52 protein-coding genes (2 of these 52 cut by a window edge) are annotated in these 56269 nt (G+C 66.9%); 36 read left to right on the plus strand and 16 right to left on the minus strand.

Annotated features, from left to right (window positions below; translation table 11 throughout):
- From AC0Z6F_RS05545 to AC0Z6F_RS05565, 5 genes are all read left to right on the plus strand, one after another.
- Positions 1-409 carry the 3' portion of a hypothetical protein gene (locus AC0Z6F_RS05545; RefSeq protein ID WP_485617835.1) on the plus strand. Its footprint begins 200 nt before the window's first position, so the window shows 409 of its 609 coding nt (coding positions 201-609); the start codon falls outside the window, past its left edge; it ends in the stop codon at positions 407-409.
- Between the two features lie 28 nt (positions 410-437).
- A complete protein-coding gene (locus AC0Z6F_RS05550) occupies positions 438-995 on the plus strand; it encodes a hypothetical protein (RefSeq protein ID WP_004151957.1) in 558 nt (185 codons plus the stop codon).
- Between the two features lie 64 nt (positions 996-1059).
- Complete coding sequence (locus tag AC0Z6F_RS05555; RefSeq protein ID WP_004151956.1) at positions 1060-1941, plus strand: CorC family transporter; 882 nt, start codon at positions 1060-1062, stop codon at positions 1939-1941.
- A 20-nt stretch (positions 1942-1961) separates the two neighbouring features.
- Positions 1962-3188: a lipoprotein N-acyltransferase Lnb domain-containing protein gene (locus tag AC0Z6F_RS05560; RefSeq protein WP_428999159.1), complete on the plus strand. Its 1227-nt coding sequence runs from the start codon at positions 1962-1964 to the stop codon at positions 3186-3188.
- Between the two features lie 6 nt (positions 3189-3194).
- The gene (locus AC0Z6F_RS05565; RefSeq protein ID WP_012510579.1) at positions 3195-4217 is read left to right on the plus strand and encodes a magnesium and cobalt transport protein CorA; all 1023 of its coding nucleotides are present in this window, start codon (positions 3195-3197) and stop codon (positions 4215-4217) included.
- Positions 4218-4357: 140 nt separating this feature from the next.
- Here the strand turns inward: AC0Z6F_RS05565 and AC0Z6F_RS05570 are convergent, their stop codons facing one another.
- From AC0Z6F_RS05570 to AC0Z6F_RS05585, 4 genes are all read right to left on the minus strand, one after another.
- Positions 4358-5722 (minus strand): NAD-dependent succinate-semialdehyde dehydrogenase, encoded by a 1365-nt coding sequence (locus AC0Z6F_RS05570; RefSeq protein ID WP_012510578.1) that lies wholly within the window; start codon positions 5720-5722, stop codon positions 4358-4360.
- An 83-nt stretch (positions 5723-5805) separates the two neighbouring features.
- Positions 5806-6648, minus strand: a complete 843-nt coding sequence (locus tag AC0Z6F_RS05575; protein WP_008267688.1) for an ABC transporter permease subunit — start codon at positions 6646-6648, stop codon at positions 5806-5808.
- On the minus strand, positions 6645-7577 hold the full coding sequence (locus AC0Z6F_RS05580) for an ABC transporter permease subunit (protein ID WP_012510577.1): 933 nt from the start codon (positions 7575-7577) through the stop codon (positions 6645-6647). Before AC0Z6F_RS05580 ends, AC0Z6F_RS05575 begins: the two co-directional genes overlap by 4 nt.
- A complete protein-coding gene (locus tag AC0Z6F_RS05585) occupies positions 7574-8710 on the minus strand; it encodes an ABC transporter ATP-binding protein (RefSeq protein WP_485617836.1) in 1137 nt (378 codons plus the stop codon). The genes AC0Z6F_RS05580 and AC0Z6F_RS05585 overlap by 4 nt, the downstream gene beginning before the upstream one ends.
- Positions 8711-8983: 273 nt before the next feature.
- Here AC0Z6F_RS05585 and AC0Z6F_RS05590 point away from each other — a divergent pair, with 273 nt between their 5' ends.
- Positions 8984-10384, plus strand: coding sequence for a flavin-containing monooxygenase (locus AC0Z6F_RS05590; protein WP_485617837.1), 1401 nt, complete (start codon positions 8984-8986; stop codon positions 10382-10384).
- A gap of 56 nt (positions 10385-10440) precedes the next feature.
- On the opposite strand, the gene AC0Z6F_RS05595 is transcribed toward AC0Z6F_RS05590, so the two are convergent.
- The 3 genes from AC0Z6F_RS05595 to AC0Z6F_RS05605 all read right to left on the minus strand — a co-directional run bounded on the left by AC0Z6F_RS05595 (position 10441) and on the right by AC0Z6F_RS05605 (position 13795).
- Positions 10441-11550, minus strand: coding sequence for a polyamine ABC transporter substrate-binding protein (locus tag AC0Z6F_RS05595; RefSeq protein WP_004151739.1), 1110 nt, complete (start codon positions 11548-11550; stop codon positions 10441-10443).
- A gap of 92 nt (positions 11551-11642) precedes the next feature.
- Positions 11643-13037 carry a glutamine synthetase family protein gene (locus AC0Z6F_RS05600; RefSeq protein ID WP_046984963.1) on the minus strand — a complete coding sequence of 465 codons (1395 nt, stop codon included), beginning with the start codon at positions 13035-13037 and terminating at the stop codon, positions 11643-11645.
- Positions 13034-13795, minus strand: a complete 762-nt coding sequence (locus AC0Z6F_RS05605) for a gamma-glutamyl-gamma-aminobutyrate hydrolase family protein (RefSeq protein ID WP_485617838.1) — start codon at positions 13793-13795, stop codon at positions 13034-13036. The genes AC0Z6F_RS05600 and AC0Z6F_RS05605 overlap by 4 nt, the downstream gene beginning before the upstream one ends.
- 161 nt (positions 13796-13956) lie before the next feature.
- Here AC0Z6F_RS05605 and AC0Z6F_RS05610 point away from each other — a divergent pair, with 161 nt between their 5' ends.
- The gene (locus AC0Z6F_RS05610; protein WP_485617840.1) at positions 13957-15234 is read left to right on the plus strand and encodes an NAD(P)/FAD-dependent oxidoreductase; all 1278 of its coding nucleotides are present in this window, start codon (positions 13957-13959) and stop codon (positions 15232-15234) included.
- A 225-nt stretch (positions 15235-15459) separates the two neighbouring features.
- Positions 15460-17052, plus strand: coding sequence for an MASE1 domain-containing protein (locus AC0Z6F_RS05615; RefSeq protein WP_004151688.1), 1593 nt, complete (start codon positions 15460-15462; stop codon positions 17050-17052).
- 159 nt (positions 17053-17211) lie between these two features.
- Here AC0Z6F_RS05615 and AC0Z6F_RS05620 read toward each other — a convergent pair whose 3' ends face one another.
- On the minus strand, positions 17212-17700 hold the full coding sequence (locus AC0Z6F_RS05620; protein ID WP_004151687.1) for a hypothetical protein: 489 nt from the start codon (positions 17698-17700) through the stop codon (positions 17212-17214).
- A gap of 157 nt (positions 17701-17857) precedes the next feature.
- On the opposite strand from AC0Z6F_RS05620, the gene AC0Z6F_RS05625 reads away from it, so the two are divergent.
- From AC0Z6F_RS05625 to AC0Z6F_RS05640, 4 genes are all read left to right on the plus strand, one after another.
- The gene (locus AC0Z6F_RS05625; RefSeq protein WP_154354664.1) at positions 17858-18031 is read left to right on the plus strand and encodes a hypothetical protein; all 174 of its coding nucleotides are present in this window, start codon (positions 17858-17860) and stop codon (positions 18029-18031) included.
- Positions 18032-18157: 126 nt separating this feature from the next.
- On the plus strand, positions 18158-19720 hold the full coding sequence (locus AC0Z6F_RS05630) for an MASE1 domain-containing protein (protein ID WP_004151685.1): 1563 nt from the start codon (positions 18158-18160) through the stop codon (positions 19718-19720).
- Between the two features lie 94 nt (positions 19721-19814).
- Positions 19815-21158, plus strand: a complete 1344-nt coding sequence (locus AC0Z6F_RS05635) for a diguanylate cyclase (protein WP_032969409.1) — start codon at positions 19815-19817, stop codon at positions 21156-21158.
- An 85-nt stretch (positions 21159-21243) separates the two neighbouring features.
- The gene (locus AC0Z6F_RS05640; protein WP_004151683.1) at positions 21244-21705 is read left to right on the plus strand and encodes a bacteriohemerythrin; all 462 of its coding nucleotides are present in this window, start codon (positions 21244-21246) and stop codon (positions 21703-21705) included.
- On the opposite strand, the gene AC0Z6F_RS05645 is transcribed toward AC0Z6F_RS05640, so the two are convergent.
- The gene (locus AC0Z6F_RS05645; protein ID WP_132809734.1) at positions 21686-22987 is read right to left on the minus strand and encodes an MFS transporter; all 1302 of its coding nucleotides are present in this window, start codon (positions 22985-22987) and stop codon (positions 21686-21688) included. The two genes, AC0Z6F_RS05640 and AC0Z6F_RS05645, sit on opposite strands and share 20 nt — an antisense overlap.
- A gap of 147 nt (positions 22988-23134) precedes the next feature.
- On the opposite strand from AC0Z6F_RS05645, the gene AC0Z6F_RS05650 reads away from it, so the two are divergent.
- Entirely contained in the window at positions 23135-23776 is a 642-nt protein-coding gene (locus tag AC0Z6F_RS05650) for a hypothetical protein (RefSeq protein ID WP_100434363.1), read from the plus strand.
- Between the two features lie 146 nt (positions 23777-23922).
- On the opposite strand, the gene AC0Z6F_RS05655 is transcribed toward AC0Z6F_RS05650, so the two are convergent.
- Complete coding sequence (locus tag AC0Z6F_RS05655; RefSeq protein WP_485617844.1) at positions 23923-25419, minus strand: aldehyde dehydrogenase; 1497 nt, start codon at positions 25417-25419, stop codon at positions 23923-23925.
- 166 nt (positions 25420-25585) lie between these two features.
- On the opposite strand from AC0Z6F_RS05655, the gene aptA reads away from it, so the two are divergent.
- From aptA to AC0Z6F_RS05690, 7 genes are all read left to right on the plus strand, one after another.
- A complete protein-coding gene (gene aptA, locus AC0Z6F_RS05660) occupies positions 25586-26938 on the plus strand; it encodes an omega-aminotransferase AptA (protein WP_485617846.1) in 1353 nt (450 codons plus the stop codon).
- Positions 26939-27001: 63 nt separating this feature from the next.
- Positions 27002-27880, plus strand: a complete 879-nt coding sequence (locus tag AC0Z6F_RS05665) for a plasmid replication/partition related protein (protein ID WP_032127886.1) — start codon at positions 27002-27004, stop codon at positions 27878-27880.
- A 118-nt stretch (positions 27881-27998) separates the two neighbouring features.
- Positions 27999-29285, plus strand: a complete 1287-nt coding sequence (locus AC0Z6F_RS05670; protein ID WP_004151605.1) for a DUF445 domain-containing protein — start codon at positions 27999-28001, stop codon at positions 29283-29285.
- A gap of 291 nt (positions 29286-29576) precedes the next feature.
- Entirely contained in the window at positions 29577-31802 is a 2226-nt protein-coding gene (locus AC0Z6F_RS05675) for a TonB-dependent siderophore receptor (protein ID WP_485617849.1), read from the plus strand.
- 107 nt (positions 31803-31909) lie between these two features.
- Entirely contained in the window at positions 31910-32224 is a 315-nt protein-coding gene (locus AC0Z6F_RS05680) for a DUF3649 domain-containing protein (protein ID WP_032127889.1), read from the plus strand.
- Entirely contained in the window at positions 32221-33858 is a 1638-nt protein-coding gene (locus AC0Z6F_RS05685) for a PepSY-associated TM helix domain-containing protein (RefSeq protein WP_012510559.1), read from the plus strand. Before AC0Z6F_RS05680 ends, AC0Z6F_RS05685 begins: the two co-directional genes overlap by 4 nt.
- Positions 33855-34184, plus strand: coding sequence for a DUF3325 domain-containing protein (locus AC0Z6F_RS05690; RefSeq protein ID WP_012510558.1), 330 nt, complete (start codon positions 33855-33857; stop codon positions 34182-34184). The genes AC0Z6F_RS05685 and AC0Z6F_RS05690 overlap by 4 nt, the downstream gene beginning before the upstream one ends.
- Before the next feature lie 121 nt (positions 34185-34305).
- Here the strand turns inward: AC0Z6F_RS05690 and rlmKL are convergent, their stop codons facing one another.
- Together rlmKL and AC0Z6F_RS05700 are read right to left on the minus strand one after the other, a co-directional pair.
- Entirely contained in the window at positions 34306-36444 is a 2139-nt protein-coding gene (rlmKL, locus tag AC0Z6F_RS05695) for a bifunctional 23S rRNA (guanine(2069)-N(7))-methyltransferase RlmK/23S rRNA (guanine(2445)-N(2))-methyltransferase RlmL (RefSeq protein WP_012510557.1), read from the minus strand.
- Between the two features lie 144 nt (positions 36445-36588).
- Positions 36589-37116, minus strand: coding sequence for an alpha/beta hydrolase (locus tag AC0Z6F_RS05700; RefSeq protein ID WP_065722378.1), 528 nt, complete (start codon positions 37114-37116; stop codon positions 36589-36591).
- A 72-nt stretch (positions 37117-37188) separates the two neighbouring features.
- Here AC0Z6F_RS05700 and AC0Z6F_RS05705 point away from each other — a divergent pair, with 72 nt between their 5' ends.
- On the plus strand, positions 37189-37755 hold the full coding sequence (locus tag AC0Z6F_RS05705) for an N-acetylmuramoyl-L-alanine amidase (RefSeq protein ID WP_485617853.1): 567 nt from the start codon (positions 37189-37191) through the stop codon (positions 37753-37755).
- A gap of 651 nt (positions 37756-38406) precedes the next feature.
- Here the strand turns inward: AC0Z6F_RS05705 and msrA are convergent.
- Together msrA and AC0Z6F_RS05715 are read right to left on the minus strand one after the other, a co-directional pair.
- Positions 38407-39072: a peptide-methionine (S)-S-oxide reductase MsrA gene (gene msrA / locus AC0Z6F_RS05710; RefSeq protein WP_041864627.1), complete on the minus strand. Its 666-nt coding sequence runs from the start codon at positions 39070-39072 to the stop codon at positions 38407-38409.
- A 30-nt stretch (positions 39073-39102) separates the two neighbouring features.
- Positions 39103-39366, minus strand: coding sequence for a putative signal transducing protein (locus tag AC0Z6F_RS05715; protein WP_010481810.1), 264 nt, complete (start codon positions 39364-39366; stop codon positions 39103-39105).
- Between the two features lie 259 nt (positions 39367-39625).
- Here AC0Z6F_RS05715 and AC0Z6F_RS05720 point away from each other — a divergent pair, with 259 nt between their 5' ends.
- The 6 genes from AC0Z6F_RS05720 to AC0Z6F_RS05745 all read left to right on the plus strand — a co-directional run bounded on the left by AC0Z6F_RS05720 (position 39626) and on the right by AC0Z6F_RS05745 (position 44997).
- The gene (locus AC0Z6F_RS05720; protein WP_065722815.1) at positions 39626-41374 is read left to right on the plus strand and encodes a glutamine--tRNA ligase/YqeY domain fusion protein; all 1749 of its coding nucleotides are present in this window, start codon (positions 39626-39628) and stop codon (positions 41372-41374) included.
- A gap of 43 nt (positions 41375-41417) precedes the next feature.
- Positions 41418-42071, plus strand: a complete 654-nt coding sequence (locus AC0Z6F_RS05725; protein ID WP_065722814.1) for a hypothetical protein — start codon at positions 41418-41420, stop codon at positions 42069-42071.
- Positions 42072-42119: 48 nt separating this feature from the next.
- Entirely contained in the window at positions 42120-42842 is a 723-nt protein-coding gene (locus tag AC0Z6F_RS05730) for a DUF6348 family protein (protein ID WP_485617297.1), read from the plus strand.
- Between the two features lie 98 nt (positions 42843-42940).
- Positions 42941-43501, plus strand: coding sequence for a nucleoside deaminase (locus AC0Z6F_RS05735; RefSeq protein WP_012510109.1), 561 nt, complete (start codon positions 42941-42943; stop codon positions 43499-43501).
- On the plus strand, positions 43485-44552 hold the full coding sequence (rlmM, locus tag AC0Z6F_RS05740; RefSeq protein ID WP_012510108.1) for a 23S rRNA (cytidine(2498)-2'-O)-methyltransferase RlmM: 1068 nt from the start codon (positions 43485-43487) through the stop codon (positions 44550-44552). The genes AC0Z6F_RS05735 and rlmM overlap by 17 nt, the downstream gene beginning before the upstream one ends.
- Before the next feature lie 49 nt (positions 44553-44601).
- A complete protein-coding gene (locus tag AC0Z6F_RS05745) occupies positions 44602-44997 on the plus strand; it encodes an EF-hand domain-containing protein (protein ID WP_485617295.1) in 396 nt (131 codons plus the stop codon).
- Positions 44998-45065: 68 nt separating this feature from the next.
- On the opposite strand, the gene AC0Z6F_RS05750 is transcribed toward AC0Z6F_RS05745, so the two are convergent.
- Positions 45066-46247: a UbiH/UbiF family hydroxylase gene (locus AC0Z6F_RS05750; RefSeq protein ID WP_100434073.1), complete on the minus strand. Its 1182-nt coding sequence runs from the start codon at positions 46245-46247 to the stop codon at positions 45066-45068.
- The gene (gene ubiH / locus AC0Z6F_RS05755) at positions 46244-47452 is read right to left on the minus strand and encodes a 2-octaprenyl-6-methoxyphenyl hydroxylase (protein ID WP_032968747.1); all 1209 of its coding nucleotides are present in this window, start codon (positions 47450-47452) and stop codon (positions 46244-46246) included. Before ubiH ends, AC0Z6F_RS05750 begins: the two co-directional genes overlap by 4 nt.
- A 107-nt stretch (positions 47453-47559) precedes the next feature.
- Here ubiH and AC0Z6F_RS05760 point away from each other — a divergent pair, with 107 nt between their 5' ends.
- From AC0Z6F_RS05760 to AC0Z6F_RS05800, 9 genes are all read left to right on the plus strand, one after another.
- The gene (locus AC0Z6F_RS05760) at positions 47560-48144 is read left to right on the plus strand and encodes a hypothetical protein (RefSeq protein WP_004144564.1); all 585 of its coding nucleotides are present in this window, start codon (positions 47560-47562) and stop codon (positions 48142-48144) included.
- An 8-nt stretch (positions 48145-48152) separates the two neighbouring features.
- The gene (locus AC0Z6F_RS05765; protein ID WP_004144563.1) at positions 48153-48707 is read left to right on the plus strand and encodes a cob(I)yrinic acid a,c-diamide adenosyltransferase; all 555 of its coding nucleotides are present in this window, start codon (positions 48153-48155) and stop codon (positions 48705-48707) included.
- A gap of 9 nt (positions 48708-48716) precedes the next feature.
- Positions 48717-49655, plus strand: a complete 939-nt coding sequence (locus AC0Z6F_RS05770; protein WP_004144562.1) for a histone deacetylase family protein — start codon at positions 48717-48719, stop codon at positions 49653-49655.
- Positions 49656-49744: 89 nt separating this feature from the next.
- Positions 49745-52225 (plus strand): LPS-assembly protein LptD, encoded by a 2481-nt coding sequence (gene lptD / locus AC0Z6F_RS05775; protein ID WP_448122584.1) that lies wholly within the window; start codon positions 49745-49747, stop codon positions 52223-52225.
- Positions 52222-53565 (plus strand): peptidylprolyl isomerase, encoded by a 1344-nt coding sequence (locus AC0Z6F_RS05780; RefSeq protein WP_004144556.1) that lies wholly within the window; start codon positions 52222-52224, stop codon positions 53563-53565. The genes lptD and AC0Z6F_RS05780 overlap by 4 nt, the downstream gene beginning before the upstream one ends.
- Before the next feature lie 3 nt (positions 53566-53568).
- Complete coding sequence (gene pdxA, locus AC0Z6F_RS05785; RefSeq protein ID WP_100467829.1) at positions 53569-54549, plus strand: 4-hydroxythreonine-4-phosphate dehydrogenase PdxA; 981 nt, start codon at positions 53569-53571, stop codon at positions 54547-54549.
- Entirely contained in the window at positions 54546-55349 is an 804-nt protein-coding gene (gene rsmA, locus AC0Z6F_RS05790; protein ID WP_012510102.1) for a 16S rRNA (adenine(1518)-N(6)/adenine(1519)-N(6))-dimethyltransferase RsmA, read from the plus strand. Before pdxA ends, rsmA begins: the two co-directional genes overlap by 4 nt.
- Positions 55350-55362: 13 nt before the next feature.
- A complete protein-coding gene (gene apaG, locus AC0Z6F_RS05795) occupies positions 55363-55746 on the plus strand; it encodes a Co2+/Mg2+ efflux protein ApaG (protein WP_032968744.1) in 384 nt (127 codons plus the stop codon).
- Positions 55747-55761: 15 nt separating this feature from the next.
- Positions 55762-56269, plus strand: partial view of a symmetrical bis(5'-nucleosyl)-tetraphosphatase gene (locus AC0Z6F_RS05800; RefSeq protein WP_448122583.1) — the beginning only. It continues 515 nt past the right edge of the window; 508 of the gene's 1023 nt are visible here — the first part of the coding sequence; its start codon is at positions 55762-55764; the stop codon falls past the right edge of the window.

A 56269-nucleotide genomic window follows, 5' to 3' on the forward strand; every position in this document is an offset into this window, starting at 1 on the left:
CAGCGGACGGTTGGAACCGGCCCATCTCCCCGGTCTGCTTGAAACGTCGATGGTGCTGACGCTGGTGGGTGCACTGACCCTTCCGGTCCTGTGGCGGATGATCCTGCACCGCCGCCTGGGCCGCTCCGTGAACGCGCTCCCGTTCTTCCATGCCAGCCGCACCTCGCTGCTGGTGCTGTTCGTGCTGGCCGCGATCTACACGAACGTGGCCAGGACAGCCGCAGCGGAACTGATGCCCTGGCTGACCAGCCAGGGCCTGTGGCCGGCCGTGGCACGCATCGCAGGGCAATCGATGCAGATCGCCATGCTTGCGGTCGTGCTGACCCTGTCGCTGATGGTCGTACGGCGGGCGATGATCGGTTTCCTGCGCCTTCTCACCTGGCCGTTCAGGCGCTCGCCGGAGCTATGATGGCGGCCCCCGCCTGCGGAAACCGCTCGTGTCACTGCGCTGCTGCCTGCCCCTGCTGTGTGTCCTTGCGGTCCCGTCGGCCTTCGCCTCCAGCCTGGACCTGCCGGCCCTGATCGAATGTCGCCAGGGCGTGGCCGAGCAGGCCGCGCTGGCGCCGCTGCTGGCCGATCCGCTGAAGGCCGTGGCCCAGGGCCTGCAGCCGCTGCCGCAGGGCAACCAGTTCATGAGCGAGTTCCGGCTGGCCAGCCCGATCACCGTCTTCGGCCAACAGACCGAGCGGGTGGCGGTGGCCGGCGCCAGCATCATGGCGGTGCTCGACCAGGCCGACCCACGCCCGCTGGCCAAACGGCTGGAATTGGAGACCGGCTACGACCAGGACGGCAAGTTCATGGCCGGGCGCGAGCTGGTCAGCCGCGACGTGACCGACCCGAAGACCGGCGAGGCGCAGATCGAGTCGATCATCCTCAGCATCTCCACCGTGGCCTCCCACCCCGGCAAGACCTTGGCCGGCTGCACCTACAGCCTGGACCTGCCCGAGGATGAGCCGGCCCCGGCCGCCCCAACCCCGGCCACCGGCAGTCACTGACAGGCCGCCACATCCTGCTAGACTTGGGTCAACGCCCGGCCTGCCGGGTGCCTTTTTTCCAGAGATGTCAGAAGACGACAGTAGTAGCTCCCCTGCGGAGCACAGTGAAAAGAAGCGCGGCTGGCTTGAACGCCTGACCTCCGCCTTCTCCGGCGAACCCCATACCCGCGACGAGCTGGTCGCTGTCCTGCACACCGCGCAGGAAGAGGGTCTGATCGCCGCCGATACCCTGAAGATGATGGAAGGCGCCATTTCGGTGGCCGAGCTGACCGTGGGCGACGTGATGATCTCGCGTTCGCAGATGGTCTCGCTGCCGGTCGAAGCGCCCTTCCTGGAACTGATGAAGCAGGTGGTCGAATCCGGCCATTCGCGCTTCCCGGTGCACGGCGAGAACAAGGACGACATCCTTGGCATCCTGCTGGCCAAGGATCTGCTGCGCGGCGTGGTTGCCGACAACGGCCCGGCCAACGTGCGCGAGCTGCTGCGCCCGGCGGTGCTGATCCCGGAAGCGAAGAAGCTCAACGTGCTGCTGAAGGAGTTCCGCCTGTCGCGCAACCACATGGCCATCGTGGTCGACGAGTACGGCGGTGTCGCCGGGCTGGTCACCATCGAGGACGTGCTGGAACAGATCGTCGGCGACATCGACGACGAGCATGACGAGGCTGAAGATCCCTCGGCGCAGATCGCCATCCAGTCCGACGGCCAGTACGTGGTCGACGCGCTGACCCCGATCGGCGACTTCAACGAGCGCTTCGGTGCCACCTTCTCCGACGAGGACTACGACACCATCGGTGGCCTGGTCACCGAGGCCGTGGGCCATCTGCCGGAAGTCGGTGACGAGCTGGCGCTGGACCGTTTCATGTTCCGCGTGGCCCGCGCCGATGCGCGCCGGGTGCAGGCCTTCCACGTGACCGTGCTGCCGCCGGACGCGCAGGACGACGCTTGAAGCGCGGTGGCCTGATCCTCATGGCGTGGCTGGTACTGTGCGTGCTGGCCATGGCCCTGCCGCTGGCCGCCTTCGCGCAGCCGGTGGCAGCCACACCTGCCGTACCCGCGACCATCGCTGAAGCCCCTGCCCCGCGCATCGGCGTGGTGACCATGCAGCCGGGCACCGTGTTCTTCGAACGCTTCGGTCACGATGCCATCGTCGTGCTCGATCCGGTGAGCGGTGAGGCAACCTCGTACAACTTCGGCTACTTCGATCCGTCCGAGGACGATTTCATCAGCCGCTTCGCACGCGGCGACATGATGTATTACCTGGTGGCGCTGCCGTTGCAGCAGGACCTGTCGTACTACGACGAGACCGGCCGCGGTGCCAGCGTGCAGTGGCTGGACCTGCGCCCGGACCAGGCACGTTCGCTGGCCGCCGACCTGGCCGAGCGGGCCAAGCCGGAAAACGCGCGCTACCACTACGATTACTACACCGCCAACTGCGCCACGATGGTGCGCGACACGCTGGACAAGGCATTGGGTGGCGGCCTGCAGTCGCAGCTGTCGGGGCGCTCGCGCGGCAACACCTACCGCAGTGAATCGGTCCGCCTGGCGTCGCCGGCACCGTGGATGTGGCTGGGCTTCGATGTCGGCCTCGGGCCGTTCGCCGACCAGCCGCTGTCGCGCTGGCAGGAAGCCTTCGTGCCGATGCGCCTGGCCGATGCGCTGCGCCAGGCACGCAACAGCGATGGCCGTCCGCTGGTGCAGTCCGAGCAGGAACTGCTGCCGCACCGTATCGATCCGGAGCCGAAGGAATTCGCGCGCCGCTGGTGGCCGTGGCTGCTGCTCGGGCTGATCGTGGCCGGCGGCGTGCTGGCGCTGCGCAACCGCCCGCGCCTGCTGGCCGGGCTGGCCCTGCCGTTCTGGCTGCTGTGCGCCCTGTTTGGTGGCGTGCTGGTGTTCCTGTGGGGCTTCAGCATCCACTACGCCGCATGGGCCAACCGCAACCTGCTGTTGCTCTCGCCGCTGGCGGTGCTGCTGTTGCCGGGTGCAATCGCCCTGCTGCGTCGTCGCGTGCCGGGCCGCATGTTCAGGATCGTGCTGTGGCTGCTGGCGGTACAGGCGGTGGCCGCGCTGGTACTGCACTGGCTGAGCCTGCAGGCACAGTACAACGTGCAGTGGATCGTGCTGCTGCTGCCCGTCCACGTCGCGCTGGCATGGGTGCTGGGGCGTACTCCTCACTTGTCCAAAACACAGCCCTGACGCACGATGGCGGGCATGTCATTGCCCGCCTCTGCTGCCGCGCCCGCCTCGGCCAACCCCGCCTGCGTCATCAACTGCGTCCACTACGATGACGAGGGCAAACGCCACGACATCACCCTGGACGCCATCAGCGATGTCATTGCCAGTGGCAACGGCTTCGTCTGGGTCGGCCTGTACGACCCCAATGATGATGTGCTGTTGAAACTGCAGGAAGAGTTCTGCCTGCACGACCTGGCCATCGAGGATGCGCGCAACGCGCACCAGCGGCCCAAGGTCGAGACCTACGGCAATTCCATGTTCGTGGTGGTGACCACCGCGCAGATGGTCGACGAGCGCATCCAGTACGGCGAAACCCATGCCTTCCTCGGCCCGCGCTTCCTGGTGACGGTACGCCATGGCGCTTCGCTGTCCTATGCCCCGGTGCGTGCGCGGGTGGAACGCGAGCCGCAGCTGCTGAAGATGGGCCCGTCGTACTGCCTGTACGCGGTGACCGACTTCGTGGTCGACAACTACCTGCCCATCGTGCACCGCTTCCGCGACACCCTGGAGCTGCTGGAGAAGGACATCTTCGCCGACACCTACAAGCGCAGCACGGTGGTGCGGCTGTACGAGCTCAAGCGCGAGCTGAACAAGATGCGGATGGCGGTGGCACCGCTGCAGGACGTGCTGGCGCAGCTGCGCCGCTACCAGGGCGAGCTGATCCCCGACGAAGTGAAGCTGTACATCCGCGACGTGCACGACCACGCAGTACGCATCAGCGATGTGATCGACACCCTGCGCGAGATGCTGGGCACCGCGCTGAGCGTGAACCTGTCGCTGGTGACGCTGGCGCAGGGCGAGACGGTCAAGCGGCTGGGTGCATGGGCCGCGCTGCTGGCGGCGCCGACGCTGATCACCAGCTGGTACGGCATGAACTTCAGCCACATGCCGGAGTTGAGCGAGCCGTGGTCCTACCCGCTGATGATCGTGGGCGTGGGTGGCGTGTGCGTGGGGCTGTACCGGTTGTTCAAGCGCGCGAAGTGGTTGTAGGGCGTATCGACCAACGGTCGATACCCACCGGACCGGTAGGCCACGACCGTTGGTCGTGGCGCATGACCCGCTTCTGGTAGTGCCGGCCGCTGGCCGGCAACCAGGCAATGCCGGCCAGCGGCCGGCACTACCGTTCGGCATCAAGCCACGTAGACGGTCTTGATGTTCATGAACTCATGGATGCCGTGGTCGGCCAGCTCCCGGCCGAAACCGGACTGTTTGCTGCCGCCGAACGGAAGCCGCGCGTCGCTCTTGACGATGGCGTTGACGAACGCGGCACCGCATTCCATGCGCTGCGCGAAACGTTCGCCGCGCACCGGATCGCGCGTCCACACGCTGCCGCCCAGGCCGAAGCGGGTGTCGTTGGCCACGCGCAGTGCCTCGGCCTCATCCTTGACACGGATCACCGCAGCCACCGGCCCGAACAGCTCCTCGTCGTAGGCCGGCATGCCCGGGCCGACCTGATCGAGCACGGTGGCCGGATAGCCGGCATGTGTACCCGCAATCGGCTCACCACCCAGCAGTACCCGCGCGCCCTTGGCCACGCTGGCCTGCACCTGCTTGTGCAGTTCGTCACGCAGATCGGCACGGGCCATCGGCGCCAGCGTGGTACCGCGCTCGTCCGGATCACCGTACTGGCGCTCGGCCGCGGCTTCCACGAAGCGCCGGGTGAACTCATCGGCCACCGCCTCGACCACGATGAAGCGCTTGGCCGCGATGCAGGTCTGCCCGCTGTTATCGAAGCGCGACTTCACCGCAGCCGCCACGGTCTTGTCGAGGTCGGCATCGTCGAGCACCACGAAGGCATCGCTGCCACCCAGCTCCATCACCGACTTCTTCAGCTGGCTGCCCGCGTTGGACGCGATCGAGCGCCCTGCCCGCTCGCTGCCGGTCAGTGTCACCGCCTTCACCCGTGCGTCGCGCAGCACCTCGGCCGCCTGGTCGTTGTCGATGTGCAGTACATCGAACACGCCGTCAGGCAGGCCACCGTCACGGCATACCGCCAGGATCAGGTCGGCGCACTGCGGCACGTTGCTGGCGTGTTTGAGCAGGGCCACGTTGCCTGCCATGAACGCCGGGGCGAGGAAACGAAACACCTGCCAGATCGGGAAATTCCACGGCATCACCGCGAACACGCAGCCGATCGGCTCGTAGCGCACATAGCTGCGCTGGGCTTCGGTGTCGATCAGCTGCGGCTTGAGGTAGTCGGCAGCATGGTCGGCGTAGTACTCGCAGGCCGCCGCGCACTTGTCGACCTCGGCCAACGCCTCTGCCTTGAGCTTGCCCATCTCATGGGTCATCGCCTGCTGCAGATCGTCGCGGCGCGCACGCAGTTGGCCAGCGATCTGCTTGAGGATCGCCCCCCGCTCCTGCAGCGAGCGCTCGGCCCAGCCGGGGAAGGCATCGGCAGCGGCCTGCAGGCGCTGCTCGACGTCGGCAGCACCCATCAGTTCATGGCGGTAGGTCACCTGGCCGGTGGCCGGGTCGACAATCTCGACGATCATGGGGGATCTCCATCTGGAAGATCCCCATTGTGCGCCGCTGTCCGTGAGCCGGGTGTTGCCGACGTTGTCGGCAAACCGTGTGCTCAGCCGTTGTCCTGCCGTGCCAGCTGCAGGTCGCGCTGGCGCCGTTTCTCGGCACGCGCGTTGATGTACCAGCCGATCACCGCGGCGATCGACACCGCCGACACCAGCAGGGTGGCCAACGCGTTGATCTTCGGGCTGATGCCCATGCGCACCGAGGCGAACACCTTCATCGGCAGCGTAGTCGAGCCCGGTGTGGCGACGAAGCTGGCCACCACCACGTCATCCAGCGACAGGGTGAACGCCAGCAGCCAACCGGCCACCAGCGCCGGTGCGATGATCGGCAGGGTGATGCGCCCGAACACGGTCAGCCGGCTCGCGCCCAGGTCCATCGCGGCTTCTTCCAGCGACAGGTCCATTTCCTGCAGGCGCGAGGACACCACCACGGTGACGAAGCACAGGGTGAAGGTGACGTGGGCGATCCAGATGGTGGTCAAGCCACGTGCCGGGAAGCCGGGAATCGCGCCCATCGAGGCCAGCAGCGCCATCAGCGAGAAGCCGAGGATCACATCCGGCATCACCAGCGGCGCGGTCACCAGCGCGCCGAACAGCGGCTTGCCACGGAAGCGCTTGAAGCGGGTCATCACCATCGCCGCCAGCGTGCCCAGCACGGTGGCGGTACAGGCGGTCCAGAACGCCACCACCAGACTGGTCCACATTGCGTCCATCAGCGCGCGGTCGGCGAACAGGTCGCTGTAGGCGCGGGTGGAGAACCCGGCCCAGACCATCGCCAGCCGCGAGCTGTTGAATGAATAGAACATCAACAACAGGATCGGCAGGTACAGGAAGGCGAAGCCGAGCAGCAGCACGCCCAGCCCCAGGCCCTTGGCGGAACGCGGGCTCATGCCTGCTTCCCTTCCAGCAGGCGCTGCTGGGAACGGTTGAACAGCAGGATCGGCACCAGCAGCAACAGGATCATCGCCACCGCCATCGCCGAGGCGCCCGGCCAGTTGCGGTTGTTGAAGAATTCATTCCACAGCTGGCGGCCGACCATCAGCGTTTCCGAGCCACCCAGCATTTCCGGAATCACGAATTCGCCGATCGCCGGGATCATCACCAGCATGCAACCGGCGATGATGCCGGCCTTGGACAGCGGCAGGGTGATGCGCAGGAACGCCTGCCACGGCTTGGCACCGAGGTCGTAGGCCGCTTCCAGCAGGCGGTGGTCGTGCTTGACCAGGTTGGCGTACAGCGGCAGCACCATGAACGGCAGGTAGCAGTAGACGATGCCGATGTAGGCGGCGGTCGGGGTGTCGATCAGCTGCAGCTTGGGCAGGCCCATGCTGGTCATCAGCGATTGCAGGCCAGTGAACTGCAGGAACTGGTCGAGCAGGCCGTTGCGGTCCAGGATCGCCTTCCACGCATACACGCGGATCAGGAACGAGGTCCACGACGGCAGCACCACCAGCATCATTGCCACGTTGCGCGCGGCCGGCGACAGGCGGGCGATGGCATAGGCCATCGGGTAGCCGATCAGCAGGGTCAGGAAAGTGGAGATGGCCGCGATCTTGATCGAACTCAGGAAGGCCTGCGCATAGATCGAGTCGCGGAACAGGGCCAGGTAGTTCTCGAGGTTGAGCTTGAGCGAGAACGCGCCGTCCACGTACTGCAGCAGCCAGGTGTACGGCGGCGAGCCGACCCGGCTGTGCGAGAAGCTGATCATCAGCACGATCAGGAACGGCACTGCGAAGAACAGCAGCAGCCACAGGTACGGAATGCCGATCACCGTGGCACGCAGCCCCGGCAGCCAGCGCTTCAGGCCGGCGACGCTCATGAGGTCAGCACCACGCCGTCGTTGTCGCGCCAATGCACCCACACTTCGTCGCCCCAGGTCAGGCCGTCACTGGCCCAGCGCTGCGAGTTGGCGAAGTTGGCCAGCACCTTGGCACCACTGGGCAGGCGCACGTGATAGACCGAATGGCTGCCGAAGTAGGCGATGTCCTCGATCACGCCCTGCGCCTTGTTGGTGTGCCCTTCCGGCTCGTCCTTGCCGATCATCACCTTCTCGGGGCGCAGCGCGAACGCGACCGGTTGCCCTTCATAGCAGGTGATGCCATGGGCGATGTAGATCGGCGCGGGGAACAGCGGCGTCCGCACGGTCACGTACTCGGGCAGGTCCTCGTCGATCACGCCGTCGAAGGAATTGACTGAACCGATGAAGCCCGCGACGAAGCGGTTGGCCGGCTGCTCGTAGACCTCGTCCGGCTTGCCGACCTGCTGGATCCAGCCGGCATCCATCACTGCGATGCGGGTGGCCATGGTCATCGCTTCTTCCTGGTCGTGGGTGACCATCACACAGGTCACGCCCGACGATTCGATGATGCTGACCAGTTCCAGCTGCATCTGCGAGCGCAGCTTCTTGTCCAGCGCGCCCATCGGCTCGTCCAGCAGCAGCAGCTTCGGCCCCTTGGCCAGCGACCGCGCCAGCGCCACGCGCTGCTGCTGGCCGCCGGACAGCTGGTGCGGCTTGCGCTTGCCCAGGTGGCCCATCTGCACCAGGTCCAGCATCTCGCCGACACGCTTGCTGATCGCCTCCTTTGCCATCCCGTCCTGCTTCAGGCCGAAGGCGATGTTCTGCTCGACCGTCATGTGCGGGAACAGCGCATAGGACTGGAACATCATATTGACCGGCCGCTGGTACGGCGGCAGCGCGTCCAGGCGCTGGCCATCGAGAGTGATGCTGCCCTTGGTGGGCGTCTCGAAGCCGCCGAGGCAGCGCAGCAGGGTCGATTTGCCACTGCCGGAGCCACCGAGCAGGGCAAAGATCTCGCCCTTGCGCACGTCCAGATTGACGTCGTCGACGGCGACGAAACCGTCGAATTCCTTGCGCAGGTCACGAATGGAGAGATAGCCGGGCGCACCGGTCGTGTCGACGACGGCGGCTACCGGCTGGGCTTCAACGGGCATGGGGGCTCCGGGAGCGGGCGGTGGACAGCGGCCGCCATTCTAACGGCCGGGGGCCGCAGGGGATATGACGGCGGCAGGCGGAAGCGGCCGCTGGCCAGCCCCGGGGGCCCTAGGAGTGTCGGTTTTCCCCCGCCATGGTGGCCTGTCCGCGCAAAGGCCCGGGCTCCCCTGGTCGACCCTGCGGTCGTCCCGGCCAGACACCACAGGCGACGCCTCGATCTGCAACGTTTTTCAGAACCGGATCTGTTGAAGGCCCGGGGCATTCCCCGCGCAATGGCCCGGATCAAGCACTTGCATGGACCCACCCTGGTGACTTCCCCGGACAGCCCCTCCCCTTTCCCGCCCCGCCTGCCGGGCTCCCTGCCTGCAACGCTGCCGCTGGCCATCATCGGTGCCGGCCAGGCCGGGCTGTCAGTGAGCGCGGTCCTGCAGGAGGCCGGCGTCGAGCATCGTGTGCTGGAAGCGGAGACCGTGGGCGCTAGCTGGCAACGGCGCTGGGAGTCGTTCCAGACCAACACCGCCAACGCGACGATGGCCCTGCACGGCCAGGCTTACGCGGGCGATGACCCAGAGGGCTTCATGGGTGCCCCGGAGGTGATCCGGCGGCTGCGCGACTATGCCGACGAGCGCTCCTTGCCGATCAGCGAAGGGTGTGCGGTTCAGCGAGTTACGCGTGAGCCTGATGGCTATGTAATCGACAGCAGCGAGGGGCTGATCCACGCCCGTGCGGTTGTGGTCGCTACCGGCGAATACCGGCGCGCGCGGATGCCGCGGGTCCCGTTCGCGCCTGCGCCGGGCCTTGCGCTGCTGCATTCCGGCGACTACCGCAGCCCCCGCCAGCTGCCTGAGGGCTCGGTGCTGGTCATCGGTGGCGGCCAGTCCGGCGCGCAGATCGCCCAGGACCTTCGCGACAGCGGTCGCAGCGTGCACTGGTCACTGGCCCAGCGGCATTCGCATACCCGCCGGCTGCGCGGCAAGGACTCGATGACCTGGTGGGACATGGCCGGGCGCATCCACCAGCACGTGAGTGAAGCGGCCGCCGTCCTGGCCGGAGAACCGGATGCGCTGCGCAAGGCCCGTACCGCGGAGTTCCCGCTGATTTCCGGCAAGGGGCGTGCCGGCCTGGGCAGCTCGATCAGCCTGCTGGCGATGCACCGCGCGGGCATCAGGCTGCTGGGCCGGTTGCAGGGCTTCGAAGGAAACGTCGCCCGCTTCGCCGATGTGCGCCCGCAGTTGCATACCGCGATCAAGGCCACGCGGGCCGAGTACGCCTATCTCAATTCGCTGGCCAGCGCGTACTACGCCACACGCCCCGAACCGCGCACCGACGATGCCCGCTACATCCCCGAAGAGGTCTATCTGCACTGGGACCCGGAACCGTCGCCATGCGAGCTGGATCTGCAGACCGCAGGCATCCGCTCGGTGGTGCTGGCCACCGGCTTCGTCGCCGAATGGCCCTGGCTCGACGTGGAAGGGGTACTGGACGCGCACGGCTATCCGCTCGGCGAGTTCGGTGTTTCCCCGCAGCCGGGGCTGTTCTTCATCGGCATGCACAACCTGCAGCGGATGAGTTCGTCGTTCCTGTGCAACGGCGGCCGCGATGCACGCGACCTGTTGCCGGCGATCCTGCAGCACCTTCGCCGGGGCGGCGGTGCCGCCTCCGGGAAGGGCTGAGGCCATCCGCCGGGCATGGCCCGGCGCTACCGCTGTCTTCCAGCGGGCAGGACCCTTTACCTGCCAGTCTTCACTTCGGTCCACAGCCGGGTGTAGAGCTTGTCGGTTTCCGGCGTGTTGATCGAATAGGTGAACATCTTCTCGGCCACGTCGGCCGGCGGGTAGATGGTCGGGTCGGTACGGATCGCCTCATCCACCAGCGGAGTCGCGGTCGGCACCGGGTTGGCGTAGTGGATGAAGTTGGTGTTGGCCGCGGCAACCTTCGGCTGCAGCAGGTAGTTGATGAAGGCGTATGCGGCTTCCGGATGCTTGGCATCCTTCGGGATCGCCAGCATGTCGAACCACTGCGGGGCGCCTTCCTTCGGGATCGAATAGGCCACGTGCACGCCGTTGCTGGCCTCCTCGGCGCGGTCGCGGGCCTGGATGATGTCACCCGACCAGCCGACCACCAGGCAGGTGCCGCCATTGGCCAGCGACCCCACGTACTGCGAGGAGTGGAAATTCTGCACGTAGGGGCGAATCGACTTCAGCAGGTCGGCCGCCTTCTGCAGCTCGGCCGGGTCACCGCTGTGCGGGTCCAGGCCCAGGTAATGCAGCGCGATCGGGATCATGTCCGCCGGCGTGTCCAGGATGGTCACGCCGCAGTCCTTCATCTTGCTGATGTTCTCCGGCTTGAACACCAGGTCCCAGCTGTTGGCGATGTCGGTGCTGCCGCCGAAGCGCTGCTTCAGCATCTCCACGTTGTAGCCGATGCCGGTGGTACCGATCATGTACGGCACGCCGTACTGGTTGCCCGGATCCTGGGTGGCGATGCGCTTCATCACCGCCGGATCGAGGTTGGCCAGGTTCGGGATCTTGCTCTTGTCCAGCGGCAGGAACACGCCGGCCTGGATCTGGCGACCGAAGAAGTTCAGGGTCGGCACCACCACGTCGTAGCCGCTGTTGCCGGCCAGCAGCTTGGTCTCGACCATCTCATCGCTGTCGAACACATCGTAGGTCACCTTGATCCCGCTCTCCTTCTCGAAGGTCGGAATGGTGTCCTCGGCGATGTAGTCGCTGTAGTTGTAGACGTTCAGGACCTGGCTGTCCTGCGCGCCACCATTGCCACCGCTGCAGGCGGCAAGCATGGCGGAGGCCAGGCCGAGCGTGAGGATACGCAGCTTCATCGGGTGCTCCAGAATGCGGGAAGGGGGGGCCGGCGGGGCCGGCGACGGGTGCCAGCCTACCCCCCGGCGGCGGATTTTTCTATTCCAGATGCTCAGACGTTCAGCAGCAGGAACTCGCGCTCCCACGAACTGATGACACGGAAAAAGGTCTCGTATTCCTTGCGCTTGACCGAAATGTAGGCACGGCAGAAGCGCTCGCCCAGCAGGGCCTGCAGCTCGCTGCACTGCTCCAGCCCGTCCAGCGCTTCGCCCAGTGAGCGCGGCAGGTTGTAGCCCAGCTCCTTGGCGCTGCCGGTCACAGGGGCATCCGGTGCCAGCCGCTCGCGGATACCGAGCAGGCCACAGGCCAGGGTCGCAGCCATCGCCAGGTAAGGGTTGGCGTCAGAGCCAGCGAAGCGGCTCTCCACACGCATGTTCTCCGGCGTATCCAAGGGCACGCGCAGGCCGCAGGTGCGGTTGTCGAAGCCCCAGTGCACGTTGCTCGGCGAGACCTCGCCAAACACCAGCCGGCGGTAGGAATTCACGTTCGGCGCGAAGAACGCCATGGCCATCGGCACATACTTCTGCAGGCCGGCCAGGTAGTGCGCGAACAACGGGCTGAAATCTTCCCCGCCATGTTCGCCGGTGAACACGTTCTGGCCATCGCTTATCCGCAGCAGGCTCTGGTGAATGTGCATGGCGCTGCCCGGCTCGTTCTCCATCGGCTTGGCCAGGAAGGTGGCATACACCCCGTGACGCATCGCCGATTCGCGCATGGTGCGCTTGAACAGGAACACCTGGTCGGCCAGGTCCATCGCATTGGCATGGGTGAAGTTGACTTCCAGCTGCGCCGCGCCGGACTCGTGGATGAGCGTATCCACGTCCAGCTTCATCGCATCACAGTAGTCGTACATCAGGTCGAGGATGGGGTCGAATTCGTTGACCGCATCGATCGAGTAGGACTGGCGGGCCGTTTCCGGCCGCCCCGAGCGACCGGCCGGCGGCAGCAGCGGGAAATCGGGATCGGTGTTCTTCTGCACCAGGAAGAACTCCAGCTCCGGCGCCACCACCGGGCGCAGGCCCAGCTCCGTGTAAGCGTCCAACACGCGTCGCAGCACGTTGCGCGGCGCCAGCTCGTGCGGCTCGCCGGTCTTGGTGTAGCAATCGTGGATGACCTGCGCGGTCGGATCGGTGGCCCACGGCACCATGCGCACGGTATCCGGGTCCGGACGCAGGATCATGTCCGAATCCGAAGGCGAGGTCAGGTCGTAGTAATCGTCCGGGAACTCGCCGGTTACGGTGGTCGCGAAAATGCCTTCCGGCAAGCGCGTGCCGTAATCATGAGAGAACTTGTCGGCGGGAATGATCTTGCCGCGCGCGTTGCCGGTGATGTCCGGCACCAGGCATTCGACCTCGGTGATGCGCCGCTCCTTCAGCCAGCGCAGCAGACTGCTTTCCTGCGGTGCGGGGGGCGTAGCCGTCTTGCGCGGGCGCGTTCGGGAACTCATCGGGAATCCAGTCGGTTCTGTTGGTGCTGCCGGCAAGCTTGGCCGAACGCACGGAAAATAGCGTGATAGAACGGCGCCTGCATGACACGCCACTCCGGGTGCCACTGTACGCCGAGCACGAAACGATGGTGCGGACTGCGTGCGGCCTCGATCAGGCCATCGTCGGCCCAGGCCTCGACCTGCAGGCCTTCGGCGAGGCGGGCGATGCCCTGCCCGTGCACCGAATTGACCTGCGCGCGATCGCTGCCCTGCCACGTGGCCAGCCAGCCATCGGCGGCCAGGGTGACTGCATGGGCCGGCCCGTACTGCACCTCCACCGGCGCCTGCGGGTCTTCGCGGTGGTCGGCCAGGCCCGGCACCGCATGCACCTGCGGATGCAGGCTGCCACCGAGCGCGACATTCACTTCCTGGAAGCCGCGGCAGATCGCCAGCACCGGCATGTCCAGCGAAAGCGCTTCGTGCAGCAACGCAAACGCATTGGCATCGCGGGCCGGGTCATGCGGATTGCCGGGCCAACTGCGGCCGCCCTCGTAGTGCTGCGGTTCGATGTTGCTGACCGCACCAGTCAACAGCAAGCCATCGAGCCCGTGCAGCCAGTCGCCAGCCGGCAACGGAGGCTGCAGGCTCGGCAGTACCACCGGTGTGACCTCGGCTGCATCGGCCAGCGCGCGCACGTACTTCTCGCCGGCCACCGCAAAGCGGTGATGGCCGAGCACGGTGCTGTCGGTGGGCAGGCCCACCCAGGGCAGGCGGCGCATGGGAAAACTCCTTGGCGTGCCGACACGTTACCCGTCGCCCGGCGAACGCGGCAAGTCGTCGCCGTCACACCATGGCCGTCACGCATCGGCGAAACTAAGCGCGTGAACGCTGATCGCCCTCCCCCGCTCCGCCCGTCCGTACTGCGCCCGCAAGGCCTGCGATGAGCGCCGCCTTCCCGCCCAGCTGGTACGCCGCCAGCTTGCCCGAGCCGCCCGCACTTCCCTCGCTGCAGGGGAATGTGCAGGCCGATGTCGCAGTGCTTGGCGCGGGCTACACCGGCCTGACCGCAGCACTGGAACTGGCTACGCGTGGCCAGCGCGTGGTGGTGCTGGACGCGCAGCGGATCGGTTGGGGCGCGTCCGGTCGCAACGGTGGCCAGGCGCTGGTGGGCTATGGCTGCGAGGTGGACGAGCTGGAGCGCCAGCTCGGCCGCGACGATGCGCGCCACCTGTTCGACTGGTCGCGTGACGCGGTGCAGGCGATGCGCACCCGCATCGATCGCCACGGCATCGACTGCCATTGGGTGGAAGGCCATGCCAGCGTCGCCATCCGCGAACGGCATGAGCGTGAACTACTGGCCAACTGCGAGCACCTGCAGCGCCACTACGACTACCCGATGCAATGGTGGAACCGTGATGCCCTGCGCGCGCAGCTGGACAGCCCACGCTACCGCGCCGCGATGTTCGACCCGCTCAGCGCGCACCTGCAACCGCTGGCGTATGCACGCGGGTTGGCCGATGCGGCGCGCGCCGCCGGCGTGGTGATCCACGAGAACTCCGCGGTGACCCGCGTGCAGCGGGGACCACAGCCTTCCCTGCATACCGCTCAGGGCAGCGTGCGCGCTGCGCATCTGGTGGTGGCCGGCAACGCCTGGCTGCAGGGCCTGCTGCCCGAGCTGGAACGGCGGATCATGCCGGTGGGCACCTATATCGGCGCCAGCCAGCCGCTGGGTGCTGAACGCGCCCGGGCCCTGATCGGCAACAACATGGCCGTGGCCGACACCGCATGGGCTCTGGACTACTTCCGCCTCAGCCACGACCACCGGCTGCTGTTCGGCGGCCGCGCCAGCTACTCGGCCCTGCCCCCACCCGGCCTGCACGGCGTGATGCAGCGGCGCATGCACCAGGTGTTCCCGCAGCTGGCCGACGTGGCCCTGGACCAGGTCTGGGGCGGTTATGTGGACATCACCCGCAACCGCGCCCCGCACTGGGGCCGGCTGGATGGCAACCTGTACTTCGCACAGGGCTTCTCCGGCCATGGCGTGGCCTCCGCCGGGCTGGCCGGCGAGGTGATCGCCGCCGCCATTGCCGGCCAGAGCGAGCGCCTGGACGTGTTCCAGCGCCTGCGGCATGCCCCCTTCCCCGGTGGCCGGCTGCTGCGCACGCCGCTGCTGGTGGCGGCGATGTCCTGGTACAAGTTGCGGGATGCGTTGTGGTGAAGATTCTGCATCTCCACCTGTATTGAACGTTCTGACAAACGTACCGCAGCGCTGATCGTGCTGCACACGTCACAGAATTTCACGCAATATCTGTGATGGATGGCTGGACAATTTCCTAAATGCGCAGCTGTGCAATTGCATAATCGTTCGCAGACCGATACCGTCCTGAGAAACCGGGCCCCGCGGCGAATGGATGCTGACAGGGGACACGTAGGAGAGGGGGACGTGCGATTGGACTGGTGGAAAGAAGGATTGTTGCTGAAGGTGCGCATTCGTCCGGCTGGTCTGATGCTTGCCTTGCTTTATGCAGTTGCCTACTGGACAACCCGACAGCTGTCGCTGGATCAGTTCTATTTGCCAGCCGGCATCCGGGTGGCAGCCGTGCTGTTGTGCCCGCCGCGCCTGTGGCCCTACCTGCTGTTGGGCGAATATGCGTACTTTGCACAGTCCCGCGTGCCGATGATCGAGAAGTACGGTCTGACATGGGTCATTGTTGCATCCGCGTTCCTCATGCCAGCGGTGATGCTGATTGTGAAGCTGCAACGGCGACTGATGGCGGAGTCGCAGACGATCGGCCTCTTGTTGATTGCCGCCGCTTCCAGCGTCGTTATTACGCTGCTCAACCTGAGCTTTTCCCATCTGCTCTGGCCAACACCCCCTTCCACGCCCTTCCTGACCAATGCCGCGCGCTTCAGCGTGGGTGATTTCATCGGCATTCTGACGGTCGCCCCCATCGCCATGCTGTGGGCGCGACAGGACGTGGGGCAGGAGTGGAACGCACGGCGAAAGATTCCGATGCTGGCAGCCCTTTCATCGATGCTGCTGATCGGGATGGCAGCGACTCAACTGCCCACAGACTGGATTGCATTGAAGGCGACGTTCCTGCTGCTGTTGGCACTCCCAGCGGCCGCACTTACCTGCCTGTATGGCTGGAAGGGTGCTGCCCTTGCAGTGCCGGTGCTCAACATGGTCATCGGCCTGACCACGCCCAACACCCATCCAACCGCATTCGATCCCGCGGCCTTCATCACCCAGCAGATCATGGCGATCAGCGGCATCGTATTGCTGCTGCTCGGATCACGCATCACCCACTTCTACCATCGTTACCGGCTGCGCGAGATGGGGGAAAGGGACGCCATCCATCTTGCGAGGAGCTCGCAATTGGCCAGCGAGATGGAGCTGCGTGAACGTGCCCTGCACCTTCGCAAACTCGGCGACGGCATCGATACGTCGCTGGTTGAGCTGGCCGACTGGCTCAAGGCCCAGGGACACCACGCAGTGGCCAGCAGCCTCCTGCATACCTCGAATGTACATTCGCGGCTCTTTCGCGAACAGACCAGCATGGTCTATCCCTCGGGCCTGGAGCATCTTGGGCTTTACGTGGCCTTGCAGGCGGGTGGCATCCGTGAGTCATGGAAGCTGACGGAGCGCGTTCTCCGCCCGGACCTGAAAGGCGACCCCTGCAACCTGAGCGTGGAACTGCAGTTGGCCGCCTACCGGACACTGATTGATGCGGTCTCCATTCTTCTCAAGCATGAAGGTGGTCAGATTCGCATTCGTGCAAGATGCGGCGGAATGGGCTCCAAGCGCGGAATCCTCATGGTCGTATCACTGCTGGAACAGCGTAGGCGCCTTTCCCAGCAGACAACCATGGCAGCGTTCGAGCGACTGACCGGGCGAACCCTCCCCTATGACGGGACCGTTGACTGCTATCGCAACCGGGTCAGGATCCTGTTCCTCGACCGCGAAACCAAACTTGAGACAGTACCCAGTGCTCCATCGCGGTACAGCTGCCCCGCACCCTCTGCGCTGCAGTAGTGCATTTCACAGTCAAGCGACCGGATCGAACCAACGCAGCAGAATCGCATGAGCCTCCCGCTCTTCCCCCTGACCCAGGGCGTCATGGGCACCCGGCGAACACCGGGTACCCACGCGGTCTGATACTGACGCTTGCCGATATCCCGGCAACAGGCAGTATCAGGGTGCCTCGACCGCCCACAACACATCAGCTCCGCTTGCATATCTGACCAGCGTGAATGCGGGGGCCCGATAGACAACCGTTCTGATGGCCTTGGCGGGAACAGGCAGGCGCTGCTCCGGCAACGACACCTTCGCAGATGGGTCACCTGCCGGCAGCACCCAGAACGTGCCGGCAGCATTGCCGATCACGATGTGCACGTGCCCCGCGAGATCGTTTACCTGGAAATAATCCATGCCATCGCGCTCGAACCCATAGACCAACCAGCCGGGATCCACGCTCAGGTCCTGTGCCTGCGGAATCGACTGGCCCAGCCCTTGGCCGGCCATCTTGATTCCATGGTCGTCACTCGGGGCAAATGCAAAAACGGATACCGGCACCAACATCAATGCACCAGCAAATGCATGAATTCGGAAACTTCTCACACTGACCTCCAGGTTGGATGCAATACGGATCAAGAAGGATGCTACCGCCAATCGCATCAGCATATACCGGGCGCACTCCGCAGTACCTATCGGACATAATCCACTGGATCGATGCAAACCCCTGCCACGCCGAAGCTGCGTCCGAAATCGCCAATACCTGCAGTGAAATCCGCCGACGGTGCGGGCCAGGGGCATCTGCGACAAGGACCTGGACAAGCGCGTGCAACAGCAGGATATCGTCGATTGTGTGATGGCGAACACATCGGACAGCATCAACCACCGAGTGTGGCTGGTACAGCGGCTGGAACGCGATCGACACATGGGCGCGCTGATTGTGGATGATTCACCGTCCGCAGGTGGCCATGCCGCCGCACTGCTGAGCATGTCGCCATGAAGCGTGGGAAGCCGCCGATTGCAGCGCAAAGGGAGGCCAGACACCTCGATTGCGCCCATCTCCAACTGTCGCTAGTGTCTGCAGAAATGACCAGCCATCATTGGCCGGGAGACAAGAGGCGGGGGCTTGGACCGATTCAAAGAAGCAATTGAACTGAGCTTCCGGATCCGACCCGTCGGAATCGCTCTCGCGGCCGTCTACGCCTTGAGCTGCCTTGTCTCGCGTCAGTTCTCGCTGGATCAATTCTTCCTGCCCGCGGGCATCCGGGCAGCGGCACTCCTGACCGTCCCGACCCGCCTGTGGCCCTACCTGCTGTTCGGCGAGTATGCGTACTTCGCAACCCTGCGCATCCCCATGATCGACAGCTACGGGCTGGACTGGGTCATCCTGGCGTCGACGCTGCTGATGCCGATGGCGATGCTGGTGGTTTATCTGCACCGGAAAAGAATGCCGTCCGAGGCAGCCACGGGCCTCTGGCTGCTTTCGTTGTCGATCTGTACCGCACTGTTCGTACCAGCTCTCAATCTGAGCATTTCATATGTTCTCTGGTCGAATCCGCCGCCGAGCAACCTGCTTAGCGCAGTTGATCGCACGATCTTTGGTCACTTCGCCGCCATCATCACCCTGGTGCCGTTGGCATTCCTCTGGTCGCGACGGCACGCCGATCCAGGTTGGGCCCACCGTTTTGTCGCACCCACCGTCCCGGCGATCCTGGTGATGCTGGTGCTGGGGCTGTGCTTGCAGCTTACGGCCATCAGCGCCCACACCACGCGGACGCATATGGTGCTGCTGGCCGCCCTGCCCGCCATCGCCCTGACCTTCATGCATGGCTGGCGTGGCGCGGCCATCGCGATTCCGCTGTTGAACCTTCCACTCCATTTTGCCACCCCCAGCACCGGCCTACCGTCCTCGTTCGACCTGGGCACGTTTGCCACCCAGCAGAACATGGCCGTGATGAGCGTCGCGCTGCTCGCCTTGGGATCCAGCATCAGCTATCACCATCAACGCGCGCAGTCACGAAGCCTGGCAGAGGAAACCACGTTGCGCCTCGCACGCAGCTCGCACCAGACCAGCGAGCGCGAGCTGCGCGAGCGCGCCTCCCATCTCAAGCAGCTGGGCGAAGGGATGGACAGTTCGCTCGGCGAGATGGTCAGCTGGCTGAAGGAACAGGGGCATCATGCGGTGGCCAACAGCCTGCAGCACGCCTCATCCGTGCACTCGCGGCTGTTCCGTGAGCAGGCCAGTCTGGTGTACCCGACAGGGCTGGAGCAGGTTGGGCTGTACATCACGCTGCGGGTTGGCGGCGCATGCGAGAACTGGAGCAACACCCATCGCGTGATTCCGCCCCGGCTGGAGGGCAACCCCTGCCTGCTGACTGTGGATCTGCAGCTTGCCATCTATCGCTCGCTGATCGAGGCGGTGTCGCTGCTGCTGGAGCTGGAATCGGGACAGGTCAGCGTGCGCGCCCGGAGCGGCCAGACTGGCGATCGCCGCGGCATCCTGGTGGTCGTGGGCCTGCTTGATCGCGGTTGCACACTGTCGAACCGGACCGTTCAGCAGGCCACCGAGCGTCTGGCCGGACGGATAATGGCCTACGGCGGCACGGTGCATTGCCGTGGCAACCGGCTCCGGCTCATCCTGCATGAATCGATTGCGGGTACACCGGCGGCATTCGCATCGCCTGCCTGATCGGGGAACGACGCGCAGGGCATGCTGCTCCGCTAAAGTTGCGCCCGAAACCGCCGCTATCCGTGCCGAGCCCTCCCTTGTGAGCCACCGCATCATGCCCGTCCTGCCGCAGGCCGCCGTCGATGGCGACCTGGCCGATCCGCTGCCGCAGCGGATCCTGCTGGTCGAAAACTCCCGTGCCTTCACCGGCATGCTGCGCGAGGCCATCGAGCAGCGCCTGGAACTGCCGGTGGTGATCGCCTCCACCCTGGCCGAGGCCGATCGCCTGCTAAGCGAAGATGGGGGCTGGTTCCTGGTACTGACCGGGTTGGTGCTGGCCGACGGCGACCGCGATGCGGTGGTCGAGTTCTTCCTCAAGCGCGACCTGCCGACCGTGGTGGTCAGCGGCGTGTACGACGAGGACCTGCGCAAGCGCGTGCTGCAGCAGCAGATCATCGACTACGTACTGAAGAACACCCCCGGCAGCATCGACTACCTGGTGTGGCTGGTACAGCGGCTGGAACGCAACCGTCGCATCGCGGCGCTGGTGGTGGACGATTCGCCGTCCGCGCGCGGCTATGCCGCCGCCCTGCTGCGCATGTATGGCCATGAGGTGCACGAAGCGGCCGATGGCAACGAGGGCCTGGCCGCGATCGAGGCGCATCCGGCAATCCGCCTGGCGGTGGTCGACCAGGAAATGCCGGGCATGCAGGGCGTGGAATTCACCCGCCGCCTGCGTACCCTGCGCTCGCGCGACAAGGTGGCGGTGATCGGCATCTCCGGCAACACCGACGCATCGCTGATCCCGCGCTTCCTGAAGAACGGTGCCAACGACTTCCTGCGCAAGCCATTCTCGCGCGAGGAATTCTTCTGCCGGGTCTCGCAGAACGTGGACCAGCTGGAACTGATCGGCACCCTGCAGGATCTGGCCACCCGAGACTTCCTTACCGGTCTGCCCAACCGCCGCTGCTTCCTGGAACAGAGCCAGCGCCAGCTGCCGCAGCTGCAGCTGCATGGCCAGTGCGTGGCGGTGGCGATGATCGACATCGACCACTTCAAGCACATCAACGATACCCATGGCCACGAAGCCGGCGACGATGCGCTGCGTGCGGTGGCCGGTGCGGTGGCCGCGCATGCACGCAGCCAGGACCTGATCGCACGCTTCGGTGGCGAGGAGTTCTGCCTGCTGGTGCCGGACATGGAACAGGACGAGGCACTGCAGTACTTCGAGGAACTGCGACAGCGCATCGCCGCACTGGAAGTGGACATCGGCACCGCGACGCTTCGCATGACCGTCAGCATCGGCCTGTGCTGCCTGCGCCCGCAGCGTGATGCACTGCATCGGCTGATCTCCGAGGCCGATCGCCAGCTGTACCTAGCCAAGGCCGGTGGCCGCAACCGGGTCAGCTGCACCACGGTGGCCAGCCCGCTGCGCCCGCGCGAGCCTGCGCTACCCTGACCGGCCCGCTTTGATCCAGATCAACGCCGCACCCGCGCGGCGGCTCTACAGTCGGCCCCGACATACGCATGAAGGGGAGCCGGGGATGGCACTACTGGTCTGGCAGGACGATCTGAACATCGGCATCGATGTGATCGACCAACAACACCGCCGCATCATCGAAATGCTCAACCACCTGCACGTGGCCCAGGCCAGCATGCAGCGTGCGGCGGTGGGTGAAGTGATCGACGAGGTCGTGGACTACACCATGTCGCACTTCGCATTTGAAGAAGAGTTGATGGAAGAAGCGGGCTACCCGTTCTGTGCCGCGCACAAGCGCGTGCATGAGGTCTTCATCAAGCGGGTATCGGAATACCGCATGCGCTTCCAGGCCGGCGAGGACATCAGCGACGAACTGCGCACCATGCTCTCACGCTGGCTGTTCAATCACATACGCGGTGATGACCAGGCCTATGCCGAACAGGTCAAGGCGCACCTGAACCAGTTCGCCCGCGAGCACCAAGGGGGCGGTTGGCTGGGGCGTACGCTCAAGCGCTTCTTTGGTTGAGCCTCAGGGCGCGCCGGTGCAGTGCCACCAGCGCGCACAGGGTCGCCACCGCAGTCAGGCACAGGTAGTAACCCACCGCGACCAGGCCGAAGCGTTCGGCCAGCCAGGTGGCCAGGTACGGCGCCGGTGCCGCGCCAAGGATGCCGGCCAGGTTGAATGACAGCGACGCGCCGGTATAGCGCACCTCCACCGGGTAGATCTCGGCCAGGAAGGTACCGCAGGGGCCGTAGGTCAGGCCCATCAGGAACAGGCCCAGGCACAGGAAGCCAGTGACCAGCCACGGGCTGTGCGGCTGGAACAGCGGCGCGAACAGCACACCGAAACCGACGATCAGTACGCTGGCGACGATCATCGTGCGTCGCGTGCCCCAACGGTCGCCATAGCGCGCCGACAGCGGGATACCCAGCGCGAAGAACAGCATGCCGGCCATCTGCATCAGCAGGAACTGCTCGCGGCTGTAGCCCAGCACCGCGGTGCCATGGCCGAGACTGAACACCGTCATCAGGTAGAACAGCACGAAGGTGGCGAACGCGCCCAGGGTACCCAGCAGCATCGGCACCGGATGGTCACGCAGTACCGTCCACATCGGCAGCCGCACCGGCGCCTTGCGCTCCAGCGCTTTCTTGAAATCGGGCGTCTCGTGGATGTTCAGGCGCACCCACAGGCCAAGGCCGACCAGCAGTGCGCTGGCCACGAACGGGATACGCCAGCCCCACTGCAGGAAGTCATCCTGGCTCAGGCAGCGGCCGAGCACCAGGAAAATGCCGGCCGACAGTAGGAAGCCGAGCGGCGCACCCAGCTGCGGGAACATGCCGTACCAGGCACGTTTGCCCGGCGGTGCGTTCTCGGTGGCCAGCAGCACTGCCCCACCCCACTCGCCGCCCAGCCCCAGGCCCTGGCCAAAGCGGCACAGCGCCAGCAACGCGGGGGCCCACAAGCCAATCTGCGCGTGAGTCGGCAGCAAACCGATCAGCACCGTGGACAGGCCCATGGTCAGCAGCGCGGCCACCAGCGTGGCCTTGCGGCCGATACGGTCACCGAAGTGGCCGAACACTGCCGAGCCCACCGGACGCGCGATGAACGCGACCGCGAACGTTGCCAGTGACTGCAGCAGCGCCGCCTGTTCGCTGCTGTCCGGGAAGAACAGGTGCGGGAACACCAGCACCGCGGCGGTGGCGTAGATGTAGAAATCGAAGAATTCGATGGTGGTGCCGATCAGGCTGGCCAGCAGGACACGGCGGGGGGAATTCACGGGCGGTGCGGCAGCGGTGATCGTCGACATCGGCAACACGGGTAACGGCGGATCGCCCGATTCTGCCACGGGCCGATGGCCGCACGGGGCGATGGTTTCAGCCGACACTGATGCCAACGGAATTTTTCGGGCCACCCGCTAGGCTGCGCCACCGGTCCCTGCATGGATGCTTTGCCGATGACTGCAGTCGCGCTGTCGTGGTCCGATTCGCCGAAGCTGCCGCGCATGGCGGCATGGCTGGTGGTACTGCTGGTGCATGGGTTGATGGCACTGTGGCTGCTGGACAGCGGCAGGATCGCGCTTCGCAGCGACGAGGGGACCAGGATTTCGTTGTACTGGCTGCCACCGAAGCAGCCCGTACCGGCTCAACCACATCCGGCGCAGCCCACCGCTGAGGTAGCGCGTCCAGCAGCATCGACAGCGCCACGCCCGCCCCCGGCGGCACCCATGGATGCCAGCACGCCCGCGTTCGATGAATCGCCTGCAATGGTGCCACTGGCGCTGGAGCTGCCTGCGGGCAGCATCGATGGCGGTGACGGCATCAGTGCAGCGGGCGTGGCGCCGCGCCTGATCGGTCGGCGTGAGGTCCATCCCGCGTTCGGGCCGCGCCGCAATTACTTCCGGATCCGTCGGCAGATGACCCCCGAGCAGATCGTGCATGGCGTGGCACAGCTGCTGGGTTTGTGGCCACCGGGGTACATCGTCGACCCGTGCGAGCTGGGCAAGCAGGACATGGACTATTTCCAGAACGCCGTCGAAGAAGCCGACCGGGATCTGCTGCGTGCGGCGGTGCTGCAGGTGAGTACCCGCTGCCGGTAGCGGTCATGCCTTTGTAGAGCAGAGCCCATACTCGGCTGGGTGCTGGAGCGTGCGGACCAACGGTCCGCAGCTACCGGGCAGGGGGAGCAGCCGAGCATGGGCTCGGCTTTACAGAACAGCACGAAGCCGTCCAGCGAAGCGCGTCGTTACAACTGGATCCAGGTAGCCTTGATCTCGCTGTACTTGTCGAAGGCGTGCAGCGATTTGTCCCGGCCGTTGCCGGACTGCTTGTAACCACCAAACGGTGCGGTCATGTCGCCGCCATCCCAGCCGTTCACCCAGACGCTGCCGGCGCGCAGCTGGCGCGCAACCCGATGCGCGCGGCCCAGATCGCGTGTCCAGAGACCGGCGGCCAGTCCGTAGCGGCTGTCGTTGGCCACGCGCACGGCTTCGGCCTCGTCGTCGAAACCGAGCACCGCCAGCACCGGCCCGAACACTTCCTCGCGTGCCAAGGCCTGCTCCGGGCGCACCTGGTCGAACACCGTGGGCTGCACATAGCTGCCACCCGCCTCCACCTCGGCACGATGCCCGCCCAACAGCAGGCGGGCACCTTCAGCTTCGGCGCGTGCGATATCCCGCATCACCTTGTCCAGATGCGCGGCGTCCACCAGCGCGCCCATCGGCGCGTCGGCGTCCAGCGGATGCTGCGGCTGCATGTGCTGGCCATAAGCAACCACCTGGTGCACGAAATCCTCACGGATCGAGCGCTGCACCAGCAAGCGCGACCCGGCGGTACAGACTTCGCCCTGGTTGAAGAAGATGCCCTGCGCCACGGCCTTGGCCGCCGCGTCCAGATCGGGCGCGTCGGCGAACACCACGTGCGGGCTCTTGCCGCCGCATTCCAGCCAGACCCGCTTGAGATTGGACCGGCCTGAGTACTCCAGCAGCTTGGCGCCAGTGGCAGTGGAGCCGGTGAACGCCAGCACGTCCACGTCCATGTGCAGGGCCAGCGGCTCGCCGACGCGCGCGCCATGGCCCGGCAGCACGTTCAGCACGCCCTCGGGCAGGCCCGCTTCGGCGGCCAGCGCCGCCAGCCGCAGCGCACTCAGGGGCGACCGCTCGGAAGGCTTGAGCACCACCGAGTTGCCCATCGCCAGCGCCGGCGCGATCTTCCAACAGGCCATCAGCAACGGGAAATTCCACGGCACGATGGCGGCCACCACGCCGGCAGCCTCGCGCGTGACCAGGCCCAGCTCGTGCGGGCCAGTCGGCGCGATCTCGCCATACAGCTTGTCCACCGCTTCGGCGGTCCAGGTCAGGCAGCGCACCACGCCGGGCAGGTCGATACGGCGGGCGTCACGCACCGGCTTGCCCATGTCCAGGGTTTCCAGCAGGGCCAGTTCATCGGCGTGCGCTTCCACCAATGCCGCCAGCGCCAGCAGCACGCGCTTGCGATGGGCCGGGCGCGCCTGCGACCAGTGGCCCGCCTCGAAGCTGCGCCGCGCGGCCAGTACCGCGCGCTCCACATCCTGCGCGTCGCAGTCGGCAACCGCGCCCAGCACACGACCATCGATCGGGCTGATGCAGTCGAAGCGGGCGCCGCTGGCGGCATCGACATAGCGGCCGTCGATGAAGGCCTGGCCCGGCATCGACAGCTGGAGGGCCAGCGCCTGCCAATGGCTGCGGTCGGGGAAATCGGCCATGGGAAGCTCCAACATTCAACGAGCCTTGGTTATACCGATGTGGTCGCGACCCGACCGTGATCAGCGATCCAATGTGCCCGCCGGGCATGGCCCGGCGGACAGCCGCCGCGACCTCGCCGTGACGCGGCTGCGCTACATTCATCGCATCGGACCCGATGGAGCTGGCATGAAGCGTCCCGAAAGCGACCTGCACGACCTGGCCACCCAGCGCCCCGAGTCACTGGACGCGTACTGGATGCCGTTCACCGCCAACCGCCAGTACAAGGCCGCACCGCGCATGCTGGTACGGGCCGATGGCATGCACTACGAGGACGTCGACGGCCGCCAGATCCTCGATGGCACCGCCGGCCTGTGGTGCTGCAATGCCGGCCACGCGCGGCCGCACATCGTCAACGCCATCGTCGAGCAGGCGCGCACCCTGGATTACTCGCCCGCCTTCCAGATGGGGTCGCCACCGGCCTTTGCGCTGGCACAGCGGCTGGCGGCATTGGCGCCGCCTCCGCTCAACCATGTGTTCTTCACCAGTTCCGGCTCCGAGGCGGTGGATACCGCGATGAAGATCGTGCTGGCCTACCACCGCCAGCGCGGCGAGGGCCAGCGCACCCGTTTCATCAGCCGCGAGAAGGCCTATCACGGGGTCGGTTTCGGCGGTATGGCGCTGGGCGGGCTGCCCAACAACCGCAAAGCGTTCGGCCTGCAGCTGGGTGGCGTGGACTACCTGCGGCACACCCTGGACCTGCAGCGCAATGCATTCAGCAAGGGCCTGCCGCGCCAGGGTGCAGAGCTGGCCGACGACCTGGAGCGGCTGATTGCGCTGCATGACGCCTCGACCATCGCCGCCGTATTCGTCGAGCCCATTGCCGGTTCGGCCGGGGTGATCCTGCCCGCGCCGGGCTACCTGCAGCGGCTGCGCGAGCTGTGCGACCACCACGGCATCCTGCTGGTGTTCGACGAGGTCATCACCGGTTTCGGCCGGGTCGGCATGCCGTTCGCCGCACAGCGCTTCGGGGTCACCCCGGACCTGCTGACCTTCGCCAAGGCGGTCAGCAATGGCGCGGTGCCACTGGGCGGCGTGCTGGCCAGCGATGCCGTGCATGCGGCCCTGATGCAGGCGCCGCCGCAGGCCATCGAGCTGTTCCATGGCTACACCCACTCCGGCCATCCACTGGCCTGCGCCGCAGCGCTGGCCACGCTGGAGGTCTATGCCGAGGAGCGCCTGTTCGAGCGTGCCATCGAACTGGGCGAATATTGGCAGGAACGGCTGCACGCGCTGCAGGGCCTGCCCAACGTGATCGACATCCGCAACTTCGGGCTGGTCGGCGCGGTCGAGCTGGCGCCGCGCCGCGATGCCCCCGGCAGCCGTGGCTACGAGGTGTTCCGGCGCTGCTTCCAGGACGGCCGGCTGCTGGTGCGCTGTACCGGCGACATCATCGCGCTGTCGCCACCTCTGATCGTGGACAAGGCACAGATCGACCAGATCACCGGCACCCTGGGCGAGATGATCCGGGCCACCGCCTGAGCCCGGGCCGGCGGTGGCGAGCGGGTACAATGGGCGGTTCCGCTCCTGCTCGCTGCCGTGCCCATGGATATCGTCGTCAAAGAAGAACTCAAGGCCTACATCGACCCGCTGACCGCGGACGAACATGACGCGCTGGAGCGCAGCATCCTGGCCGAAGGCTGCCGCGATGCGCTGGTGCTGTGGGGTGATGTGCTGGTCGATGGCCACAACCGTTTCGGCATCTGCCAGAAGCATGGCCTGCCCTTCAATACCGTGCAGAACACCCGCTTCCAGAGCATGGAAGACGTGCACCTGTGGATGATCGAGCAGCACCTGGGCCGCCGCAGCGTGTCCGACTTCCAGCGCGGCGTGCTGGCGCTGCGCAAGCGCGACATCCTGGCCGCCCGCAAGCAGATCGAGCAGGCGCAGCTGCAGCGCGAGAGCGACGGCACCGCCGAAGCCATCGAGGACGCGGGTGAGGACAGCCCGCCGTGGGAACCGGCACCGAAGATCAGCCGCGCCGAGCTGGCCCGCGAGGCCAAGCTGAGCACCAGCCAGGTCGGCATGATCGAACGCATCCACGCCCAGGCCGCGGCCGAGGTGGTGGAAGCGGTGAAGGCCGGCGTGATCTCGATCAGCGCTGCTGCTGCCGTGGCCGACCTGCCGGAAGACGAGCAGCGCGCCGCTGCCGCCGGTGGCAAGGATGAGCTGAAGCAGGCCGCCAAGCGCGTGCGCGAGTCCAAGCGCAAGCCGCGTGCACCGAAGCCGGAAGCAGCCGAGATGGACTTCGAGGAAGCGGACGAAGAGCAGATCGCCAGCCGCGACGCCGAGGTGCTGTCGGCACTGGAGCAGCTGGGCGAGGATGCCCCGGCGCTGCGCCGCCGCGTGGTCGCGCTGACCCGCGAGAACGACACCCTGCGCGCGCAGCTGGCTGCGTTGCGCAAGCAGCTCGAAGCGCTCTGAACCAACGGGTAGTGCCGGCCGCTGGCCGGCAACCCCATGAACGTTCCGGGTGCGTTGCGCATGCCGGCCAGCGGCCGGCACTACCAGATGCTCATGCCGTGCCGGTTAGACTTCCGGCATGACGTCTGCCAACGATCCGCGCCGCGCACAGCTGCGGCGCCTGAAAGCCCTCGCGCTGGGACTGCTGCTGTTGATGCTGGCCGGTTTCGCGGTCAGCCACTGGCAGGGCGAGCGCGGCATCTGGGCCTGGGTCTCGGCCTTCTGCGAAGCAGCGGCCGTAGGCGCACTGGCCGACTGGTTCGCGGTCGTCGCGCTGTTCCGGCGGCCGATGGGCCTGCCGATCCCGCATACGGCAATCATCCCACGCAGCAAGGAACGCATCGGCGACAGCCTGGCCCTGTTCGTGCGCGACCAGTTCCTTGAACCACAGGTCCTCTTGGCGAAGCTGCAGGTATTCGACCCGGCCAGCCGTCTCGGCAGTTGGCTGGCCGACCCTGCACGTTCGCGGATGCTGGCCGACATGGCCCGCGGCTGGGCCCTGCAGGCACTGGACTTCTTCGACGAAACCGCGGTGCGTCGGCAGCTGCACGCCTTCGTGGTGCAGCAGCTGCGGCAGTGGAATGCCGCCGCCACCGCCGGTGAGCTGCTGGCCCTGCTGACCGCCGATGGGCGCCACCAGCGCGTGCTGGACGAGGGCCTGCAGCGCTTGGGACGCTGGCTGGAGCAGCCGGAAGTGAAGGAGCGCGCCTCGCAGCTGATCGTGCGTTACATCCAGCGCGAGTGGCCGACGCTGTCGAGCACGGTGAACTGGGTCAAGCCGATCGACGAGATCGGCGACAGCCTGGCCGAGCGACTGGCGCGGGCGGTGCTGGAAGAACTGCAGCAGGTGCTGGCCGAGCCGCAGCATCCGCTGCGCCAGGACTACGAGAGCTGGCTGCAGAACTACGTGCAGCGCCTGCGCGAGGACCCGGTCCTGGCCGAGCGCATCGAACAGCTCAAACAGGAAATGATCGACCACCCCGCCCTGCAGGAGTACGTGCAGGGGCTGTGGGCGCGCATCCATGCCAGCCTGCGTGCCGACCTACAGCGTGAGGATTCGGCGCTGGTCGGGCACCTGCAGCGCAGCCTCGCGTCACTGGGCAGCAGCCTGCAGGCCGACCCGGCCCTGCGCGACGCGCTGAACCAGCATCTTCTGGAGGGCGCCCAGCGCCTCACCGGCCGCCTGCGCGAAGGCGTGACCACGCATATCGCGCAGACCGTGAAGAGCTGGGACGAACGGCATCTGGTCGAACAGCTGGAACTGAGCGTGGGCCGCGACCTGCAGTTCATCCGCTTCAACGGCACACTGGTGGGCGGCCTGATCGGCCTGCTGCTGCACGCCGCGACGGTGGTGTTCAGGTTCTAGGACCCCATCCGGCAGTCGATCCACGCCCTGCGTGGAGACGGAATTCGTCACGCTTGATTAACGAAATGCGAATGCCTATCATTTGCCGATCGGTTGTACGCTTAGCCAAGCGGGGCACGGAAGCACGCACCTACCCGCCCCTTCGCCCGTGTACATCCCCCGACTACCGGGTCGCCCGCACCAAGCGGGTGGCGCACCGTCGATGGGACTCGCTGGGCGACGTGCGCGAAGCGCATGGCTGCTGTGTCTGCGCATTCCATCGCCTGTTTCGTCCTGCATGGAATCGCACCGATGGCAATGCCGTTGAACCACCCTCGTCCCACTCTGCTGGCCCTGGCCGTGACCGCACTGATGATCGCCCCGCTGGCCCATGCCGACGGCACTGCCGATCCTTCCGCGCGCACGCTGGATACGGTCCAGGTCACCGCTGACGGCGATATCGTCGACAGCTATACGGTCAAGCGTGCCAGCACGGCCACCAAGCTCGGCCTGTCGCTGCGCCAGACACCGCAGTCGATGACCGTGGTCACCCGCCAGCGCCTGGACGACATGGGCCTGTTCTCGCTGTCCGATGTGATGGGCCAGGTCACCGGCGTGGCGGTATCGGTTACCGACAGTGAGCGCATCAACTACGTCTCGCGCGGCTACAACATCACCAATTTCCAGGTCGATGGGATGCTCAACACCTTCGGTGGGTACATCAAGACCAACACCGACAGCGTGATCTATGACCGCATCGAAGTGGTGCGCGGCGCAACCGGCCTGACCACCGGTGCCGGCGATCCCTCGGGCACCATCAACTTCGTGCGCAAGCGTCCTACCGACAGCTTCCAGATGAGCGCCAACCTGACCCTCGGGCGTTGGGGCAACCAGCGCCTGGAGGCCGACCTCGGTGGCCCGGTTGCGCTCGACGGCCGCATCCGCGCGCGCGTGGTGGCGGCCAAACAACAGAGTGACTCGTTCCGCGATGTCTACAAACTGGACAAGGACGTGTTCTACGGCATCGTCCAGGCCGACATCACCGACACGACCCTGCTCGAGGCCGGCTACGAATACCAGTCGCCGCGCACCACAGGCGTGACCTGGGGCGTGGTGCCGTACTGGGGGTCCGATGGCCAGCCCGCCAACCTGCCGCGCTCGACCAACCTGTCCGCCCGCTGGAGCAGTTGGCCGATCATCGAAAAGAGCGCATTCGCACGCCTTGAGCAGCAGTTGGGCAACGGCTGGACCGCCAAGGCCGCCTATACCCGCTCCAAGCGCGAAACCGACGGTGCGGTGTGGTACGGGGCCTCCGGCTACCCGAATGCCGATGGCAGCGGCATCAGCGCCTTCGTCGGCAGCTTCGGCGAGAACGGCGACATGCAGGTGTTCGACTTCAACGTTGGCGGTCCGTTCCGGCTGTTCGGCCGGGAACACGAGCTGGTGCTCGGTTTCGGCCAATCGGTGCGCAAGGGTGACGTGCCTGCCACCGACACCGCTGCCTACCCGGACAGCTACACCCGTGTACCGGATTGGCACCGCTGGAACGGCGACGTCGCGCCGCTGCAGGTTACCCGCCTGGGCTATCTGGCTTCTGAAGACGAACTGCGCCAGCGCGCGGCCTATCTGGCGACGCGCCTGCAGCTGGCCGATCCGCTGACCGCGGTGCTCGGCGCGCGCTACGGCAGCTGGGAAACGCGCACCTGGAACTACACCCATGACGCCGCCGGTCGCCTGACCGATACGCGTCGCGGCGGCTACAAGCCGGACGACTCGCTCACTCCGTATGCCGGCTTCATCTACGACTTCAACCGTTACTTCAGCGGCTACGTCAGCTACACCGACATCTTCCAGCCGCAGAACTACCGTGACCGGGACAACAACTACCTCGAACCGGTGGTCGGTGACATGTGGGAGGCCGGCGTCAAGGCCGAGTTCTTCGACGGTCTGCTGAATGCTTCCGCGGCCGTGTTCAAGGGCCAGAAGGACAACGTTGCCGAGCTCGATGACTCGGTGCCGGAAAACTCGCTGCCGGGTGGGGGCAGTGCCTACCGCTCCACCGGCAAGGGCAACAAGGTCAAGGGCTGGGAGATCGAAGCACAAGGCAGCCTTGGTGAGAACTGGAACCTGGCGGCCGGCTTCACCCACACCGTCAGCCGCAATGCGCAGGGCGTGCGCCAGAACACCGTCGTCCCGGTCGATCTGTTCCGCCTCAACGCCAGCTGGCGACCGGGCGGCGCTGAAGGCCGCTTCTGGCTGGGCGGTGGCGCCACCTGGCAGAGCGGTATCTGGAGCCTGAGCAACAAGCCGCGTGCGGATTTCCTGACCAGCGGCAAGCGCGACCGCGTGGCAATCGAACAGGGCGACATCTACCTGCTCAACCTGTCGGCGGGCTATCGCTTCAACGAGAACTTCACCGCGCAGGTAAACGTGAACAACCTGCTCGACAAGAAGTATTACAACCGCGTCGGTTTCTATGACGGCGTGTTCTGGGGCGAACCGCGCAATGTGACGATGACACTGCGCTGGAAGCTCTGACCCTCGATGGATGGCACCGGTTCTGCGACCGGTGCCCGGCCACGGATGGCCAACCCCGGCGCGCTGCGGTGCGCCGGTTCCTTTTCACTGAAACCTGCAGGAACGCCGTGGACCGCTCGCCCGCAACCGCCAGCCCCCGCACCTTCTTCTCCAACCCGCGCTGGGGCGTGCTCTCACGCTCGCTGGCGGCGATCTTCGGCGGCTACGCGCTGGCTTCCGTGACCAGCGTGTTCTGCGCGGTGGCGCTGCCCGGCGCACGTGGCCAGACCGTGCTGACCGGCATGCTTCTTGCCATTCTGGTGGCCGCCTGCGCGGCGCTGTGGGCGTTCGCCACCCGCAGTGCGCTGCGTGCCTGGGTCGGCATCCTCGCCCCCACCCTGCTGATGGCAGTCATCGCGCGCATGCTGGGGGCCTGGGCATGAAGAACGGATTCCGTCAGTCGATGGCCTGGCTGCACACCTGGACCGGCCTGCTGGTCGGCTGGCTGCTGCTGCTGATCTTCATGGCCGGCACGGCCAGCTACTACCGCGAGGAAATCAGCCGCTGGATGCGCCCGGAACTGCCCTCCAGCAACGTCAGCATCGATGTGGCTGCACAGCGTGCCGTGGACTACCTGCAGGCCAACGCCGCGCAGGCCGAGAACTGGTTCGTCACCCTGCCGCAACCGCGCAACCCGGCCATGCAGATGTTCTGGCGGCTGCCGCCGGAGCTGGCCGACCCCAGCCGTGGCCGTCGCGGTGGCTTCGGCGACGCCACACTGGACCCGAACACCGGGCAGGCACTGAAAGCCCGCGAGACCCGAGGCGGTGATTTCTTCTACCGCCTGCATTTTGACCTGCACTACATTCCTGTGCTGTGGGCGCGCTACCTGGTCGGCTTCTGCGCGATGTTCATGCTGGTGGCGATCATCACCGGTGTCATCACCCACAAGAAAATCTTCAAGGACTTCTTTACCTTCCGCAAGGACAAGGGCCTGCGTTCCTGGCTCGATTTCCACAACGTCAGCGCGGTGATGGCCCTGCCCTACCACGCGATGATCACCTACACCGGCATCGTCACCCTGATGATCATGTACCTGCCGTGGGGGGTGAAAGTCGCCTACCCACAGGACGAGGACAAGTTCTTCAGCGAAGCCTTCGGCGGCATGCCGGAGGTGACCGCGCCGGCCGAAGGCCGCGCCACGCCGCTGCCGATCGCGCAGCTGCTGGACAGCGCGCGAGCGCACTGGCACGGCGTGGAGGTGGCCGGCTTCACCGTATCCAACCCGGGCGCGGCCAATGCAGTGATCGACATCCGCCAGCGTGACGGCAAGCGCCTGTCCACCGACACCCCGGCCGTGCGCTACGACATGGTCAACGGCACGCTGCTGGAAGAAACACCGCCTTCCGGTGGCGCCACCGCCACCCGCGGCGTGCTATACGGCCTGCACCTGGCGCGCTTCGCCGACTGGGGCCTGCGCGCACTGTTCTTCCTGTCCGGCCTGGTCGGCTGCCTGATGGTGGCCAGCGGCGTGGTGCTGTGGGCGGTGAAGGAACGGCCCAAGCACGCCAAGAGTGGCCGCATAGGCTTCGGCCTGCGCCTGGTCGATGCGTTGAACATCGGCACCGTGGCCGGCCTGCCGATCGCCTTTGCAGCGTACTTCTGGGGCAACCGCCTGCTGCCGCTGGACATCGCCGAGCGCTCCAGCGCCGAGGCCAACGTGTTCTTCTACGCCTGGGGCGCGGCACTGCTGGCCGCCTTCATCTGGCCGAAGCGGATGATGTGGGCGTGGCAGCTGTACCTGGGCGCAGCCGCGTTCGCGCTGGTGCCGGTGGTCAATGCACTGACCACGCATGCGCACCTGGGCAACACCCTGCGCAACGGCGACTGGGTGCTGGCCGGCTTTGACCTGTCGATGATCGCCTTCGGTGCGATGCTGGCATTGTGCGGTTGGCGCATGCAGCGCTGGACGCCACCGTTGAGCGCGGCCGAGAAAAAGAAACGTGCGGCTGCCGCGGCGGCGCCCAAAACCCCGGTTGACGCTGCGGAAACCGCCGAAGCGGAGGCCAGCGCATGATGTTGCTGGCGTTGACCCTGTCGTTCTCTGCGTTCACCGCGTTGTCGCTGGCGATGGAGAAACACCAGCATGACCTGCATGGCAAGGCCGCGGCCGCGCCGGCACGGCGCACGCAGTGGCGGGTGCTGGGTTGGGCGCTACTGACGGTAGCGTTTGCACTGTGCGTGGTCGACCACGGCTGGGCAATGGGCCCGGTGCTGTGGCTGGGCGTGATGACCGTGGGCGGCGTGGTGTTGTCGTTCGGGTTGTACCCATACCGGCCGAAGTGGATCGCACCACTGGCGATCGCGCTGCCTGTGGCCGGGCTGCTGGTGGCGTTGCTGTAGCAGAGCCACCGGGGTCGGATCCCTAGCGCGCAGCGCAAGGGCTCTGACCTCGGGGTACGTAGATCCGGATGGGGTCAGAGCCCCTGCGCTTCACGCAGGGGATCCGACCCCGAACATCGGCTTACCCCAACCGCTTCAGTTCCCACGCACGGTGGATGCGCGCGTTGCGCTCGAAATCCGGGCCGATGGTGCGCGCGGTGATCTCGCGGCACTGGGCGAATTCGGCGATGGCGTTCTCTTCCAGCTTGAAGCGGCGGAAGTTGTTGGAGAAGTACAGCACGCCACCTGGCGCCAGCCGCGCCACCGCTGCACGCAGCAGTTTCAGCTGCTCGCGCTGCACGTCGAAGTCGTCGGCACGCGCGGAGTTGGAGAACGTCGGCGGATCGCAGAAGATCACGTCGTACTGGCCGCGGTCGCCTTCCAGCCAGGCCATCGCATCGGCCTGCACCAGCAGGTGCTGGTTGCCGCCCTGCCCGTTCAGCGCCAGGTTGTCGTAGCACCACTGCAGGTAAGTCGCCGACAAGTCGACGCTGGTGGTGCTGGCCGCACCGGCCACGGCGGCCTGCACGCTGGCCACGCCGGTGTAGCAGAACAGGTTGAGGAAGCGCTTGCCAAGCGCCTGCTCGGCCATCATCCGGCGCAGCGGGCGGTGGTCGAGGAACAAGCCGGTGTCAAGGTAGTCGAACAGGTTCACCTGCAGCAGCGCATTGTTCTCACGCACCACGATGAATTCATCACGCTGTTCGAAACGGCCGTACTTGCTGCCGCCCTTGCCGCGCTCACGCGACTTCATCGACACCTGCTCCGGCGGCACGCCGAACACTTCCCGTGCAGCGGCCAACAGTTCGTTGCGGCGACGACGCACGTCGTTTTCCGGAATCGCGGCCGGCGCGGCATATTCCTGCACGTGCAGGAAGGTACGGCGCTGGCCACCGTCTTCCTCGTAGACATCAATGGCCGCCGCGTATTCCGGCAGGTCGGCGTCATAGGCGCGGAAGCAGGTGATGTCCTCGCGGGCGCGCCAGCTCTTGAACTTCTTCAGGTTCTTGCGCAGGCGGTTGGCCACCATCTGCGCGCCTTCGCTCAGCTCGCGCGGCTGTGCCGGGTCGCGGCCGGGCACGGCAATCGGGTCGCAGATGATCAGCGCGCATTCCAGCGCACCGTTGAACATCTGGTACTTCTTGCCCGCGCGCAGGCCGGTGGCGAAGGCCAGCTCGTCGTTGCCGCACAGCAGGCTCGCGCGCCACTGCGGCACCGCCTTCTGCAGCGCGTTGCCCAGCGCACGGTACAGCGCCGGATCGGCGGCCAGGCGCTCGTCGTACGGCGGATTGCAGACCACCGCACCGATTTCCTGCTCCGGCGCGGCCAGGTCGGCCACATCTGCGCGAGTGAAACGGATCGCATGGGCGACGCCGGCCACTTCAGCATTTTCGCGCGCGGCCTGGATTGCGGTCGGGTCGATGTCGCTGCCGTGGATGACCGGCTTCAGCGCAGCCAGGCCAGCCGCTTCGCGGTCACGTGCCTCGCTCTGGATCGCCTTCCAGGCGGCCTTGTCGAAACCCAGCCAGCGGCTCGGCGGCAGGCTGCCGTGGCGCATCAGGCCGGGGGCGACGTCGGCGGCCATCAGCGCACCTTCGATCAGCAGCGTGCCACTGCCGCACATCGGGTCCAGCAGGCCACCACCGGCGGCGTGCAGACGCGGCCACTGCGCGCGCAGCAGCAGGGCGGCGGCGAGGTTTTCCTTCAGCGGCGCCTCGTGGGCGGCGCCTCGCCAGCCACGGCGGTGCAGCGAGCCGCCGCCGAGGTCGATCGACAGCGAGGCACGGCCCTTGCGCAGTGACAGGTTCACGCGCACGTCGGGCAGATCGGTGTTGACCGAGGGGCGTTCCAGGCCTTCGTCACGCATGCGGTCGACAATGGCGTCCTTGATCCGCTGCGCGGCGAAGCGCGCATGGGTGATCTTGTCGCCGGACACGTGCGCATCCACCGCCAGGGTCATTTCCGGCTTGATGTGCTCGTGCCACGGCAGGGCGCGCACGCCATCGTACAGGGCCTGCTCGTCCGGGCACTCGAACGCGTCGATGGGCCACAGCACGCGGCTGGCCAGGCGCGACCACATCACGATCCGCAGCGCCTGCTCCAGTTCGCCCTCGGCGTTGACGCCGGCAATGGTGGCAGTGGCCTTTTCCAGGCCCAGGGCCGACAGCTCATCGGCAAGCAGGTATTCCAGGCCCTTGGCGCAGGAGACAAAAAATTTCACGGGATCGGTTCACAGGTGGTCAGGCACGGCAGGAAGCCGGGCCATTCAAGAAGGAGGGCCGTGGACACGGCCGGCAGGCCCGCGCCGGGGGCGGCGGGGCTGCCATTGTAGTCAATGCGGGCGGGCGCGCCGTGCGCCCGGGCTTCACAGCTGGCGCAGCAGGCGCTCGAAGGCCTGTGCCGAGGCCTCAACGTGGCGTTCTAAGCGGTGGCCATCATCGACCAGCAGCAGCTGTGCCGAGCGCGCCTGGGCCCAGGCGATCACCCCGGCGGCCGGCACCACCTCGTCATGCCAGGCCTGCACCACCGTGGTCGGCACCGGCGCGGCGTCCAGCGCCGGCATCGGGCCCATGGTGGTCGGCGGCACCATCAGGAACAGACCGGCGACCGGCACCTGCAGCGAGGCGATGGCGGAGATGTAGGCACCCAGGCTGGAGCCGGCCAGCACCACCGGCCCTTGCTGGGCGGCGATGGCGGCGCGTTCGACCAGGCGCTGCAGGCGGGTGCGCACGTCCCCCACCCGGCTGACCTCGCTCATCGCATCGAGGTCGGTGTAGTCCGGGCGCTCGTGGGTCCAGCCCAGGCGTTGCGCCACCTCGGCCAGCGCGGTGACCTTGGTCGCCTCCGGGCCGCTCTCGAAACCGTGGGACAGGATGCAGTGGCCGCGGCTCATGCGCGCGCTCCGTGGGAGCGGGTCGGCGGCGAAAGAGGAGGCAGGTTCATGCCGCAATGCTAGCATCGCCGAATGCCCAACCCGCTCCTGCCCGGCCTGCAGCTGCAGCCCCTGCCCTACCAAGACCGCCTGCCGCTGCGCGACCCGGCAACGTTGGAGATGGTGGTGATCCACTGCACCGAGCTGCCCGATCTGGCGATGGCCCGCGAGTACGGCGAGCGCGTGCTTTACGACAGTGGCGCCGGCAACAGCGGGCATTTCTACATCGACCGCGATGGCAGCGTGGTGCAGTACGTGGCACCGGAACGCGTGGCCCACCACGTGCGCGGCATGAACGCACACACGCTGGGCATCGAGCTGGTCAATACCGGCCGCTACCCACACTGGTTCGACAGCCGCCAGCAGGCGATGGATGAGCCCTACACCGAGGCGCAGCTGCAGGCGCTGGAGCAGCTGCTGCTGGCGCTGGTAGCGCGCTACCCGTCACTGCGGCGGATTGCCGGGCATGACCAGCTGGATCGGGAGCAGGTGCCGGCCAGTGATGACCCGGGACTGATGGTGGCGCGCAAGCGCGACCCGGGGCCGTTGTTCCCGTGGGCACGGATCCTGGCGAAGGTGCCGCTGCAGGGGTTGGAGTAAGCAGCAGGGCTGCGCCCTGCACCTGCAGAGGCAACGTCAACGTCAACGACAAACGCTGGCATTGCGTGGGATGGCGAGGTGGGTCCGGTTGCGAGGGACGCCGTAAACCCGTCCATGGGAGCTTGTCCGCGGCTTGCTCGTGTGCGCTGTCCTGCGCACACGGCAAGACCGGGGTTGGGCGTCCTGCCCAACCCGCCCGAGGCATGCCTCGGGCCCATGCGGCTCACGCCCCTGCACAGCCTGCCCACCCTGCCTTCGACAGATTCCGGCGGCCGCCCGCCACGGATGAAAGAAAGAAGAGCAAAGCGGGTCGCGCGCTTCGCTTGCTCTGAGCCGAGCATGGCTCCGCTCTACAGAAAGCACTGCAGGATCAAACAAAAAGGACGCGGCGAAGGCCGCGTCCTTTTTGTTTTCTTTCAGTTCGTCAGTAACCCATGCTCTTGCCCACCGTCACCGGGAAACTGTCGGGGGTGGGGCGGTGTGGGTTGGCAGGACCGTTGGCGCCATGGATGGCGCCATCGAGCCCCCAGGGACGGGTTTACGGCGTGTCCTGCCAACCCACACCGCCCCGCCCAACCCGCAGAAACGCAGAGCCGCTTTGGCTTTGGCTTCTGCCGTAGATTCTGCCCGCCGCAGGCGGACCACCGCGCGTCAGCGCGGCGCCTCCACATCCAACCCGATCGGGCAGCTCACGCCGGTGCCGCCGATGCCGCAGTAGCCGTTCGGATTCTTCGCCAGGTACTGCTGGTGATAGTCCTCGGCGTAGTAGTACTCCGGCGCCGGGTACACGATCTCGGTGGTGATCGGGCCGTAGCCCGCCGCATCCAGCTGGGCCTGGTAGGCCTCGCGGCTGGCCAGCGCAGCGGCGTACTGTGCCTCGTCGGTGGCGTGGATCGCCGAACGGTACTGGGTGCCGGTGTCGTTGCCCTGGCGCATGCCCTGGGTCGGGTCGTGGCTTTCCCAGAACAATTGCAGTAGCCGCTCCAGGCTCACCACGGCCGGATCGAACACCACCTGCACCACTTCGGTGTGGCCGGTCAGGCCCGAGCAGACCTCTTCGTAGGTCGGGTTCGGGGTGATGCCACCGGCATAGCCCACGGAGGTGCTGTACACGCCCGGTTCGGTCCAGAACTTGCGCTCGGCGCCCCAGAAGCAGCCCAGCGCGAAACGGATCTGCTGCAGGCCGGCAAAACGGTCCTTCAGCGGATGGCTGTTCACGAAGTGCTGGTTGCTGTGCAGCGGCAGCGGTTGGTCACGCCCCGGCAGAGCTTCTTCCGGGCGCGGCAGGCGCTGCTTGAAGGCGCCGATGCCGAGGATGCCCTGGCCAATTCCCAACATGATGCGCTCCTACGCCGGAAGGCCGGCTATGTCGTCTGCATCTGAAATGGGGGCGTCCGGCGCGTGGCCCAAGTCCAGCGCGGCCACGATGTCCTCGGCCTGCGGCCGTGCCGCATCGGGGATGCCCACCCGCAGCACGCCGAACAGCGGCAGCTCGCCCATGCCGCCCAGCAACGACTCCCCGAACACGAAGGCCGGGATGCCGGCATCCTCCAGCGCGTGCTTGACCAAGTGGGCGTCGAACAGGTTGTCGGCCTTGTACACGATGTGCATGCGGCAGCTCCGTGGGACAGGGTTCCAGCATACGCCCGGGGGCTGAATGGTGGTGGTGACGGCGCATGACCGTTCTACCGGCCAGCGGCCGGCACTACCCAATTGCACGGCGATCCACATTCCGTCGGCCGGCGGCCGGCGCTACCGGGAAGAGGGCCTGGTAGTGCCGGCCGCTGGCCGGCATCCCCACACCCTACCGGGCAGCCCTGCCCCGTACGCGTTAGACTGGTGATCTTTCTGCCTTTCTTTTCGCCGACTCATGTCCGAGCACACCCCCGCCAGCCCCGAGACCCCCGCCGACAGCCACGAAAAGCGCGATTTCATCCGCCAGATCGTGCGCGAGGACCTGGCCAGCGGAAAGCACCAGGCGATCAAGACCCGCTTCCCGCCGGAACCGAACGGCTACCTGCACATCGGCCATGCCAAGTCGATCTGCCTGAACTTCGGCATCGCCGGCGAGTTCAGCGGCGTCTGCAACCTGCGCTTCGACGACACCAACCCGGCCAAGGAAGATCCGGAATACGTGGCCGCGATCCAGGATGACGTGCGCTGGCTGGGCTTCGAGTGGAACGAGCTGCGCCACGCCTCGGACTATTTCCAGACCTACTACCTGGCCGCCGAGAAGCTGATCGAACAGGGCAAGGCCTATGTCTGCGACCTGTCGGCCGAGGAAGTGCGCGCCTACCGCGGCACCCTGACCGAGCCGGGCCGTCCGTCGCCATGGCGCGACCGCAGCGTCGAGGAAAACCTTGACCTGTTCCGCCGCATGCGTGCCGGTGAGTTCCCCGATGGCGCGCGCACCGTGCGCGCCAAGATCGACATGGCCAGCGGCAACATCAACCTGCGCGATCCGGCGCTGTACCGCATCAAGCACGTCGAACACCAGAACACCGGCAACGCGTGGCCGATCTACCCGATGTACGACTTCGCCCATGCACTGGGTGATTCGATCGAGGGCATCACCCACTCGCTGTGCACGCTGGAATTCGAAGACCACCGCCCGCTGTACGACTGGTGCGTGGACAACGTCGATTTCGCCCATGACGACGCGCTGACCCAGCCGCTGGTCGATGCCGGCCTGCCGCGCGAAGCGGCCAAGCCGCGCCAGATCGAGTTCTCGCGCCTGAACATCAATTACACGGTGATGAGCAAGCGCAAGCTGATGGCGCTGGTCACCGAACAGCTGGTGGACGGCTGGGAAGACCCGCGCATGCCGACCCTGCAGGGCCTGCGCCGCCGTGGCTATACCCCGGCGGCGATGCGCCTGTTCGCCGAGCGCGTGGGCATCAGCAAGCAGAATTCGCTGATCGACTTCAGCGTGCTGGAAGGCGCGCTGCGCGAAGACCTCGACAGTGCCGCGCCGCGCCGCATGGCGGTGGTCGATCCGGTCAAGCTGGTACTAACCAACCTGCCGGAAGGCCACGAAGAGCAGCTGACCTTCAGCAACCACCCGAAGGACGAGAGCTTCGGCAGCCGCGAAGTGCCGTTCGCACGCGAAGTGTGGATCGACCGCGAGGACTTCGCCGAAGTACCGCCGAAGGGCTGGAAGCGCCTGGTCCCGGGTGGCGAAGTGCGCCTGCGCGGCGCCGGCATCATCCGCTGCGACGAAGTGATCAAGGATGCCGACGGCACCATCACCGAGCTGCGCGGCTGGCTGGATCCGGAATCGCGTCCGGGCATGGAAGGCGCCAACCGCAAGGTCAAGGGCACCATCCACTGGGTCAGCGCTGTGCATGGTGTGCCGGCCGAGATCCGCCTGTACGACCGCCTGTTCTCGGTGCCGAACCCGGACGACGAGTCGGAAGGCAAGACCTACCGCGATTACCTCAACCCGGAATCGCGCCGCACTGTTACCGGCTATGTCGAGCCGGCCGCGGCCAGCGCTGCGCCGGAGCAGTCGTTCCAGTTCGAACGCACCGGCTACTTCGTGGCCGACCGCCGCGACCACACCGAAGCCAAGCCGGTGTTCAACCGCAGCGTGACCCTGCGCGACACCTGGTCGGCCTGAGGACCTGCGCGGGCGCCGGGAAGGCGCCCGCACGAATCCGACGATGATCACCGCCCTCTCCGTCCTGCTCTGGTTCATCTCGCAGCATCCGCTGCTGACGTTCTTTGCAGCGATGGTGCTGGCCGGGCTGGTCTCGTGGTGGCGGCGCTTTCCGGGCTACGCCATCGTGGTGTTCCCGCTGGCGATGCTCAACATGTTCCTCGGCCACTTCCTCAACGCCGCCTTCCTCAACGTGGTGGGCGAGCGTGGTGAAGCGGTGATCGTCAAGGCCGAGGAAACCAACTCCACGCTCAACGAGCAGTACATCTGGCGCTACGAAGCGGTGCTTCGCACCGCCGAGGGCCGCGACGTGGAGGTGGTGTTCCACACCAATACCGCTTCGCTGTGGCCGCTGGAAAACGCCATCCGCATCCCTGCACGCGACCAGCCGTTCGTAGTGAAGTACACGCCGGGCTTCCCGCGCAACTTCGTCATCCTCACCAACGAATCACCGCACGGCATCGCCCAGGCCCGGGCCAGCGCGCGCGAGCGCGTGGAGGTGGCGGCACGCAAGCTGCATTTCAGCCCGGGCAATGCCGATTTCCGCGCGGACTATCGCCGCGAGCTGGAAACCTGGCTGCGCGACCACGGCAACGATCCGCAGCAGCAGCCCGACGCGCAGCGATACCGCGCCGAACTCGAAGCGCTCGAGCGCTAGTTCCAGGCCCTGCCTGGATGTTCCCCCCCATCCACCCACAGGCCTGACATGACCACGACCTCTACCGCCCTCCTCCCGCTGCTGCAGCAGGTCCTGCAAGGCGCCGATATCGCCAGCCGCGCCGACGGTGGCGCGCTGCTGCTGGACAGCGGCCTGCGCCTGACCCCGCATGCGATGGCCGCGCAGGAGCGCGACAACGGCGGCTGGCAGACCTCCACCGTCATCGAGAGCCAGCATCCGGTGCTGTTCGCCGATGGCCTGTTCGAGTACCAGCACGCCAACGGTGCCGATGAGCAGGCATCGCTGCTGTCTGGTTTCCAGACCTGGGTGCGGGTGGACCTGGCCACGCTGCAGACCGCGATCGGCGCCGAAGACGCGCAGGGCCTGCCGATGATGGGCCTGACCTATCCGGCCGGCGATGACGGCGAGGAACACCAGCGCACCGTAGTGCTGGGGCCGCTGGCGCACTACCGCGCGCAGGAGGTGGATGCATCCACCTGCAGCGAGGACGACCACGGCTCCTGCCCATGCTGCCTGTTCACCCGCAGCATGGAGGCCTTCGATGAGCTGCTGAAAGCCCGCCAATTCCTCGCCATCCGCCTGTTCGCCTCGCGCGATGCCGACGGCCTGTGCGAGGCCGATTGCCGGGTCAACGGCCACGACTTTACCGCCGCCCTGCCCCTGCTGCGCGCCTACGCCGCCAGCTGGCCGCAGGCCGGGCTGGAGTTCCGCAAGCAGTACGTGGTGATCCGCACCGGTTCGCCGGGCTGACCCGCCGCCACACCCGATACAGGCCGGTGCAGCTACACTGCGCGCCGGTTTCCAAAGCAACCGCACCTTCTTCCATTCCCTAAGAGGCACCCCCCGCGATGCTGTACGCGCAAGTCCACCTGACCCTTCCCGCCTGGATTCACGACCAGATCGACCTGGATCGTCGATATCCGGGCGATGAGGCCAAGGTCGCGCTGGCGATCGAGCTGTCGCGGTTGAACGTCGAGCACGCCAGTGGCGGCCCGTTCGGCGCGGTGGTGTTCGGCCCTGAAGACAAGGTCATCGCCGCCGGCGTGAACCGGGTCATGCCGCACTCGACCTCGCTGGCGCATGCCGAGAACATGGCCTACATGCTGGCCCAGCAGCGCCTGCAGACGCCGCGTCTGAACGCGGTACTGTCACCGGTCACCCTGGCCACCAGTTCGCAGCCGTGCTGCCAGTGCTACGGCGCCACCGTGTGGGCCGGCATCGACCGCCTGCTGATCGGTGCCAACTCGGCCGACGTCGAAGAGCTGACCCCGTTCGATGAAGGTCCGCTGCCGGCCGACTGGGTGGGTGAACTCAACAAGCGCGGCATCGAAGTGGTGCAGGGCCTGAACCGCGACGCCGCACGCAGTGTGCTGCGTGCCTATGGGGAAAGCGATGGCGCCCGTTACTGAAACCGGCATCGGCCTGCTGTGCCTGTGCCGGCAGGGCTTCGAGCCCGAGCTGGCCGGCGAGCTGCAGTTCCGCGCCAGTGAAGCCGGTTTCGCCGGCTATGCGCGCACCCAGCGCAATGACGGCTACGTGTTGTTCATGTGCGACGAAGCCGCCGCGCTGGCACCACGGCTGCGCTGGCGCGAACTGATCTTCGCGCGGCAGAAGCTGGTGGTGCTGGCCGAGCTGCCGCAGCTGGACCCGGCTGACCGCATCACCCCGATGCTGGAGGTGCTGGCCGATGCGCCGCGCTTCGGCGACCTGTGGGTGGAGCATCCCGATTCGGACGCCGGCAAGCCACTGTCCGGGCTGGCCCGTGCCTTCGGCAATGCGCTGCGCCCGGCGCTGCGCAAGGCCGGCAAGCTCACTGACAAGCCAAACAATCGCCTGCCGCGCCTGCACGTGGTGTTTGTCGACGGCACCCACGCCTTCGTCTGCGTGGCCGACCCGGCCGACAGCGCACCGTGGGCACTGGGCATCCCGCGCCTGAAGCTGCTGCCGGAAGCGCCGTCGCGTTCGGCGCTGAAGCTGGACGAAGCGCTGCTGACCCTGCTGACCCCGGAAGAACGCGAGGCACTGGCCAAGCCCGGCATGCGCGCGGCTGACCTGGGCGCCGCACCGGGCGGCTGGACCTGGGTGCTGACCCGCCAGCACATGCACGTGCTGAGCATCGACAACGGCCCGCTGCGCCAGCACGTGCTGGACACCGGCCTGGTCGAGCACCTGCGCGCCGACGGCTTCCACTGGCACCCGGAACAGCCGCTGGACTGGATGGTCTGCGACATGGTCGAGCAACCGCGGCGCGTGGCCGAACGCATGGCCACCTGGTTCCGCGAAGGCTGGTGCAGGCACGCGATCTTCAACCTGAAGCTGCCGATGAAGAAGCGCTGGGACGAAACCCGCTTGTGCCTGGACCTGTTCCAGGAGCAGGCCGGCAAGCCGCTGGTGGTACGTGCCAAGCAGCTGTATCACGACCGTGAAGAGATCACGGTGCTGGCCTCGCCGCTGCGCTGAGGCCATCGCGCCCGCCGGGCATGGCCCGGCGCTACCGAGGAAGGGAACCATGCGATACCACCCGCTCGCCTTGCTGATCACCGTACTGGCAGCCGCACCGGCCATTGCACAGCAGTTGCCACCCATGCCGGCGCAGAGCCAGCCGTTGGACCCGACCGGCGGCGCGATCCGCCAGCAGCCGCTGGATGCCGGCCGGGTCAGCGGCAGCGTCGAGATTGCACGGCCGGCCGGCGAGGCACAGGTGACCGTGCGTTCGCTGGAACCGAGCAGCGTGGTCGGCCAGTACCGCATCCACTTCGCTGCGCTGGATGTGAACGGTGATGGCTTCATCAGCCGCGAGGAAGCGCAGGCGAATCCGGCGTTGGCCGATGAATTCAATGCGCTGGACGTGAAGCGCCGCGGCAAGCTGGATCGTGCCGACCTGGCCGGTTGGTTGGTTGATTGAAAAAGGGGACGGAGGGGATTAAGTCGTATGTGCACATACGACTTAATCCCCTCCGTCCCCTTTTTGCATCAGACCCCGGCGGCGCGCTTCCAGAATGCCTGCACCAGCGGCGGCCACTTGCCGACGCAGCCCAGCGCGCGGCCGCGGGCCAGGGTCAGGTGCATCTCGTCGTTGGAGAACAGGCGGTTGATCGCATCGAAGCTGTAAGCGGCGATGTGGTTGTCGCTGCGCCGTTCGCGTGCCCAGCGCTGCAGGCGCTGCGGCGACAGCCGCGGCTGGCCGCGGCGTTCGGCCGACGGCGCCAGCCACTGCTGCAGGGCGGCGACATCGCGCAGCCCCAGGTTCACGCCCTGCCCGGCCAGTGGATGCACTACGTGCGCGGCATCGCCCAACGCCAGCACGCGGCCGGCCACGTAGTGACGGGCCAGCTGCCGACGCAGCGGGAACGCCGCACGCGGTGATGCCAGCCGCAGTTCGCCCAGGCGCGCGGCGAACGCACGCGTCAGTTCGCGGTTGAAGGCGTCCTCGTCCAAGGCCAGCACGCGAGCCGCTTCATCCTCGGGCAGGGTCCAGACGATCGAACTGCGGCGCTCGGCCACCGGCAGCAGCGCCAGCGGCCCGGTCGGCAGGAAGCGTTGCCATGCGGTGGCCTGGTTGGGAAGATCGCTGTCCACATAGGCCACCACGCCACGCTGGTGGTAGTCATGCTTCTCAACCTCGATCCCGGCCAGCTGGCGCAGGGTCGACTCGGCGCCATCGGCCGCCACTGCCAGCGCCGCTTCCAGGCGACGACCGTCGTCCAGGCGCAGGCGAACACCGTCATCATCCTGTTCCAGCGCTTCCACCCGTGCCGGGCAGTGCAGCTGCACGCCCGCCGCTGGCAGTGCCGCCCACAGGCGATCCTGCAACAAGCCATTCTCGACGATGTAGCCCAGCTCGCGACGACCGAAGCGGTCGGCGTCGAACAGCAGATCCTCGCCACCGGCCGCATCCCACACCTGCATGCGCCGGTAAGGGCAGGCGCGGGCCTGCGCGATCGCCGGCCACACGCCCAGGCGGTTCAACAGTTGTACGTTATCAGCGGCGAAGGCGAACACGCGCAGGTCCGGCTGTGCGGCCTGCCACGGTGCTGGTTCGCGGCCTTCCACCAGCGCAACCGACAGGCCGGCATCGGCCAGCGCCAGCGCACACGCGGCACCGACGACGCCACCACCAACGATGGCTACATCAAGACGCGTGCGCCGGCTCATGCGGCTTCTCCGCGGCACAGGCGCGGCACTTCACCACGGAAGCCCATCGCGCCACCGACCAGCATCGACTGCACCGACGCGCGTTGTGCGGCGACCAGGCCAAGGCTGCGCAGCGGCCGCATCAGCGGCGCCGGGTTGCTGGTCAGGCGCGCCAGGCCACCGGAGAACGCCACCGTCTGCCGGCGATCTTCCTCGCGGCGCGCGACATAGGCCTGCAGCAATGCATCACTGCCGGCATCCTCATGCGCATCCTCCAGCAGTTCGGCCAGGGTCAGCGCATCGCGCAGGCCCAGGTTGAAGCCCTGCGCGCCCAGCGGATGGATGGTCTGCGCGGCATTGCCGAGCAGCACCGTGCGCTCACCGGCCAGCGCGCGCGCCAGCACCTGGATGAGCGGGTAGGCGCTGCGCGGGCCGGATTCAAGCAGGCGGCCGGCACGCCAGCCGATCGCGCTCTGCAGGCGTTGCAGCCAGGCCGCATCGTCCAACGCCATCACCGCATCGGCCTGGTCGCGCGCGACACCGTGCACGGTGCCGAAGTGGCGATCGCCACGCGGCAGCAGGGCAGTCGGGCCGGTATCGGTGAAGCGCTCCCAGGCGGTGCCATCCGGCGCGCGCTGGCTGCGCACGCGGGCCACGAACAGGGTCTGCTGGAAATCGTGGCGGTCAGCCTCGATGCCCAGCGCGCCACGCACGCCGCTGCTGGTGCCATCGGCACCGACCACCAGCCGTGCCAGCAGCACGCGTTCGCCGGCCTCATCGGCCACCCGCACCTGGCGGTAGCCATCGACCACCTCGCCCAGCCCCAGGAACCGCATCGGCCGGTAGCGACGCAGTCGTGGCAGCTCCTGCAGACGCGATTCCAGCGCCTGGCCGAAATCACGCGCGACCACCACCTGGCCGAACCACGGCCGGTCGTAATCGGCCGCTTCGAGCTGCACACGGCCGAAGTCGCCGGCACGACTGACGTGGATGCGCCGGATCGGGCCCGGTGCCATCGCCAGCTTCTGCATCACCCCCAGCGCGGTCAGCGCATTGACGGTGGCAGCGGCGAAACTGAGATTGCGCTGGTCGAACACCGCCGGCAGCTCTCCGGCCGGACTGGCCTCGAGCAGGCCCACGTCGCGGCCCAGGCGGTCCAGGGCAATGGCCAGGCTGGCACCGACCAGGCCACCACCGACGATCAGCACGTCATGTCGTTCACTCATGGGCTCATGATACGCGCTCGCCCCCACTGCAAGCCCAATGCATCCCACCTGCGCCAACCCGCGCGGCGGGCTAGAATGAAACCTGAATCCGCTCCGGGCCCGCCGCCATGTCCGACACCGCCAACCGCGCCTTCGTCCTGTCAGTACTCGTACTGCTGCTGGCGGCGACCCGCGTCAACCACTTCGCGGCGATCCCCGATGCCTCCTGGGCCGTGTTCTTCATCGGCGGCTTCTACCTGGCGCGCTGGACGCGCTGGGCGTTCCCGCTGCTGATGGTGTTCGCGGTGCTGGTGGACTGGATCGTGATCCGCAGCAGTGGCCTGGATTTCTGGCAGCACTACTGCGTGTCGCCGGGCTACTGGCTGCTGCTGCCGGCGTACTTCTCGCTGTGGGCTGGCGGCATGCTGCTGGGCCGCAACTACCAGAGCGCGCGCTGGTCGGTGCTGGCCAAGGGCGCGCTGCTGCTGGTTGCCTCGGTGGCGGTCTGCCATCTGCTGGCACAGGGCGGCTTCTACTGGAGCAGCCGCAACGTGGCCGAGCCGACCCTGGCCGGCTGGGCACAGAACTACGCGCAGTGGTTCGGGCCGTACCTGCGCACCACGGCGATCTACGTGGCGCTGGCCGCCGCCCTGCAGCTGGCCGTGGAGCAGGTGCTGAAGCTGCAGCAGGCCCGCCGCGACATCCGCCACTGAGCCGCACCATGGGTCATCGCCTCTCGCGCATCTACACCCGCACCGGCGACGACGGCAGCACCGGCCTCGGTGACGGCCAGCGCGTGGCCAAGGATGACGCCCGGGTCGCCTCCTACGGCACCGTCGACGAGGCCAATGCCGCACTCGGCCTGCTGCTGGCGGCCCCGTTGCCCGAGGACGTGCGCGCGCTGGTCGTGCATCTGCAGCACCAGCTGTTCGACCTCGGCGCCGAGCTGTGCATCCCCGGCCACGCCGCGATCCACGCCGCCGATGTCTCCGCGCTGGAGCAGCAGCTGGACCACTACAACGCAGGCCTGCCAATGCTGAAGGAGTTCATCCTGCCGGCCGGCGGCGAGGCCGCTGCACGCTGCCATCTGGCGCGCACCATCGTCCGCCGCGCCGAGCGCGAGACGGTCACCCTGGCCCGCCACGAGGCTGTGCGCAGCGAGGCGCTGCAGTACCTCAACCGGTTGTCGGACCTGCTGTTCGTGCTGGCCCGGGTGCTGGCCCGTGCCGATGGCCACGGCGAAGCGCTGTGGCAGCCACAGCAGCGCCAGCGCTGAGTCGGCACGATGCTGGTCTACTCCCATCCGTCCTGCCTGCTGCATGACCCCGGCCCCGGCCATCCGGAGTGCCCGCAGCGCCTGCAGTACGTACTCGACGCACTGCACGCCGCCTTCCCTGATCAGCTGGACTGGCGCGAGGCGCCGCCGGCCAAGTTCGGCGAACTGACCCGGGTCCACGACAGCGCCCTGCTCGACTTCGTGCTGCAGCCGCAGACCGCGCCGCTGCGCCAGCTGGACATGGACACCTGGACCTCGCCCGGCTCGGCCAGCGCCGCCGTGCATGCCGCCGGTGCCGGCGTGGCCGCGGTCGATGCGGTGATGCTGGGCGAGGACCCGCTGGCCTTCTGCGCGGTACGCCCGCCGGGCCACCACGCCACCAGCAGCACGGCGATGGGCTTCTGCCTGCTGAACAACATCGCCATCGCTGCCGCCTATGCCCGCGACCGCCACGGACTGGAGCGTATCGCGGTGGTCGACTTCGACGTCCACCACGGCAATGGCACCCAGGACATCTTCCAGCACGACGCCCGGGTCTCGTACTACAGCACCCATCAGGCCGGGCTGTTTCCCAATTCCGGCCTGCGCCGTGATCGCGGTGCCGGCAACCTGATGAACATCCTGCTGCCCCCCGGCAGTGGCGGTTTCCGCTTCCGCAATGTCTGGGCCGACGAGATGCTGCCGGCCATCGACGACTTCCGTCCGCAACTCCTGCTGATCTCCGCCGGCTTCGACGCCCACCTGCGCGACCCGCAGGCCGATCTGATGCTGGAGACCGACGATTTCGCCTGGATCACCCGTGAACTGCACGCGCTGGCACGCCGCCATGCGGCCGGCCGGGTGGTCTCGATGCTGGAGGGCGGCTACGACCTGCAGGCCCTGGCCGAGTGCAGCGTGGCCCATGTCCAGGCCCTGATGTCAGCGGCCACCGGTGACGGCGCCGGATGAACCCGAACCGGCAGGATCGACCCCCCTTCATTGCCCCTATGCAAGGGATGGGGCAAGCTACCGTCCGTTTTCGCCCGAATCCGAACCGCGTGCGCCGAGCCCTCCGCCTGCTTCCCCTGCCTCTGAGCATCGCCATCTGCCTGCCGGCAATGGCCGATGAAAAGCCGCTCAACTGGGGCCTGTGCCCGGCCACCGACGTCATTCCCGCGTTCACCGACGCCCCGACCCCGGTCCCCGGCCAGGACAAGGCCACTGCCGCCGCCGCGCGCGAACAGCAGCCGACCGACATCGAAGGCGACCAGCTGCTGGGCACCACCACCGTGCCGCAGTACGAGGGCAACGTGGCGCTGCGCCGGGGTGACCAGTTCGTCGGTACCGACAAGCTCAGCTTTGATACCGAGACCGGCAACTACATCGCCGACGGCAATGTCCGCTACCAGGACGGGTCGATCCGGATGGTCGCCAAGCGCGCCGAGGGCAACCAGGAAAGCGACACCCACAAGATCACCGACATCCAGTACCAGCTGGTGTCGCGCCGGGGCAACGGCGATGCCGAGTCAGTCGACCTGCAGGGCGCGGTCGGCCAGATGCATCGCTCCACCTACACCACCTGCGACCCGTCGCAGCCGGTGTGGAAGCTGTCGGCGCCCCAGATCGAAGTGGACAACGACGAAGGCTTCGGCACGGCCCGCAACGCCGTGCTGCGCATCGGCAAGGTGCCGGTGCTGTGGGCGCCCTACTTCAAGTTCCCGATCGATGACCGCCGCAAGACCGGCCTGCTGTTCCCGCAGCTGGGCATGTCCGGGCGCAATGGCTTCGATTATGCGCAGCCGATCTATTTCAACCTGGCGCCGAACTACGACGATACCCTGACCCCGCGCTACATGAGCCGGCGCGGCCTGCTGCTCGACAACGAGTTCCGCTATCTCTACAACGGCGGCCGCGGCGAGGTGCTGACCTCCTTCATGCCCAACGACAAGCTGCGCGATCGTGATCGCGGCCGGGTGATGTTCACCGGTTATCACAACGTGGACAGCCACTGGCAGGCCCGCGCCAACCTGGCCTGGGTCAGCGACGAACGTTATGTCGAGGACTTCGCCAACCGCCTGGTGGGGGTGACCGCCTCCAACCTGCAGAGCACGGTCGGCCTGTACGGTACCGGCCAGAACTGGACGGCGGGCATCATGGCCGACCGTTGGCAGCTGACCGACTACACCCTCAACGAGAGCGCTCTGGCCTACAACCGGCAGCCGCGCCTGTACTTCACCTGGGACAAGCCGGTCCTGCCGTGGCTGGAAACCGGCATCTACACCGAAGCGGTGCGCTTCACCCACGACGACATCAACCTCAAGTACGGTGCCGAGGCTGGCCCTGACCTGCAGTACACCCGCACGGGTCAGGTGCAGCGCATGTACGGTGGTTCGCGCCTGGACGTGAAGCCCTACGTGTCGTTCCCGATCAGTGGCGCGGCCTGGTATGTCACCCCGACCCTGGCCTACCGCTATACCGGTTACGAGCTGGATCGCGGCCTGGCAGACCAGGTGCGCGCCAACGTCCTGCGCTCGCAGGGCATCGACCCGAACACCGCCACGCCCGAGCAGCTGCGTGGCAACACTTCGCCCAGCCGCAGCCTGCCGATCGGCAGCATCGACGCCGGCCTGTTCTTCGATCGCGAGACCCGCATCGGCGGCAAGTCGTTCCTGCAGACCCTGGAGCCGCGCCTGTTCTACCTGCGCACGCCCTATCGCAACCAGGACGATCTGCCGATCTTCGATACGCGTGACTTCACCTTCAGCTGGGGCCAGCTGTTCCGCGACTCGCGCTATACCGGCGCCGACCGGCAGAACGATGCCAACCAGTTGACCCTGGCGCTGGGAACCCGCTTCATCGACCAGACCACCGGCAAGGAACGGTTCTCGGCCGCGATCGGCCAGATCCAGTACTTCGACGAGTCGCGGGTCAGCACCACCCCGGGCGGCGCGCCGGTGGAGAAGGGCAAGTCGGCCTGGATCGCCGACGGCAACTACATGATCAACGACCGCTGGACACTGGGCGCCACCTACCAGTGGGACCCGAAGTACAAGCGCGAGGATCTGGCCAGCGTCCGTGCCCGCTACCTGATGCCGAACGACGGCGTGGTCAACCTGAGCTACCGCTACCGCATCAATGCCGGTGCGGCCCCGGGCGCCAACAAGCATGACCGGACCCTGCTGGAGCAGGCCGACCTGTCCTTCCTGTACCCGCTGAATGCGCGCTGGAGCCTGGTTGGCCGCTATTACTACTCGCTGCAGGACAAGGAGCCGCTGGAAATCATCGCCGGCGTGCAGTGGGACAGCTGCTGTCTGGCCGTGCGTGCGGTCGCCCGCCGCTACGTCCGCAACCGCGAAGGTGAGATGAACAACGCCTTCCAGCTCGAGTTCGTACTCAAGGGCTTGAGCTCCATCGGCCAGGACACGGACCGCACTCTGCGCCGTGCTATCCTCGGCTACAACCGCGACGACCTCTATCTTGTGCCGCCCAGCAACACCGGAGCGGCCCGCGATGACTACGATCCGAATCTGATCCCATGACCAAGCGCTTCCCCGTTCTTCTCGCCTCGCTGCTGGCGGTGTCCAGCGTGTCCGCCCCCCTGCAGGTGCTTGCCCAGGAGGCGCAGCCGCTTGACCGCATCGCCGCCGTCGTCGATGAGGACGTGATCCTGCAGAGCGAGCTCCAGCGTGCGATCGCCAACATCAAGGCGCAGTACGTCGGCCGTGAAAACCAGCTGCCACCGGAAGACGTGCTCAGCCGGCAGGTGCTTGAGCGCCTGGTGCTGGTCAAGCTGCAGGTGGCCCGTGCCCAGGGCAGCGGCATCCGGGTCGGCGACCAGGAGCTGAACCAGGCGATGAATGCCATCGCCCAGCAGAATGGTTCGACGCTGGACGCCCTGCGCCAGCGCCTGGCCCATGACGGCATCGATTTCAACGATTTCCGCGCTTCGGTGCGTGATGAGATCACCGTGCAGCGCCTGCGCCAGAGCTTCGCGCAGAGCCGCATCAGCGTCAGCGAGGGCGAAGTCGATGCCGCCCTGAAGCAGCAGGCCACGGTTGGCAACCAGTACCACCTGGCACACATCCTGATCGCCGTGCCCGATGGTGCCAACGCCGACCAGATCGCTACCGGCCAGAAGAAGGCCGATGGCGTGAAGGCGCTGCTGGACAAGGGCGAGCTGGACTTCAATGCCGCTGCCGTCCGCTATTCGGACAGCCCGAACGCGCTGGAAGGCGGCGACCTGGGCTGGCGCAGCCTGGATGAAATCCCTCAGGCTTTCGCGCAGATGATGGAAAAGATGAAGGCCGGTGAAGTGGTCGGCCCGATCCGTGGCCCCAGCGGCTTCCAGCTGCTGAAACTGGTGGAAGTACGTGATGCCAGTGCCGCAGCCGGCGCGAACACCGTCACCGAGTATCACGGCCGCCACATCCTGGTGCGGGTGGACGACCACCAGACCGACGCCGCCGCCAAGGCCAAGATCGATACCCTGCGCGCTCGTATCGCCGGCGGTGCCGACTTCCAGACCGTGGCCAAGGAATCCTCCGAGGACAGCAACAGCAAGGGCCAGGGCGGCGATCTCGGCTGGTTCCCGGCTGACGCATTCGGACCGGCCTTTGGCCAGCAGGTCGCCGGCATCCAGGACGGTGGCGTCAGCCAGCCGTTCCGCACCGATGCCGGTTGGCACATCCTGCAGCGCGTGGCCACCCGCCAGACCGACGTGACCAACGACAACCAGCGTGCCCAGGTCCGCGAGACCATCGGCCGCCGCAAGCTGGAAGACGAGTACAACCGCTTCCTGCAGGAACTGCGTGGCGAAGCCTACGTCAGCTTCCGCAGCGGTGACCGCGCGGAAAACACCGCGACCCCGCCGCAGTCCTGACCGATGCGCCCCGAGCTCGCTCTGGTACCGGGCGAGCCCGCCGGGATCGGCCCGGAGCTGTGCGTCCGCCTTGTCCAGCAGCCGCGTGAAGATTGCCGGCTGCTGGCCTTCGCCGACCCGGACACCCTGCGCGCGGCCGCGGCCGCGCTGAACCTGCCACTGCAGCTGCTGCCCGAGGACGCCGAAGCGCGTGTCCCTGGTGACCTGCGCGTGCGTGCCGTCCCCAACGCCGTACCCAGCCATTTCGGCCACGCCGATCCGGCCAATGCCGGCGCGGTCATCGGCGCCCTGCTCGGTGCCGGCCAGGCCTGTCTGTCCGGCGAACTGCACGGGGTGGTCACCGGCCCGGTGCACAAAGCGGTCATCAACGAGGGCGGCATCGCCTACAGCGGCACCACCGAACTGCTGGCCGACCAGGCCGGGGTAAAGGTGGTGATGATGCTGGCCAACCACATCGTGCGCGTGGCGTTGGCCACCACCCACCTGCCGCTGCGCGACGTCGCCGATGCGATCACCGCTCCCGGCCTGGAGCACACCCTGCGTACCGTGAATGCCGCGCTGCGCCGCGAGTTCGGCCTGGCTGCGCCTCGCATCGCCGTGCTCGGCCTGAACCCGCATGCCGGCGAAGACGGCCATCTGGGCCGCGAGGAGCTGGACCTGGTCATCCCCCTGCTGCAGCGCCTGCGCGCAGAGGGCATGGATCTGGTCGGGCCGCTTCCGGCCGACACCGCCTTCCTGCCCGCCAAGCTGGCCGGCTTCGACACCGTGCTGGCGATGTACCACGACCAGGGCCTGCCGGTGCTGAAGTACTCAGGCTTCGAGCAGGCGGTGAACCTCACCCTGGGCCTGCCCTATCCGCGCGTGGCCGTGGACCATGGCACCGCGCTGGATCTTGCCGGCCGCGGCATCGCCGATCCCTCCAGCCTGCAGGCGGCAACGACGCTGTGTGCGCAGCTTGCGCGGCAACGTACACTGAGCGCATGAATTCCCCGCATTCCCCCTCCGGCCCGGTGTTCACCGCACCGGCCAAGAAGCAGCTTGGCCAGCATTTCCTGGCCGACCGCCACTACATCGACAAGATCGTGATGGCAGTCAACCCGAAAGACGGTGACCGCCTGGTCGAGATCGGCCCGGGCCAGGGTGCGATCACCCTGCCGCTGCTGCGCGTGCACCCGAAGTTGACGGTGATCGAGTTCGACCGCGACCTGATCGCGCCGCTGACCGCGGCCGCCGAACCGTTGGGCGAGCTGACCATCGTCCACCGCGATGTGCTGCGCGTGGACTTCACCGAACTGGCCGACGGCCAGCCGATCCGCCTGGTCGGCAACCTGCCCTACAACATCTCCTCGCCCATCCTGTTCCATGCGCTGGAACATGCCGCGGTGATCCGCGACATGCACTTCATGCTGCAGAAGGAAGTGGTCGACCGCATGGCCGCCGGCCCCGGCAGCAAGGTGTTCGGCCGTCTCAGCGTGATGCTGCAGGCGTACTGCGAGGTGACCTCGCTGTTCGTGGTGCCGCCGGGCGCGTTCCGGCCGCCGCCGAAGGTCGATTCGGCCGTGGTGCGACTGGTACCGCGCGACCCGGCCACGATCAACATCCGCGATCACAAGCGCTTTGCCGAAGTGGTCAAGGCCGCTTTCGGCCAGCGCCGCAAGACGCTGCGCAATGCCCTGAACAACGTGGTGTCCGCCGAGCAGTTCGCTGCCGCCGGCGTGCGTCCCGATGCCCGTGCCGAACAGCTGGACGTGGCCGAATTCATCGCTTTGGCCAATGCCTCCTGATTACACTGCCGGTATGGAAGACGCTGACGTTTATGCCATCTCCGTCGAAGTCGCCCCGCGCTTCCTCGACGATCAATCCGCGCCGGAAGACGGCCGATATGCGTTCGCCTATACGATCCGCATCCACAACCAGGGGCAGGTCGCCGCGCGCCTGATCGCACGCCATTGGCGCATCACCGATGCCAACGGCCGTGTCGAGCACGTCGATGGCGATGGCGTGATCGGCGAGCAGCCACGCCTGCGCCCCGGTGAAGACTTCCGTTACACCTCCGGTGTCATGCTGGGGACCGATCACGGGACCATGCAGGGGCACTACGACATGGTTGCCGACGATGGCACCGAATTCGCTGCGGCGGTCGCACCTTTCGTGCTGGCCATCCCGCGCACCCTGCACTGACACGGAGGCCGAACGATGAGTGTGTGGGCGATCGGCGACCTGCAGGGCTGCTATGACGTCACCCAGCGATTGCTGGAGAAGATCCGCTTCGACCCCGCGCAGGACACCCTGTGGTTCTGTGGCGACCTGGTCAACCGCGGCGGCCAGTCGCTGGAAACGCTGCGGCTGGTGCACTCGCTGCGCGAGCACAGCGTGGTGGTGCTGGGCAACCACGACCTTTCGCTGCTGGCCGTGGGTGCGCGCACCGAAGAGGAACAGCGCAAGGTCAATCCGGACCTGCTGCGCATCGTGCAGGCCGAGGATCGCGACGAACTGCTGGACTGGCTGCGCCTGCAGAAGCTGGTGCATGTGGACCGCGAGCTGGGCTGGATGATGGTGCACGCCGGCCTGGCGCCGAAGTGGACCACGCAGATGGCCGAGCGGCATGCCGCTGAAGTCGAAGTGCAGCTGCACGGCGCCGGCTACCGCAAGCTGTTCCGCAACATGTACGGCGACAAGCCGAGCTGGGCACCGAACCTGTCCG

This window comes from Stenotrophomonas sp. 1L-E-5-B-C3, assembly GCF_057292075.1.

Coding starts and splice junctions, on each gene's coding strand:
- AC0Z6F_RS05555 (WP_004151956.1), top strand. CDS start 1,060: ATGTCAGAAGACGACAGTAGTAGCTCCCCTGCGGAGCACAGTGAAAAG.
- AC0Z6F_RS05560 (WP_428999159.1), top strand. CDS start 1,962: ATGGCGTGGCTGGTACTGTGCGTGCTGGCCATGGCCCTGCCGCTGGCC.
- AC0Z6F_RS05565 (WP_012510579.1), top strand. CDS start 3,195: ATGGCGGGCATGTCATTGCCCGCCTCTGCTGCCGCGCCCGCCTCGGCC.
- AC0Z6F_RS05570 (WP_012510578.1), bottom strand. CDS start 5,722: ATGATCGTCGAGATTGTCGACCCGGCCACCGGCCAGGTGACCTACCGC.
- AC0Z6F_RS05575 (WP_008267688.1), bottom strand. CDS start 6,648: ATGAGCCCGCGTTCCGCCAAGGGCCTGGGGCTGGGCGTGCTGCTGCTC.
- AC0Z6F_RS05580 (WP_012510577.1), bottom strand. CDS start 7,577: ATGAGCGTCGCCGGCCTGAAGCGCTGGCTGCCGGGGCTGCGTGCCACG.
- AC0Z6F_RS05585 (WP_485617836.1), bottom strand. CDS start 8,710: ATGCCCGTTGAAGCCCAGCCGGTAGCCGCCGTCGTCGACACGACCGGT.
- AC0Z6F_RS05590 (WP_485617837.1), top strand. CDS start 8,984: ATGGCCCGGATCAAGCACTTGCATGGACCCACCCTGGTGACTTCCCCG.
- AC0Z6F_RS05595 (WP_004151739.1), bottom strand. CDS start 11,550: ATGAAGCTGCGTATCCTCACGCTCGGCCTGGCCTCCGCCATGCTTGCC.
- AC0Z6F_RS05600 (WP_046984963.1), bottom strand. CDS start 13,037: ATGAGTTCCCGAACGCGCCCGCGCAAGACGGCTACGCCCCCCGCACCG.
- AC0Z6F_RS05605 (WP_485617838.1), bottom strand. CDS start 13,795: ATGCGCCGCCTGCCCTGGGTGGGCCTGCCCACCGACAGCACCGTGCTC.
- AC0Z6F_RS05610 (WP_485617840.1), top strand. CDS start 13,957: ATGAGCGCCGCCTTCCCGCCCAGCTGGTACGCCGCCAGCTTGCCCGAG.
- AC0Z6F_RS05620 (WP_004151687.1), bottom strand. CDS start 17,700: ATGCTGATGCGATTGGCGGTAGCATCCTTCTTGATCCGTATTGCATCC.
- AC0Z6F_RS05635 (WP_032969409.1), top strand. CDS start 19,815: ATGCCCGTCCTGCCGCAGGCCGCCGTCGATGGCGACCTGGCCGATCCG.
- AC0Z6F_RS05640 (WP_004151683.1), top strand. CDS start 21,244: ATGGCACTACTGGTCTGGCAGGACGATCTGAACATCGGCATCGATGTG.
- AC0Z6F_RS05645 (WP_132809734.1), bottom strand. CDS start 22,987: ATGTCGACGATCACCGCTGCCGCACCGCCCGTGAATTCCCCCCGCCGT.
- AC0Z6F_RS05650 (WP_100434363.1), top strand. CDS start 23,135: ATGACTGCAGTCGCGCTGTCGTGGTCCGATTCGCCGAAGCTGCCGCGC.
- AC0Z6F_RS05655 (WP_485617844.1), bottom strand. CDS start 25,419: ATGGCCGATTTCCCCGACCGCAGCCATTGGCAGGCGCTGGCCCTCCAG.
- aptA (WP_485617846.1), top strand. CDS start 25,586: ATGAAGCGTCCCGAAAGCGACCTGCACGACCTGGCCACCCAGCGCCCC.
- AC0Z6F_RS05665 (WP_032127886.1), top strand. CDS start 27,002: ATGGATATCGTCGTCAAAGAAGAACTCAAGGCCTACATCGACCCGCTG.
- AC0Z6F_RS05670 (WP_004151605.1), top strand. CDS start 27,999: ATGACGTCTGCCAACGATCCGCGCCGCGCACAGCTGCGGCGCCTGAAA.
- AC0Z6F_RS05675 (WP_485617849.1), top strand. CDS start 29,577: ATGGCAATGCCGTTGAACCACCCTCGTCCCACTCTGCTGGCCCTGGCC.
- AC0Z6F_RS05685 (WP_012510559.1), top strand. CDS start 32,221: ATGAAGAACGGATTCCGTCAGTCGATGGCCTGGCTGCACACCTGGACC.
- AC0Z6F_RS05690 (WP_012510558.1), top strand. CDS start 33,855: ATGATGTTGCTGGCGTTGACCCTGTCGTTCTCTGCGTTCACCGCGTTG.
- AC0Z6F_RS05700 (WP_065722378.1), bottom strand. CDS start 37,116: ATGAGCCGCGGCCACTGCATCCTGTCCCACGGTTTCGAGAGCGGCCCG.
- AC0Z6F_RS05705 (WP_485617853.1), top strand. CDS start 37,189: ATGCCCAACCCGCTCCTGCCCGGCCTGCAGCTGCAGCCCCTGCCCTAC.
- AC0Z6F_RS05715 (WP_010481810.1), bottom strand. CDS start 39,366: ATGCACATCGTGTACAAGGCCGACAACCTGTTCGACGCCCACTTGGTC.
- AC0Z6F_RS05720 (WP_065722815.1), top strand. CDS start 39,626: ATGTCCGAGCACACCCCCGCCAGCCCCGAGACCCCCGCCGACAGCCAC.
- AC0Z6F_RS05725 (WP_065722814.1), top strand. CDS start 41,418: ATGATCACCGCCCTCTCCGTCCTGCTCTGGTTCATCTCGCAGCATCCG.
- AC0Z6F_RS05730 (WP_485617297.1), top strand. CDS start 42,120: ATGACCACGACCTCTACCGCCCTCCTCCCGCTGCTGCAGCAGGTCCTG.
- AC0Z6F_RS05735 (WP_012510109.1), top strand. CDS start 42,941: ATGCTGTACGCGCAAGTCCACCTGACCCTTCCCGCCTGGATTCACGAC.
- rlmM (WP_012510108.1), top strand. CDS start 43,485: ATGGCGCCCGTTACTGAAACCGGCATCGGCCTGCTGTGCCTGTGCCGG.
- AC0Z6F_RS05745 (WP_485617295.1), top strand. CDS start 44,602: ATGCGATACCACCCGCTCGCCTTGCTGATCACCGTACTGGCAGCCGCA.
- AC0Z6F_RS05750 (WP_100434073.1), bottom strand. CDS start 46,247: ATGAGCCGGCGCACGCGTCTTGATGTAGCCATCGTTGGTGGTGGCGTC.
- ubiH (WP_032968747.1), bottom strand. CDS start 47,452: ATGAGTGAACGACATGACGTGCTGATCGTCGGTGGTGGCCTGGTCGGT.
- AC0Z6F_RS05760 (WP_004144564.1), top strand. CDS start 47,560: ATGTCCGACACCGCCAACCGCGCCTTCGTCCTGTCAGTACTCGTACTG.
- AC0Z6F_RS05765 (WP_004144563.1), top strand. CDS start 48,153: ATGGGTCATCGCCTCTCGCGCATCTACACCCGCACCGGCGACGACGGC.
- AC0Z6F_RS05770 (WP_004144562.1), top strand. CDS start 48,717: ATGCTGGTCTACTCCCATCCGTCCTGCCTGCTGCATGACCCCGGCCCC.
- AC0Z6F_RS05780 (WP_004144556.1), top strand. CDS start 52,222: ATGACCAAGCGCTTCCCCGTTCTTCTCGCCTCGCTGCTGGCGGTGTCC.
- pdxA (WP_100467829.1), top strand. CDS start 53,569: ATGCGCCCCGAGCTCGCTCTGGTACCGGGCGAGCCCGCCGGGATCGGC.
- rsmA (WP_012510102.1), top strand. CDS start 54,546: ATGAATTCCCCGCATTCCCCCTCCGGCCCGGTGTTCACCGCACCGGCC.
- apaG (WP_032968744.1), top strand. CDS start 55,363: ATGGAAGACGCTGACGTTTATGCCATCTCCGTCGAAGTCGCCCCGCGC.